Origin of the sequence: Streptomyces sp. NPDC001508, from assembly GCF_040298665.1 — a bacterium.
Taxonomy (GTDB): domain Bacteria; phylum Actinomycetota; class Actinomycetes; order Streptomycetales; family Streptomycetaceae; genus Streptomyces.
Genome location: NZ_JBEPAP010000076.1, coordinates 1 through 44,047, shown reverse-complemented (window position 1 = coordinate 44,047; position 44,047 = coordinate 1). Strand labels below are relative to the sequence as shown.

The following is a 44,047-nucleotide window of genomic DNA, read 5'->3' as shown; positions in this document are numbered from 1 at the left end:
GACACCCGGCGATCGCCGCTGCCCGCACCCCGCAGAAACACCCGGAACCCGCCCGACACCCTTGATCAGAATTCACGCGGTGGATCGAGGCTCAGGCCGGAACAGGTCAGGGTCGTCGAGGGAGTTGTACTCGTAGGCGTAGCCGTGCGCCCACCGGTTGACGGTGATCGCGGTGATGTCTCGGGCCGGGTCGAAGCCGTGGTCGGCGAGGGAGCGGGCCATCGAGTCGCGTATCTCACGCTCGAAGGTCTCGAAAGGCATCCTGATCAGCTGTCGGCGGCCGGCCTTGTGCTGCTCGCGGCAGACCAGGCCGGGGGAATGGGGAGTGGCCGACAGGCAGACCACGGTGGGCAGTTCGGGCCGGTGCGGCATCGTGAAGTCGCCGATCTCGGTGACCGTCGGCAGGCCGAAGCCGCTGAAGAAGCCGGAGGGCGTGCTGACGCGGGAGACCCGGGCCGCGGCGAAGGGCCGCCAGTCCTTCAGCGCGACCCGCGCGTACACCAAAGGCACCTTGACGCCGTAGCGCATCGCGGTCACCTGTTCTTCGGGCAGTTCGGGGACGAGGTAGGAGGTGACGGAGTTCCAGCAGGCCATGACAGCGCCCTTGGCCTTCACCCGGTAGCTGCGTCCGCCCTTCGAGTAGGCGACGACCACACCGTGCCGGCCGGCATTGCGTACCTCGAACGCCGTGCTGGACAGCCGGACGCGGACTCGGTTGCCTGGGTGGTCGAGTCCGCTGTAGTCGGCTTTCGCGGTGACGATCTCCTGCCAGTCGGGGTGGCGCACATCGAATGCGTGCGGGACGAGCTTGCTGACGAGCAGGCGGGCGATCGACGCGTTGCCCTCGGGGAAGTAGAAGTTGCCGTCTTCCTCTGTTTCCTTCAGGTGCATCAACGGCGTGAAGCCGGCGCCCGGCCACGCGGCGTCGGTGAGTCCGAGTCCGTCGAAACCCGGCTGCCCGGTGGCCCATGCGTCGGCCGCGGCAACCCGGTCGACGTTGACGCCCCACAGGCCGTTCGTGCCGCGCTTGACGATTTCCAGGGCGTCGTCGTCCAGGCCGATCTTCTCCCGCAGGTAGGTCTCGTACGGAGTGCGCGCGAGGATCTGCTTCTTCTGGGCGTCGGTCAGGCCGGGGTAGAAGTCCTCGGTCGTGGTGCGCAGGCGCACCAGGGCCGACCGGCTTGCCTCGCTCATCGGCAGCTTGGCGACGTACGACGCCCAGGATTCCCCCGGTTCCTGGGTCACCAGACGGTCCTTGCCCCATCGTTCGGCGGTGAACAGGGTGGCGCTGCCCAGGGAGTAGGGGGCGTAGGCGTCGCTCTTGACCGTGGCCGCAAGGGCCTTGAGGTCGACGCCGAGATCCTTGGTCAGCAGATCGCGGGCCTCGCGTGACCAGGTGCTGGGAGTGTCGATGTTGACGGTGCCGCCGTTGGACAGCAGCAGGGTGCGGCCGACGTGGAACTCGTTGCGCCTGGCATGCCCGCCGAAGTCGTCCAGGGCGTCCAGGATCAGGACGCGGGCGCTGGGGCCTGCGTGTTTGCGGTAGAGGTAGGCCGCCGCGAGACCACTGAGACCGCCACCGACCACCACCAGGTCGTAGGACTCGTGGGTGTCGGTAACGGGTCCCGCCTCGAAGTCGCCGTCCCGGACGGCGTGCGCGACGTCATAGGCGCCCGGCTGCTGGCCTCTCAGGCCGGTCTGGGTGGGCGGGTACGGTGCGTTCCGGTTGTGCCGGCCGTGGCCATGTGCGGCGGGTGCGGCCTGCGCGGCGCCCGGAAGGACCGTGGCGGCCGCCGCCCCGGCCGCAGTGACTGCCACGCCGTCCAGGAAGTCACGACGTGTGATCTTCCGTCCCATGCCAAGCTCTTGATCGCTGAATCTGCCCATGCCATACCCCCCACAGAAGTTTGCGGATTTCGGAGATGGAGCGCGTGATCGGTACGCTAACCAGTCATGGACGTGCCGTAAAGAACGGATACCGTTGCAAAGCGGTTACTTGGATGCGGAATTCGTAGTCACATAAAGCGGCGGAGGACGACATGTCGGCGGCGGGCACTGCGTGCTCCCGCCGTCTGGACCCGGGTCCGCGCAGGTCCGATATGTGGGGGCGCCCGGCGTCGGGCATGCCACCGAGTCCGGCGACCACTGCGTCGAGCTATCGGCCCTGGCTGTCGTTCATCGGCCGTAGTGGGTCTGTGCGGCGCGTATGGGCGTCGGGGGGAGGCCGGACTCGGTGGTGGTCATGGTCACCGCCCTGTGGGCTGCAGCAGTCTGGCCACGGAGAGGGGCGCTTGCTCGCTGTCGCGGGTTTCCTCGGCGAGCAGGGACATCCGTACGGTGGGCCGGCCGCCGTCGGCGGTGACGACGACCAGGTCGGCGCGCAGCCCGGGCGCGAGGGCGCCCCGGTCGGTGAGTCCCGCGGTGCGGGCGGCGCCTGACGTGATGAGTGCTACGGCGGTGTGCAGCGGTATCACCCTGCGCAGTGCCAGTTTCAGGGCGGCGGCCAGCAGTGTGGTGGGCATGTAGTCGCTGGACAGGTTGTCCACCAGTCCTTCGGTGATCAATGTTTCGGCACTGACGTTGCCGCTGTGCGAGCCGCCCCGCAGCACGTTGGGGGCGCCGGCGACCACCGGCATCCCGGCGTCGCGGGCGGCGCGGGCCGCCTCGCGGGTGGTGGGGAACTCGGCGACGGCGGCGCCCGCCGCCCGTACCTCGGCCAGTTGTTCAGCGTTTTCCACGTCGTGGGCGAGCAGCCGGATCCGCCCCGCGCGTGCTTCCTGGCCGAGGTGGGCGAGGGTGCGGGCGCGCTGCGGGAAGCCGTCCGTGCGCTCCTCGATGCGGTCGCGTATGAACCGCTCGGCGTCCTCGGCGGACAAGTGCTGCTGCCGCTGGATGGCCACCCGGTACGTCTCCAGGTTCCGGTACTGGCCCTGGCCGGGTGTGTGGTCCTCATAGGAGACCAGCGGCGGCACGTCGGTGTGCGGCTGCGCCGCGAGAACGCCCTTGAGGGCGGCCAGCGCGTCGGCGTCGCGGGCGTCGAGGCGGTGCAGCAGCCGGTGGTCGACCAGGCCGACGCCGTCCGCGGCCCGTTCCCGTATCGCGGCGGTCAGCGCCAGCGAACGCTCGATGGTGCGGTCCTTGATGACGTCGGTCTGGTAGCCGACCGCGTGGTGCACCGTGGTGACACCGGCGGCTCGAACCCGTCCCTCGACGCTCAAGACGGCGAAGTCCGGCTCGAACTCCACGGCCGGGCGGGGGCGTTGCTCCTTCTCCAGCGCGTCACTGTGGGTGTCGACAACGCCCGGCAGCAGCAGCGCGCCACCGAGGTCGAGGGCGTCGGCCGGCACCGCACCCGGGATAACGGGGGCGACCTCGACGATCCTGCCGTCCTCGACCACGACGAGGGCGTCGTCGAGGGTGCGATCGGCCAGGACGGCGCGGGCGTGGGCGAACACATAACGGGTCATCGAGTTCTGTCTTCCTTCAGGGGCCGCCCTCGTCCGCTGGGCAGGACGGTGACGTATGTGTTCCACGGGTGCTCGGCCACGGCGGCCTGGCGCAGTGCGGCAGCGGCGGCCTCTCGGGCATCGGCGTCGCATCCTGGATCCCGTAGGTGCCCGTACGACACCATCACCCCCCTGCGTGAAAGTGAACAAAGGGAGTACTCGTCATGTCTTTCCCGTCATTTTCCGTCGGCGTCGCGCGGCCGACGCGGCCCGACAGGGCTGGGCCGCCCAGGACGGTGAGACGACCGGGCCAAAGCTGTAGTAACAGGTTGTTCACCTGATGGTTCAAGTTTGTTGGATGACGCGACTGCACCACAATTTGTAACGTCAGGGCTGTGACTACGACGACTGTTGTGCCCCCGGACGAGAGACCACGGCGTCTCCGATTGCGCGAGGCCAGGGTGACCGCGGCGTTGCTGGGGCCGGCTTTCGCCTTCCTGATCGCGTTCGTCGTGCTGCCCGTCCTGGCCGTGGGCGTGCTGGCGCTGCTGAACTTCGATCCGCTCAGCCAGGAGACGAGCTTTGCCGGTCTGGACAACTGGCGTCGCGTCCTGGCCGGCCGGGAGTTGTGGCAGGCGACCGGGAACACGCTTCTCTACACCGCGCTGACCGTGCCCGTAGAGGTCGTGGGCGGCCTGCTGATCGCGCTCGCCATCCGGGCCGCCGGCCGCGGCGCGGGGCTGTGGCGGACCGCCTACTTCGCGCCGACGGCGGCCACGCTGGCCGCGATGTCCGTGGTGTGGCGGTGGCTCTTCTACCCACACGCGGGTGTTTTCGACGAGACGCTCGGCCGGCTCGTCGGGCAGGACAGCTGGCTGGGGTCGACGACGCTGGCGCTGCCCGCGGTCGCGATCGTCGGCAGCTGGGCGGGGATCGGGTCGTGTGTGGTGATGTTCCTTGCCGGCCTGTCGAACGTGCCCGCCCACCTGGAGGACGCCGCCCGGATAGACCGGGCCGGTGCCTGGCAGAGGTTCTGGTCGGTGATCTGGCCCGCGATCGGGCCGGCCACGACGTTCGCGCTGGTCATCACGACCCGTGACTCGCTGCGCGTGTACGACCAGGTCCGGGTGATGACCGAGGGCGGGCCGCAACAGAGCACCAGCACACTCTCGTTCCTCGCGTGGCAGCGCGGAGTGAGCTATCTCGACATCGGCGGCGGTTCCGTGATCAACGCCGTACTGCTGGTACTGGTCCTGATCACGGTGGCGGTGCAACTGCGCCTCGGCGGGCGCCGCTGGGACAAGGACGGTAGTCGATGAGCACGACAACGGTGACCGAAGCGCGCCCGCGGCTCGCCCGCCGCCGGGCCGACGACAGACGCGGCAGGTGGGTTCGCTGGAGCCTGCGTGCCGGGCTCGCCGCGGGTGCGGTGTTCATGCTGACCCCGTTCCTGCTCATGGCACTGGCCGCGATCACCCCGAACCGCCGGCTCAAGCCCGGGTCGGTGAGCCTGTCGGGTTTCACCCTGGCCAACTTCCGGCAGGCCTGGCATGACGTCGACTGGCCCGGCCTGTATCTGCACACGGTCGTGGTCGTCGCCGTGGTGTTCGCCGCGCAGGTGCTGACCTCACTGCCGGCCGGCTACGCACTGGCCCGGCTGAGGTTCCGCAACCGCAAGCTGTCGTTCTGGACGGTCATGCTGTGCCTTGCGATACCACCGCAGGTGACCGGGATCCCGGTCTTCTACGCCCTGTCCAAAGTGAACCTGCTGGACAGCTACACCGCACTGGTACTGCCGAGCGTCGGCAGCGCGTTCGGGATCTTCCTGTTCCGCCAGTTCGTGCTCTCCCTGCCGCAGAGTGTCTTCGACGCGGCCCGGCTGGACAGGGTCGGCCCCGTCGCGATGGTGTGGCGCATCGTGCTGCCCAACGTCAGGCCGGCACTTGCGGCCTTCGCCGTGTTCACCGTCGTCGGACACTGGAACGATCTGTACTGGCCCTCGATGCTGCTGCGCTCGGACCAGGTGGCCACGGTGCCCTACGGCATCGCACGCTACGCCGCACCGGACAGCCTCAGCACATACGGCACCCAGATGGCCGCGGCCACACTGGCCACGCTGCCGCTCCTGCTCTTCTTCCTCCTCGTCCAGCGCCAGTTGGTGCGCGGCATCGCGCTGACCAACGGCGGCGAATGAGCCCGCGCCCAACCCACTTGAAACGGAATACCGATGAACGTCACGCTCACCCGGCGGCATGCCCTGATGGGGGCGCTCGCCGTCGCCGCCGCGGGCACAGCCACCGCCTGCGGCAGCAGTAGCGGTGCCGGCAACACCGACGCCAAGACGATCAACCTGCTCACCTCTTCCGATCCCAAGATCGTGAACAATGTCAAGCGCGTTCTTGGGCCGGGGTTCACCCGCCGGACCGGTATCACAGTGAAGATCGAGCAGGCCGGGCCGGCGTGGACCGAGGTCGACACCCGTCTGCAGGCCGATCTCACTGCGGGCCACCGGCCGGACGTCGCGCTCGTGGGCATCAACTCGGTGCGTACCTATGCCGACAGCAAGCTCGCGCAGCCCCTGGACGCTCTCATGACGCAGGCGAAGTTCGATGCCTCGCAGTACTCGTCCGCCTTGCTGAACGTCGGCAAGTACGGTGGCCGGACGATGGGGCTGCCTTATTCCGTCAGCACCCTCGTGCTGTACCTCAACGTGGAGGTGCTGCGCAAAGCCGGCCTCGACCCGGACCGGGCACCGGCCACGTTCAGCGACCTGAAGACCTACGCGACCAAGATCGTCAGCAGCAAGGCCGCCCGTTACGGAGTCGCCTGGGCCTACAGCACCGATTCGAACTGGGCGCTGCAGGCCATGCTCGATTCCGCGGGCGGGTCGATGATGGACCCGGCCGAGAAACATGTGACGGTCAACGGGCAGCCCATGGTGCGACTGCTGCAGTACTGGCGGGATCTCGTCCAGGACGGCATCAGCACCGTCACTGCGTCGGCCGATCTGACCGCGGCCTTCCTCCGCGGTGACATCGGCATGATGCTGCAGAGCTCATCGCAGAGCACCGCCGTCGCCGCCGGTGCGTCGTTCCCGATCCGTACAGACGTCCTGCCCGTGCCCGACGGCGGCCGCCGCCGCACGCCGCCCGGCGGTGGATCCGCGGTGGTCTTCGCCAGAGACGAGAAGGTGCGGCGCTCGGCGTGGAAGGTGGTCCAGGAGCTGATCGGGCCCGCCGGGCAGACCCAACTGGTGAAGACGTCCGGCTACACGTCGGTCAACCAGCAGGCTCTCACCGATCCGCGATATCTGGGAAACCTGCTGCGCAAGGAACCGCTGCGCGCCGCAGGTGTCGCCGAGATCAAGACGCTGGTGCCCTGGTACCAGTTTCCCGGCGCGCACGCGGCCGAAGCGCAGAAGCAGCTTCAGGACGCGGTCGTCGCGGCGATGAGCGGTACGAAGCCGGTCCAGCGGGCGCTGGATGACGCGGCCCGGTCCATCTCCGGTCTCCTGATGCGGTGAGGCGGGTGCTCATGACCACGACCGCAGTGCGCGGCGAGCAAGCCGAACAAGCCTCCTCCAGCCGGTCGGTCGGCGTGGAGACGATCACCAAGGTCTACGCCGATGGCAAGCGCGCCCTCGACGGCGTGGATCTGGCCGTCGAGCCGGGCACATTCGTCGTCCTGCTCGGCCCGTCGGGATGCGGCAAGACCACCCTGCTGCGCTGCATCGCCGGTCTGGAGCGGATCTCCGCGGGCCGGGTGGTGATCGGCGACACGGAAGTGACCCACCGGGAACCAGGGGAACGGGGTGTCGCGATGGTCTTCCAGAACTACGCCCTCTACCCCACCAAGACCGTGCTGGAGAACATCGAATACCCCTTGCGCATGGCCAAGGCCCCCCGACAGGACCGCCGTCGGCGGGCGCGTGAAATGGCGGAGCTGCTACGGCTCGGGCCAGTGACAGGGTCACGTCCCGCGCAGCTTTCCGGTGGTCAGCGCCAGCGCGTCGGTATCGGCCGGGCACTGGTACGCGAACCGAACGTGCTCCTGATGGACGAACCGCTGTCCAACCTCGACGCCGAGTTGCGCGGTGAGCTCCGCGCCGAGATCCGTCGCCTGCAGCGCCGAAGCGGTACGACCACGTTCTACGTCACGCACGACCAGGCCGAAGCTCTCGCCCTCGCGGACCGGCTGGTGGTGATGCGCGACGGGCGGATCGAGCAGGACGGCCCGCCCGAGCAGGTCTACCAGCAGCCGGCCACCCGGTTCGTCGCCTCCTTTCTCGGCGGCATGAACCTGCTTGACCTGGCAGGGGCCCAGGTCGCCCTGCCCGCGCCACTGCTCGCCACGCTCGCCGAGGACCGAATCGGCTGCCTCGGAGTCCGGCCCGAAGACCTTCGGCTGGTCGCGGGCCCCGAGGACGCCACCGGCGCGGATCTCGTGCTGCACGGCACGGTGGAGGAACAGGAACTACTGGGCCGTGAACGGCTCGTGCACTTTCGTACGGGCGGTGACCAGCGCGCCCGGGTGCGGATCCATGCCGACCGGACGGTGCCCGCCGACATCACGGTCATCGCGAACTTGGCGGACATCCACCTCTTCGACACCGCAGGCCACAGGCTCCACGCCACCCTGCCGCTGTCGAGCGGATCACGATAGGAGAGTTATCGATGCCGAACGGGGCCGTGCCGAACTATCTCGCGCTGGCCGACTTGCTTGAGGACTCGATCGCCACCATGAACGGCGGTGACCGGCTCCCGAGCGAGAACGAACTCGCGACGCTGCACGGGGTGAGCCGGGTGACCACCCGCGCGGCTCTCCAGGAGCTGGAGCGCCGGCACCTGGTGCGGCGCAGCAAGGGATCGGGCACGTTCGTGGCCCTGCGACTGGTGTTCACCATCAGGCCCGACCTGCCACCGAGTTGGAGCCAGACGGTGCGCCGCGCGGGTGGCGAGCCGTCCGTGAAGTCGGTGGACGCCGTCCTCACACAGCCCGATCCGGAGACCCGGGAACGGCTCGAACTGGGCCCCAGGGACAAGGTCGTCCGGCTGCGCCGCATCGGCCTGGTCAACGGCCTGGTCGCGAACACCGCGCTGACCTGCCTGCCGGCCGATCTCGCACCGGGCTTCCGTGACCTGCTCGCCACCGGTGGCTCGCTCCACACCATCCTGACCAGCCTCGGCCACCACCCCCAGCGTGAGTGGACGCGCGTCGACATGCAGGTCCCGGGCGAGGAGATCGCGGCCGACCTCGAACTGGAGGGCCGGCCCCGGGTCTGGGGCCTGACCAGCTTGGTCGTCGACGGGCGCGATGGCCGTCCCCTGGAGTTCGGCCGCGGCTGGCACAGGCCGGACGTGTTCGACATGCGCATGGAGTACCAGAGCAAGCGCCGCACTCAGCGTGCAGGCGCATCAGAAACAAGGAGCTGACATGGAAACCACCCGCCCGGCGGCAGGCAGCGGTGCCCCGCCCGCACTCGACACACACGCGATACATGACGGGCTGCGGGAGGCCGCCGAACGCCTGAGCCTGACCGCGGCCGAGCTGGAGCCCTCCGGGGTGCAGCAGACGGTGCTTGAGGAGTTGACGCAGGCGGTGCCCGCCCTGGCCGACCTCATCCGACAGGCCGGCGAACACCTCGACGTCCACGGTGCGGTCCGCTTCACCGGACTGCCCGTGGCCAGCGACGTCGCGCTGATCGGCCTGCTCGCGGCGTTCGGGCGGCCGACGAGCAGGGGAAACGGCGCTCCCGCTGAGCGCCTGATCTACGAGGTCGCCCCCGACGATGCCGCCACCGGTCCGACGAACCTGTCCAAGGGGCGCGCCGCCCAGAAGCCGCACACCGACTCGCCCGTCCAGCACCGACCCCACGAGTTCCTGGCACTGGCGTGTGTGACCGGCGACCCCGCCGGCGGCGGCCTGTCCACTGTGGTCCGGGCCGACGACGTGGCAGCCGCTCTCGACGAACGCGACGGAGGCACCACGACAGCACTGCTGAGAGAGGAGGTTTTCCCCTTCCTGGACACACCGCTGGGCCTGGACGAACCGCCGGTGACAGCGCCCGTCCTGCGGTTGACCCCTGAGGGGCGATGGCGGGTGCGGTTCCGGCACGACGCGCTCGTCGCGGGCTTCCAGCGGCATCCCGATGTCACCAGCGCCGCGCATCGCGAGGCCGTGGACGCGTTCACCACCGTGGCCACCGACCCCGCATTGACCGCGACCTTCCAGTTGGCCCCCGGTGACATGGTGCTTGTCGACAACACCCGTGTGATGCACGGTCGTACCGAGATCACCGGTACCGCGGAGCGGCGACTGAAGCGGATCAAGCTGTTCGGCGAGGGACGTCCCGCGTGACAGACAGCGAAGAGGACAAGCGGCGGTTCGTCTTCGGACATCTGCGGCTGCGGGGCGTCGAAGCAGCCGTGTCCGGGGAGTCGCGCGTCCTGGTGGCCGCGCGCCCCGGGTCACGGGCCTGACTGCCTGACCAGCCTGGACAGGCACCCCGCCGTCCCGTCGAGTACGGCCGCGGCTGGAACGGCCCGGACGTGTTCGGCATGCACATGAAGTACCTCAACCGGCGCCGCACTCAGCGTGCAGGCGCATCAGAAGCAAGGAGCTGACATGGAAACCACCCCGATGAGCGGTGTGACGGCGACAGGTGAACCCACACACCTCGCCGGTGCGCTGGAGCTCGCCGAGCGGTTCGATCTTCCTCCCGTGCGGCCCGAGAACAGGGTTCCGACGTCCTGCCTGCCCGGGGTCGGCCAACTGCTGGCGACGCTCGCCGCAAGTACCAGCGTGCGACCGGATGCCGTGGTCCTGGAGCTGGGTACAGGAGCGGGCGTCGGCACAGCCTGGCTCACACACGGTCTGGCTCCCGGCGCGCGGCTCATCACGGTCGAGGCCGACGCCGAGCGGGCCGCCGCGGTCGGCGCGCTGTTCGCCGGAGAGCCCCGGGTGAGCGTGGTCCACAGCGACTGGCACGCGGTCGAACCCCCGCGCGGCGGTGCGTGCCTGCTCTTCGCCGACGCCGGGCTGCGCCACGAGATCCACCCGCCGGCTTGGGACGCGATCGTCGACCTGCTCGACATCGGTGGGCTGCTTGTCTTCGACGACCTCACCCCGCCCGGTGGTCCGACACTGTTGGACAACGAAGAGGACAAGCGACGGTTCGTCTTCGGACATCCCCGGCTCCGGGGCGTCGAAGTAGTAGACATCTCCGGGGAGTCGAGCGTCCTGGTGGCCGCGCGCCATGCATGAGTTCGGTGCCTCGGACCTGCCGAGCGCTCCGTTCGAGCCCTGGCCGGCCGCACATCTGCACGTCGAGTGGGGCAGCCAAGCCGCCCAGCTCGCGGCCGACCGCGGCGACGCCGTCGTGGTCGTCGACACGCTCACCTTCTCCACCACGGTGACCATGGCGGTCAGCCGGGGCGCGGCCGTACTGGCCCTGTCCCGCGCCGAAGTGGCGCGGCTGGGCGGCCCGGGCGGGGTCGCGCAGACCTACCAGGTGGCGCCGCCGGCGCTCACCCAGGGCGGAACAGACGCGAAGCTCACGCTGTCTCCCAGCAGTGTCGGCAACGTCGCCCGTGGCGACCGGGTCGCGCTGACCTCGATCAACGGCGCCGACATCGTCCGTAGCGCCCGGCACGCCACAGTGCTGCTTGCCGGATGCCTGCGAAACCGATCGGCGGTCGCCCGCTGGTGTGCCAGTGCCTTGACCGGCGGCGTGGTCCCGCGGGTGACGGTCATCGCGGCCGCCTCACGCTGGTCGTCGATGCTCACTGTCCCCGAGGGGATGCGCCCGTCGGTCGAGGACTGGCTCGGTGCCGGTGCGATCGCGGCCGCGGCGGAGGCACTTGGTGTAAGCCTGTCCACCGAGGCCAAGGCCGCCGCGTCGACCTACGCCGTCGCCGAGCGCGACGGCCTGGACCGGTGGCTGCGCGGTTCGACCACCGGGCGCGAGATGATCCAGAAGAACTTCGCGCCCGATGTCGACGAAGCAGCCGGCCTCGACCTCGACGACACCGTGCCACGACTCGACAGCCGGGGATTCTTCGTCACCTCCGACCATCCGTGACCGGCTTCACCCTCGCCCGTCGATGACCGCCGAGCACGCCGGGGACCAGGACGCCGACGAGCTGCCGAGCCGGGTGTACGAGTCTCTCGCCGAGGCCGCCCGCCGCCCGCCGCCCCAAGGTTTGGGCGGCGGGCGGCGGCTGCCGTGGCTGGAGACGATGAGCTCCACCGCACCATCACCCCACGGGGTCCTGGTCAGGACCCTGCATGGCCAGTTCGGGCTGTCGGCAGGGAGGTTGCTCCGGCCAGAACAGCGCACGCACTTTGTCCGAACCCCGGCCCATGGGCGAGGCCCACGCCGAGGTCCACGCCTGGATCGTCGGGCTCTACAGCACCGGGCGGCAGCACAACGTGGTGAATCGCCCCTGCACACCGAGGTGTCGGGACGTCACGGTGATCGCTGCGCCGAACGGTCCGCGCGGGCCGGCGCCGCGGCCTCGTCGTGGAAGGCGCGGCGGACGGCCGTGATGCCGTCACCGGCCCTCGACGGGTGGACGCGGTTCGTCAGCAGGACGGCGTAACGACCGGTATCGGGCTCGACCCAGACACTGGTGCCAGTGAAGCCGGTGTGCCCGTACGCGCGGGGGCCGAAGGACTGGCCGACCGGGGAGTCCTTCGGGTCCTGGCCCTGCCAGGCGAGGCCGCGCCGCAGCCCCAGGCCCTCGGTATGGACGGCCGTCATCTGCGCGAAGGTGCGGGGGCGGAGCAGTTCGCGTGCGCCGCCGGCCAAGGACCTGCCGAGCCGCTCCATGTCGGCCAGCGGGGCGAACAGTCCGGCGTGCCCGCCTACTCCGCCGAGCACCACCGCGTTCTCGTCATGCACCTCGCCGATCACGACCCTGCCGCGCCACGGGCAGTCCTCGGTGGCCACGGCCCGCCGTCGGGCCTCGGCGTCCGGGCGGAATCGCGTGCCCGTCATGCCGAGCGGGTCGCACACCAGTCGCCGCACCAGCACATCCAGCGTCTCCTCGGCGGCGGCCTCGGCGATCAGACCCAGGATGATGAATCCCTGTGAGGAGTACTGGACCTTCGTGCCCGGTGCCGCCGTGAGCGGCAGCAGCCGGATCGCCTCCAAGAGGGAAGCCCGCGTGGGGTGTTCGCGGTAGAGGGGGACCTGGCCCGGAATGCCGGAGGTGTGCGCGAGCAGCTGATGGACCGTCAACTCCGCTTTGTCGCCGCCCCGGTACTCCGGCAGATGGTCGCCCACGGTGTCGGTCAGCCGCAGGGCGCCCTCGTCGACCAGGGCCATCACCGCGAGCCCCACCACCGGCTTGGTGACCGAGGCGAGGTCCCACAGCTCGCTGCCGTCCAAGGGCTCGCCGCCCCAGCTCCTGGTGCCGGTCCAGCCGCGGTCCTGGGTCGCGGCGGCGTCGCCGACGGACCATGCCGCGGCGGAGTAGACCCCGCGGTCCCGGCCGGCGGCGAGGAGTTCGCCCAGCGGGCTCATGCCCGCCCTCCGTCACGTCCGCCGTCCCGCTCCCCCGCGGCCGGGCCGACCACGCCCAGCGCCGGGGTCCGCCCGCCGAGGCCCGCGGAGACGGTGCGGGCGGCAGCGCGCACCATCGGGCCGTACAACTGCACGCTCTCGTGGTCGAGGGTGAACGTCAGCCCGGAGACGCCGATCGCACCGACCACACGTCCCGCCCGGTCGAGTACGGGCGCGGCGACCGAGCGCACATCCGGTTCGTCGTAGCCGTCGTCGACCGCGTAGCCGCGCTCGGCGGCCTCCCGCAGGACCGCATGGACCGCCGCCGCCCCGGCGAGCGGATGCGCGGCCCATGCCGCCGGCGGCACGCCGTCGAGCACCTCGGCGCACTCGTCGTGCGGCAGCGCGGAGAGCATCGCGAGGCCGACGCCGCTGCGGTACAGGGGTGTGCGGCCGCCGGGCGGCATGCCCATCCGGAACTCCGGGGGCGACCCGGAGTGTTCCAGGTGGACCGCGTCGCCCCCGTGCCGCACGGCGTAGTGGGTGAACTGGCCGGTGCGCCGGTGCAGTTCCGCCAGCACGGGACGGGCAAGGCTCAGGGTCCGGTCGTCGTGCAGTGCCGCGGCGGCCAGTCCGAGCAGCCGCGGTCCCACCTGGTAGGAGCCGCCCTCGACGGGCTGGGCGAACCCGAACTCCGCCATGGTCCGCAGATGGCGGTGGACGGTCGGTTTCGACAGGCCCGTACGCCGTGCCAGATCGCCCAGCCGGTGGGGAGCACCGGGTTCGACGAGCGCTTCGAGCACTTCCATCGCCTTGTCGATCGGGCCCTTCGCTCGGCCCTGCTCGGTGATTTGAGTGTTGACGGTCTTCGCCATGTCGCCTAGCTTAGCCCATCATTCCATCTGCCGGAACGGATGTGATGCTCAATGGAACGACTTCGTCAAGCGCGGAGTGTGGACCGCATGCGCCCGGCCCGGCGCGACCTCCTGCGGCTTGGCGGCCTGTTGATCCCGGCCCTCGCTGCTCCGGCGGTGCTCACCGGGTGCGGCACCAGCCCCGCGAGCAGCGCGGGGAACATCCTTCGGGTGGCCCAGGCCGGTGATCCCAAGACCATGGATCCACACAAACAGGGCGACATGACCTCCATGAACGCCCTGATCAACATGTTCGACACACTCACCATGCGGGGCATGGACAACCTCCTGCAGCCGCGGCTCGCGCTGTCCTGGACGGCCCGCGGGTCGGCGACCTGGCGCTTCACGCTGCGCCCCGGCGTCACGTTCCACAACGGTGAGCCGTGTGACGCGGCGGCGGTCAAGTTCAGCATCGAGCGCGTTCTCGACCCCGCGACCAAGTCACCGATCGTCGAACTCCGCTACGTCAAGGGCGTCTCCGTCGTCGATCCGCTCACCGTGGACGTGCACACGAGCGTGCACGACCCGATCCTGCCGGACAAGCTCTCGCTCTTCGGCGGCGTGATCGTCCCCCCGCGCCACCTGGCCTTGGTCGGGGACGCGGGGTTCGCCGAACACCCCGTCGGCACCGGGCCCTTCACCTTCGTCCGCTGGCAGCGCGACCACGAGCTGCGGATGCGTGCCTTCCCCGGCCACTGGCAGGGGCGCCCGCGCGTGGACGAACTGGTGTTCAGCCCCCAGCCCAACCCCTCGTCCTCGCTCGCCGCGCTCCAGAGCGGCCAGGTCGACCTCGTGGCCGGCCTCACCCCTGACGCGGCACAGCAGTTGGAGGGCTACGGCGGCGTCAGACTGGACGGCTACACCGGCATCAGGACCTCCTACCTGTCGCTGAACACCCTGGAGAACGGGCCCCTGAAGGACCGCCGGGTGCGCCGGGCGCTCAACCACGCCGTGGATGTCCCGCTGCTGATCAAGGCGGTGCTCGGCGGCAAGGCGACCGAGGTGCCCGCCATGATCCCGCGCGGGGCGTTCGGCTTCGATCCCTCGGTCACGCCGTTCACCCGCTCCGTGGACACCGCCCGGCGCCTGCTCGCCGAAGCCGGATACCCGCACGGCTTCTCGACCTCGCTGACCGCCTCCAACGTCGACTCCAACATCGCGGAGGCGATCTCCGGCCTGCTGTCCCGGGCCGGCGTGCACGCCCGGGTCAAGCTCCTGGACCCCGGGACCTACGCCGACCGGCTCACCTCCGACGACCATGGCGCGCTGGGGCCGATGTACCTGGCCGCGAGCACCGTCTGGACGCTGGACGGGGAGAGCATGCTCCAGTCCAACGTCCGCAGCGACCGCCGCCAGAGCAGATGGCACAACAAGGACGCGGACCGCCTCATCGACATCGAGGAGCTTTCCGAGGACCCCGCGGAACGCAAACGCGCCTTCGCCGATCTGCAGCGGCTGATCCAGCGGGAGGCCCCGTTCGTCCCCCTCTACCAGATCGACAACATCTACGCCCGCAACAACCGCCCCCGCTGGAAGCCGGGGTCCGCCGGTGTGCTGGCCATGCAGAGTGCGGAGATCTCCCGATGAGCGACCTCACCCTCCGGCCGCCGCGCACGGCGGGGACGAGCCGGCCGCGGCCGGGCGCCCGCGCCGGACTGCTGCGCGCCGTCCTGGTACGGATCGGCACGGCGCTGCTCGTGCTGCTGTGCACGGCGACCGTCTCCTTCTTCCTCGTGCGGCTGTCCGGCGACCCCGTCAAGCAGCTGCTCCCGCCGGACGCCACGGCCCAGCAGGAGTCCGTCCTGCGCGCCGGCCTCGGTCTCGACCGGCCCCTGATCACGCAGTACCTCGACTTCCTCTGGGGCCTGCTCCGCTTCGACTTCGGCAACTCCATCTCCTACAACGAGCCCGTCGGCCATGTGCTGGCCGAGCGGCTGCCGGCCACCCTGGAACTCGCCGCCGCCCTGGTGGTGACGCTCGTCATCGCCCTGCCGGCCGGCATCGTGGCGGCCATGCGCCGCGGCCGCGCCTCGGAACGCGGCATCATGACCGGCGTCCTGCTCGGGCAGTCCACCCCGCCGTTCTGGGTGGGCATCCTGCTGATCCTGGTGTTCGCCGTGGGACTGCACGCCCTGCCCGCCTCCGGGTACGGCACCTTCGCCAACCTCGTGCTGCCCGCCGTCACCCTGTCCGTCTACTCCGTCGCGGTCGTCGCCCGGCTGCTGCGCTCCTCGCTGATCGACGTGCTCTCGTCCGACCACATCCGCACCGCTCGCGCCAAGGGCTTCGGCCCGGTGAAGACGGTGCTCACGCACGGCCTGCGCAACGCGTCGCTGCCGGTGGTCACCGTGATCGGGCTTGAGGTCGGCAGCCTGCTGGGCGGCGCCATCCTCACCGAACGGGTCTTCTCCTGGCCCGGCGTCGGCCAGCTGACCATCGAGGCCATCTCCAACCGCGACTTCCCCCTGGTCCAGGCGGCCGTGCTGTTCTTCGCGGCCACGTTCGTCGTCATCAACCTGCTGGTCGACCTCTCCTACAGCCTCCTCGACCCGAGGGTGAGGACCTCCCGATGACCCTGACCTCCCAAGCCGCGCCCACCGCGGGCCCCGCCCCCAGGGCGAAGCGCGGCCGGCGCCCCGCCGCGCTGGGCACCCTGCTGCGCAACAGACTCGCCGTGGTGGCACTCACCGTCCTGGCCCTCCTCCTGGTCGCCGCGGTGTTCGCCCCGCTGCTCGCGCCCGACGACCCGAACGCGCAGGACCTGCTGATACGGCTGAAGCCGCCCGCCTGGCAGCACGGCGGCAGTGCCGCCCACCTGCTGGGCACCGACCAGCTCGGCCGCGACATGCTCTCCCGGGTCGTCTACGGCACCCGCGTCTCACTCCTGGTCGGCGCCGGCGCGGCACTGCTCGCCGGCTTGATCGGCACCGTGGTCGGCCTGGCCGCCGGCTACTTCGGCGGCTGGCCGGACCGGGTGCTGATGCGGCTGGCCGACGTCCAGCTCGCCTTCCCTTCGATCCTGCTGGCGCTGGCCATCGTCGGGTTCTTCGGCTCCGGCCTGTGGTACGTGATTCTCGTGCTGGGCATCACCGGCTGGGTGTCGTACGCCCGGGTGGTCCGCTCGGAGGTGCTGTCGCTGCGCTCGCGCGACTTCGTCACCGAGGCACGGGCGATCGGCGTCACCGACGTGGCCATCATGCGCCGCCACCTGCTGCCCAACGTGATGGCGCCGCTGGCCACCATCGGGACGCTGCACGTCGCCGCCGCGATCGTCGCCGAGGCGTCGCTGAGCTACCTGGGACTGGGCGTGCCCAAGGAGACCGTCACCTGGGGGTCGATGCTCGCCGACGGCCAGCTGTACCTCGGCACATCGTGGTGGGTCGCGGTCTTCCCCGGCGTCGCCCTGATGCTCACCTCGCTCGCCGTCAACATCACCGGCGACGCCCTGCGGGATGTCGCGGACCCGAAGGCGTACCGCCGATGACCACTGACAAGCCGGTGACCACCGGCAGCAAGCCGACCACCGAGCCGGTCCTGGAGATCGCCGACCTGAGCGTCGACTTCCGGCTGGACACCACCACCGTGCACGCCGTCCGCGGTGTGAGCCTGCGCCTCGCGCAGGGCGAGACACTCGCCGTCGTCGGCGAGTCCGGGAGCGGCAAGACGGCCACCTCGCTGTCCGTGCTGCGGCTCAACCCGCAGCCCCCCTGCGTCTACGTGGGCGGCCGGATCCTCTTCGACGGGCGTGACCTGCTCACCGTCTCCGAGAAGGACCTCGGCAGCATCAGAGGCCAGGACATCGCCATGGTCTTCCAGGACCCGATGACCAGCCTCGACCCCCTGCGCCGGGTCGGTACCCAGGTCGCCGAGGTGCTCCGTCACCACCAGGGTCTGTCCCGCGCGGCGGCCGCCGCGGCGGCCGCCGCGGCGCTGGACGAGGTCGGGATCCCCGACCCCGAACGCCGGTTCCGGCAGTACCCGCACGAGCTGTCCGGCGGCCTGCGCCAGCGTGTGATGATCGCAGGCGCCCTGGTGGGCCGGCCCCGCGTGCTCATCGCCGACGAGCCGACCACCGCACTGGACGTCACCGTGCAGCGGCAGATCCTCGACCTGCTCGTCTCGTTGCAGGAGCGGCACGGCATGGCCGTCCTGCTGATCACCCACGACCTCGGCGTGGTCGCGGAGACCGCCGACCGGGTGGCCGTCATGCACCAGGGCCGCGTCGTGGAGACCGGCGACGTACTCGACGTCTTCCACCGCCCGTCCGACGACTACACGCGCCAGTTGCTGGCCGCCACCCCTCGACTGGAGCCGGCATGACGACCGAAGCCGCAACGGCACCCGAGACCCGCCGGCCCCTCCTGGAACTGGCAGGACTGCGCAAGGAGTTCGGCGGGCGGCACGCAAGCGTCGCGGTGGAGGACGTGTCGCTGACGGTGGGCGAGGGCGAGACGCTCGCGCTGGTCGGCGAGTCGGGCTGCGGCAAGACCACGCTGACCCGGCTGCTGCTGCGGCTGGAGGAACCCACCGCCGGCAGCGTGCGCTTCGACGGGCAGGACCTCGCCGCCCTCGCCCCGGCCGAACTGCGCCGCCTCCGCCGCCAGATCCAGGTCGTCCTACAGGACCCGTACTCCAGCATGAACCCGCGCCTGAACATCGCCGGCATCGTGGCGGAGCCGATGGTCACCCACGATCCCGAGGCCCGCGGCCGCAGCGGCCGACGATACGTCCGGGAACGGGTCGGCGCGCTGCTGGAGTCCGTCGGCCTGGACGCCGGCATCCAGGACCGCTACCCGCACGAGTTCTCCGGCGGGCAGCGCCAGCGCATCTCCATCGCGCGCGCCCTGGCCGTCGAACCGCGGCTGATCGTGCTGGACGAGCCGACGAGCGCCCTGGACGTGTCGGTGCAGGCCCGCATTCTCGATCTGCTCGCCGAACTCCAGCAGCGGCGCGGGCTGACCTACTTCTTCGTCTCCCACAACCTCGCCGTCGTGCAGCAGGTGGCCGACCGCATCGCCGTGATGCGGCAGGGCCGGCTGGTCGAGGTCGGCGAGGCGGCGCAGGTGCTGCGCCGGCCCCGGCACCCGTACACCCGGCAACTGCTGGACGCGGTGCCGATACCCGATCCGCGCCGGGGCCGCCGGGCCCGCGCCACCGCGACCGCCACGGCCACCTCCACCGGCAGCGACAGCGGTGTCGGCGAGGCGGGCGACGGCGGCCCGGCGTCCGCGGGCGACGGGCGATGACGGGAGACGAGGGGGGCCGCCGCGCGGCGCCGTGTCTGCTGCTCGTCCCGCCGGCCGGGTGCGGCGGCCGGACGGCGGCCGACCCGGCGCGGGCCGAGGTGCGGCGGGTGGCGTCGCCCCTACACCTGCGAGAGCACCATCCCGGCGCCGCCGAGCAGCGCCACGTCGTCGACGGCGGCCGTGCTCACCACGACCCGCGGCTTCTCCGCGCCCGCCCAGACCACGTCCGAACGCAGCCGCTTTTCGATCAGCCCGCGGAACCGCTCGCCGCCCTCACGCGCCTCGCCGTGCAGCACGAACAGGCCGGGCGCGAAGAGCTGCTGAATGTTCATCAGGCCCAGCACGACGTTCTCCGCGTACTCGGCCAGCACCTGCCGCGCGGCGTCGTCCTCGCGTGCCACCAGGGTGGCGAGCGACATCGCCTGGCCCAGGCCCGCGGCCAGTGCCCTGGCCTGCAGCCAGCGGGTGGTGGCGACGGTCTTCCAGCAGCCGCGGCCGCCGCAGGTGCAGCGCTCCCCGCTGGCCGAGACGGTCATATGGGCGCCGCTGCGGCCACCGGGCGGGGCGAGCACCCGGCCGGCGTAGAGGATGCCCACGCCCAGCACTTCCCCGGTCGAGACCGACGCGAACGTGCGCCGGCCCCGGCCGGGACCGAACCACCGGTCGCCGAGCACCTGGAGCCTGGCATGGTGCTCCACCCTGACCGGCACCCCGGTCAGCGCCCGCAGCCGCTCCACCACCGGATAACCGCGCAGCGCCGGCACATCGTTGACCTCGGTGATCAGCCCCGCGTCGGGGTCGACCAGCCCGGCCGCCGCCACGCCGATGCCCTGCGGCGGGCCGCCGGCGAACACCTGGGCGGCGCGGGCGAGCGCCGCGTCCAGGTCGGCGGGCAGCGCGGTGGCCGCGTCGTACCCGGTCTCGGTCCGCTCCAGCACCGCACCGGACATGTCCAGGACCGCGGCCGTGATCCGGCCGGGCACCAGCTCGACCGCCCCCAGCCTGCGCGGAGCACGCGGTGCGACCGGTTGCGGTTCGAGCTCGGGCACCAGCCGCAAGGGGAAACGTTCATCGGTCATGGCCCGACTCTGCCACGACCGGCATTCAGGAAGGTAGCACTGTGATCCACCGGAAATTGGCCGAGTCGACCTGGCAGGAGGTGCGGGCGGCCGGGGCACGGGCCATCGCGCTGCTCCCCATCGGGTCCCAGGAGCAGCACGCCGCCCATCTGCCGATGGGCACCGACACCCTGCTCGCGGAAGCGGTGCTCGACCGGGCCACCGCCCTGCTCGCGCAGGACGACGGCACCCCTGAGCTGGTGCGCCTGCCCGCACTGCCCTTCGGTCACAGCCCGCACCACCTGTTCGCGGCAGCGGTGTCGCTCGGTGCGGCCACCCTGGGGGCGGTCCTCGACGACGTACTGGACTCGCTGGCCACCTCCGGCTACCGCCGGGTCATGGTGGTCAACGGGCACGGCGGGAACGACGAGATCATGCGGCTGGCCGTCAAGCGGTTCGCGCTGCGCCGCGACGTGACCGCCGCGGCGTGTTCGTACTGGACGGTGACCTCCGGGGAGGACGACGCGGAGCGCCCCGAGGTCACACCGGGGCATGCCGGGTGGTTCGAGACGTCGCTGATGCTGGCGGCCCATCCGCACCTCGTCCGTACCCCCGTGCCGCCGCGCGCGCCGGTGGAGCCGCCGCCGCTGTTCGACAACCCGCCCTGTCCGGGACTGACCGTGGAGCGCCACGGCGAGTGGGCCAGGGTCGGCGGGGCGACCGACGACGCCTCGTCGGCCGATGCGGCGCGCGGCCACCGGCTGCTGGAGGCGCGGGCCGCCGGGCTGGCCCACGCGATCCGGGCGTTCGATGCGGCCACCCGCTGAGCCCCGGCCTGTGCCACCGCGCAGCCCGACACCGCTGAGCCCGGCACCACCGGACCTGTCACCACCGAGCCCGACACCACCGGACCTGTCACCACCGAGCCCGACACCACCGGACCTGTCACCACCGAGCCCGACACCACCGAGCACCACCGAGTTGGAGAGAAGAAGCATGAAGATCGTCGATGTCGATGTGTGGGTCGTCAACCTCCCGCTGGTCAACCCGTTCACCAGCTCTTTCGAGACGAAGACGGGAGAGACCCGCACGGTGGTCCGCATCCGCACCGACAGCGGCGTCGAGGGCTGGGGCGAGACGATGTGGGGCCGGCCGGTCGCCGCGATCGTCGAGTCGCTGGGCAAGGACCTGATCGGCACCAGCCCGTTCGCGCTGGAGAGCTTCCACCGCAGGCACCACATGGTGCCCTTCTTCCACGGCTACCTCGGCTACGCGGCGATCGCCGCCATCGACGTGGCGTGCTGGGACGCGATGGGCAAGGCGACCGGCCGGCCGGTGACCGACCTGCTGGGCGGCCGGGTGCGCGACGAGGTCCCGATCACGGCCCTCATCACCCGCGCGGACGCCCCCGGGGCGAGCGGCGCCGCACTGGCCGGGGCACTTGCCGAGCATGCGGTGCGGGTGGTGGAGGAGGGCGGCTTCGACGCCGTCAAGCTCAAGGGCACCAGGGACGTCCGCGGGGACGTGGCCATCTTGCGGGCGCTGCGGGCGGCGCTTCCCGAGGTGAACCTGCGGGTCGACCCCAACGCGGCCTGGTCGGTGCCGGACTCGGTGCGTGCGGGCATCGCCCTGGAGGAGCTGGACCTGGAGTACCTGGAGGACCCCTGCTCGGGCATCGAGGGCATGAGCCAGGTGAAGGCGAAGGTCCGGATCCCGCTGTGCACCAACATGTGCGTGGTGCGGTTCGAGGAGTTCGCTCCCGCGATACGGCTGAACGCCGTCGACGTCATCCACGGTGATGTCTACAAGTGGGGCGGCATCGCGGCCACCAAGGCGCTCGCCGCGCACTGCGAGACCTTCGGGCTCGGCATGAACCTGCACAGCGGCGGTGAGTTGGGCATCGCGACCGCGGCGCACCTCGCGGTCGTCTCCAGCACACCGGTGCTCTCGCGCGCCATCGACAGCATGTACTACCTGCACGCCGACGACATCATCGAGCCGCTGCACCTGGAGAACGGGCGGCTGCGGACACCGGAAGGACCCGGTCTCGGCGTCACCGTGGACGAGGACAAGCTGCGGCACTTCGCCGCGGTCAACGAGCGCGAGGGAGATCTGACGCGATGAGCGGGCACGGAAAGCAGGCGGTGCGCACCGAGGACGCGCCGCGCCCCGCGGGGGCGTACAGCCAGGGCGTGGTGGCAGCGGGGCTGCTCTTCACGGCCGGGTTCGGCCCGCAGGACCCGAGAACGGGTGCGGTGCCCGACACGGTGGAGGAGCAGACGGCGCAGGTCCTGCGCAATGTGCGGGCGGTACTCGCGGCGCGCGGGCTCACTACCGACGACGTGGTCAAGGTGACGGTGCATCTCCAGCACCTGCACCGTGACTTCGCGGCCTACGACGCGGTCTACCGGAAGTTCTTCACCGAACCGTACCCGGTGCGCACCACGGTCGGGTCGGACCTGATGGACATCCTCGTGGAGATCGACGTAGTTGCCGCACTCCCCCGCTGAGGCTGTGGCCGCCTGCATGAGCGGCTGATGCCCGGCTGCGGCCACCGTCCTCTCGCCGCTCGACTCGTCCCGCGGCGACGGACGGTGGCCGTAAGCCGAGGCCGGGTCACCCGGGCCGTGAGTCCGGGCCGGGTCGCCCCGCACCCTTCATCCGGGAAAGGCCACCGTGCCGGGCCCCACAGCAGACCGGATGCAGGTGATCTGCTGCCAACCGACCGACCAGGTGCATCACTCGACCTCGCTCTCGTCGCGGCGGGCGGCATAGACGGTCTTGGCGTGGTCGTACGCGGCGCGCGCCTCGTCCCGCTCGGCCGCCCTGATGAAGCCGTTCTTGACCTCCCACAGCTTGTCGACGCAGTCGTGAAGCCCCTGGGCGCTGCGCCGGGAGGCACGAACGGGCCTGTCGCCGACCTCGACGAAGACCGGTTGTGTGTGCATGCTCGGCAGCACACGCAGCGCGATCCATGACGAACGTTCCAGTTCGATGTCGAAGGCGACATCCTGCTCCGTGCCGTCGGCGACGAGGTCAGTCGACGCGACCGGGTGGCCGTTCACGACCACCTCGAGCGAGACGGATCGGGAGTCGCCGATCCGTGCCCACTCGAGATGCCAGGTGGACGGTTCCCAGAAGCCCCATTCATTGGGTCGCGTATTCGGAACTGTGAGTTCCTCGGGAGCGAGGTCATAGTCGAACCCTGCGATCGTCGGCTCTGGTCGCCGCTCCGGCAGCAATGCCGCGACGGTCGCCGTCACATGTACCCGACCCGGCTCCGTCCGGCGCTGTTCGCGGGCCTGGTCGCCGTCGAGCGCCAGGTCGAAGGCGTGGCTGCGGCCGTCCCCGAAGTAGGAGGCCCTGGTCCGGAGCCCGTCGAGCCATGCCTCAAGCGCCCGGTCGCCCTTCGGAGGCAGAGGCAGCGATACGTAGGTGCGTCCCATGCCGGGTCGTTCGTCCGATATGCACGGGAAGTCGGTCTCGTCGACCATCATCGTGCGATAGCCGATGTTGAGCAGGTGATACCAGGTGTTCATCTCCGCGGCGATCCCGAACTCCGCGCCCGCGACGAAGTCGACGGCCTCGTGCGGCACGTCCACGATGAGTTCGTTCGAGCCCATCGCCGAGAACGGCGGGATGTCGAAGTTGGGCAGTTCTCGGGAGGCGGTCCCCATGCCGGAACCGCAGTGTGCGAAGCCGGTGAGCGCGCCCTGCGCCCGCGCCCAGCGATGGATCGGCAGGTTCCACGACGGCCAGTCCTCCAGGATCTTCGCCCCCGGGTAATCCTGGTCGGTGAGACCGAGAAGGATCAGATGGCCGGAGTGACTCGAAGGGAACCCGGAGATCTCGACGTCGTAGCGCAGCACGCTCTGATCGTCGTGAGCGGTGGGCTGCGGCTCCCATGTCACGCCCTGCGCCTCCTGGTGCGAGGGGAACTCCAAGGTCGCGGGCGGGCTGACACTGCGGCCCGTGAAGAACTGCGTCTGGTAGTAGTAACACGGTCCCCAGGTCAGCACGCTCGACACCCAGATCCCCTCGCCTCGGACGTGCCGGATCATCGTCTCCGGCGTTACGCCCTCCGTCGGCAGGCTGTAGTGCGAACAACCGCCGGCGTGGATGTGTACATCGCCCGAGTAGTAACCGCGCCCGGCGGGATCGATCCAGCGATCGAGCCGCACCCCGAGAGACACCCGCACGTCGAAACGTAAAACTGCGGGCACACCGCCACTTCGACATAGACGACGCCTTCGTCAGCGGCGTCCTCGGCCAGTTCGAGGAAGAGGCGAGCCAGATTCCCGGGATCCGAGAGTACGGCGAACAGCCCCTCGTAGTACCTCCCGAACTCCCCGAAGTCCTGGAAGTTCTGCACCGGTGAGATCGCGATGCCGAGCACGCTCGCGAGCGTCTCCCTGCCGGCACGGGAACTCGGACGAGTCGGGGCGAAGCGTCTGATGGACGAGATCAAAGGGGCCGCGGACGGCGACAGCGTGGTCACGCTTGCCACCGCCCTCAAGTTGCGCCCTTCACTCGGTACCGCCCCCTCGCCGGGCCCCACGAAAGCAGGCGTCGGCCACATCGCGTAGAGCTGAAGAACCGGCACATCCTCGGCAAGGCCGCACAACGCGGCGAGCGGTACAGCGCCGTTCCCGGCATACCCCGGCCCCAGCGGACGCCCCTGCGGCATACAGCCCAGCCATTGCCGGAGCAGGCCGAGGTCGCAGGAGATCTGGTCCAGCAGGTCCAGGATCTGGGTGACCGGGCCGGCAGTGTCGTTCACGCTGGCGCGGCTGACCGGAAGCGACGACCACTGTCGTTCGTCCCGACCGCCGGGACGGTCGCGGAGTCCTCAGTCCATCCCCGCCGGGACGGTCCCCGGGGTCGGTGGTGGCCGGCTGCGTGCCGAACCCGATCACGCCGGTCGCCGCGACCACCGCAACCAGCCGCACGGCCCGTCTGCACGGTGCTCCGGTCTTCGTACTCGTCCCGGTGATGTCGCGCCGCAGGGCGTCGCCGGTGCCTCGGTCGCGCGGTGCGTCCTTTGGTCCAGCCGAAGCCGCGTTCGTCGTCGTAGGGGCCGCCGGGGGTGAGCCGGGTCCAGCCGGGTACCGGGGGACTCCCGTCCGGTCCTGCGTCGAGCGCCGGCACGACGTCGTCAGCGTGCGGAGCGCTCACCACCGGCGCCGACCGGCCGCGCTCGGTCTATGCCCGGGAAGGCGTACTGCGGACCGTGCAACCGGCGGCCGGGCTACGGTTGGGACCTGGTCGTCCGGGTCTTCGACGACGGCGTCGGCTTCCGCTGCCGCCTGCCGGCCCAGACCGGGCTCGACACCTGCACCGTGACCGCCGAGCGAACCAGGTTCTCCCTGCCGCCCACGGCCACGGGTTGGTCGCCGGCGGCGGGCACGGCCTGGAGGGCCGACGAGCGGCATCATCGACCGGCTCGAAGGCGGATCGCGCGGCATCTACTCGGGCGCACTCGGTCACCTCCGGCTGTCCGGAGCGGTCGACCTCAGCGCCGTCATCCGCACGCTCGTCATCACCCCGGGCCAGGTCCGCTACGGCGTCGACGGCACGATCGTCGCCCTGTCGGACCCGGAGGACGAGTTCGAGGAGACCGCGGTCAAAGCACGGCCCGTGCTCGCCCTCTCCCGAGAGGGCTTCCCGGGGCACACACCGCAACCAGGTCTGCTGAACAAGAGTCGGTGCGCGGCCATGGCCTGCCGGTCGCTTCAACCGCGCTGCCAGTGAAACAACACGCCGCTTGTGGGCACGGAGAAGACTGGCGTCGGCTCTTGGAACTATTCACATGGCTTCTTCGCCTCGCCTCGCAAAGACTGGGCGCATCCCTGGAGGGACGACTCGGATCCCGTGAGAAGGTGTCGAAAATTGAGTGAGGCAGTCGAGGTTCGCTTCGGCCTGGAGCTGGGCAGTGCGTGGAACTTGCTCACGGAGCAGGGGCGATCTCTTCACGATTGCTACCGGCGTAGTCTCCGTCAGACGCAGGTGGCAGAGCGCGTCGGCTTCGACGCGATCTTCACGGGCCACTACTACGCCCGCTACCCGGTCCCGATCCTCCAGCCCTGGCCGCTGCTCGGCAACCTGGCGTCCTTCGCGGGTGATATGCAGTTGGGCACCGGAATCCTGCTGCTTCCCCTGCTTCACCCGATGGATGTGGCTGAGGAAGCGGCCACGGTGGACGTGCTCAGCGAGGGACGTTTCATCCTCGGTGTGGGGGCGGCCTACGGTGAGGAGCTGGACCACTTCGGGATCGAGAAGAAGACTCGCGGACGACGTGTCGAGGAGATGATCGAGGTCATCCGCGCGATGTGGCGCGGTGATCGCTTCGATTTCTCGGGCGACTTCTTCGAACTCAAGGGCGTCGAGCCGACCTTGCTGCCCCACTCGCAGGCCGGTCCTGAGATCTGGCTGGCCGCGAACGCAGATGCGGCAGTGCGGCGGGCCGCCCGGATCGCGGACACCTGCTTCTTCAGTCCACACGCGAACCTCACCACGCTGGGTCGTCAGCAGGACCTCTTCCTTGAGCACTATGGTGCGGCTGAGCGCGGGCCCAGGCCCACCTGGTTGCCGCTGATGCGCGAGGCTTTCGTCGCCGAGACCACCGCTGAGGCCAAGCGCCTCGTGCGCCCCTATGTGGAGCGGCAGTATCACGAGTTGTACATCAGTCACGGTCAGGACAAGGTGATGCCGGCCGATGACGACCGTTTCGACCTGCCGATCGATGAGCTGGCGCACGAGCGCTTCATCATCGGCGACCCTGAGACGGCAGTCCAGGAGATCATGAAGTACGTCGAGCGTGGTTTCAACTACCTGGTCCTTCAGGTGCCTTGGTGCGAGGTCGACGACGCGGCGAACGAGCGCGCGATCGAGCTTCTCGGAACCGAGGTGTTCCCGCGCGTGCGGGAGCTGTGCGGAGCCCGCGGAGCAGGTATCGGCAAGTGAGCCGCTTCCAACTTGGTTGAGAGACGCGCCCGTCGTCCGTGCTCGATCGTGCGCGGGCTGCTGAGCGAGGTGCCGCAAGAAGGTGGCAGCGGGCCGAGTTCGCGGGCTTTCCCAACTCCGGGCGACTGCAGGGCTTGTGCCTGGCTGGGGAGAACACCGGGTGCGCTATGTGCTCGCTGCCCATGAAGCCACTACCGGGCGGACGCACCCGCCAAGGCCCGCGAGCTGTACACGATGGAGGGGACGGTGCCCTCAGGCGTCCGTCCCCTCCAGGCGGTTTCCCTCCCGTGGAGGCGGCGTTCGAGCGCCGCTCGTGCGCCGAGGGCGCCCAAGGGCCCCGAACTCGTCCGCGAAATGGCCTACTTCCTCTGCCCACACGGACCCGGGTCTGACCATGGCCGCACCGTCTCCCGCTGCCGGGCAGCGGGGGACGGTGCGGCGTCAGCGCCGCCCGACGGACGCCACCGTCTACGCTCCGGATCGGAGCCGGCCAAACACGGATGGGACGCCGCCGCCCGTGGTTCTCCGCCGCTGACCTCCTGCCGAGTCGGCAGCCTGCCCCGGCCTCGTATCCTCGGCTCTCGTACCGGACAGGGCGGACCGTGCCACGGAGCCTGTCCGGCACTCCTCAGGGAAGGCCCCGGTGTCAGCGCCGAGCCGCGAGGACGCTGTCGGCCACCATCATCATCAGGACGTCGTTCGTGCCCTCGGCGATCGGCATGAGGGCCGCGTCGCGGTAGTACCGTTCGACGGGGAACTCGGTGGTGAACCCGTAGCCGCCGAGGATGCGCATGGCGTCGTACGACGCGTTGAGACAGGTCTCGGCCGCATGTGCCTTGGCCATGGCCGACTCCACGGTCGCCCGGCCCTCCTCCTGGGTCTTCACGGCGGCATTGATCATCAGCAGCCGGGATGCCTCGATCTCGACCGCCATCTTCGCGAGCCTCAGTTTGACCGCCTGGTAGTCGCCGAGCGGGTGCCCGAAGGTTTCTCGCTCGGTGGCGTACTTGGTGGCGGCCTCCAGGCTCGCGCGGGCGATGCCGACCGCGGCGCCGGCCATGTAGATCCGGCCGCGGTCCAGGGCGGACATCATCTGGTAGAAGCCCTGCCCCTCGACGTCGCCGAGCAACTGTCCGACGGGGAGCCTCGCGTCGTCGAAGACGAGCTCGCACAGATCGAGTCCGCGGTGGCCCAGCTTCTTGATGTCCCGGCTGATGGTGTAGCCGGACATGTGGCGCTCGACCAGCACCAGGCTCATGCCGCGGTGGGCCGGCTGGGCGTTCACATCGGTGCGCACCAGCATCACCAGGGGGGCCGCGTGCCGGGCCTGGGTGATCATCGTCTTGGTGCCGTTGAGGACGTAATGGTCGCCGTCGCGCACCGCGGTGAGCCTGATGTTCTTCAGGTCTGTGCCGACGGAGGGCTCGGTCATGGCGATACCGCTGGTCCGCTTGCCCGCGGCCAGTTCCGGCAGGTACTTCTGTTTCTGCTCCTCGGTGCCGTACTTACCGATGAGCCAGGCACCGCTCGCCGAGCTGCCGACGACGCTGGCGAGGCCCATCCAGCCCCGGGCCAGTTCCTCGAAGACAAGGCCGTAGCTGACGTAGTCGACGTCCGAACCACCGAACTTCTCCGGGACCGACATGCCCATGAGGCCGAGCTTTGCCATCTCGGGCAGAAGGTCGGCGGGGTATTCGTCCCGTGCCTCGCGCTCCATCGCGGTGGGGATCACACGCTCGTCCACGAATTGGCGCACCACCGCACGCAGCGCCTCGTGCTCCTCGGTGACGCCGAGGACCGTACGACGGTTGGACATGATTGCTCCGATCAGACATCCGGCGAGGGTCGGGGAAGGGCAAGCCCTCTCCTGCGGAGTCGGGCCGCCATCGGCGTCAGGTGGCGATCCAGCCGCCGTCCACATGGACCACGTCGCCGCTGATGTAGGCCGCGCCCTCGCCGGAGAGGAAGAACACGGTCGCGGCGATCTCCTCCGGCAGGCCGGGCCGGCCGGCGGGGATCAGCAGGTTCATCAGGTCGGCGTTGACCCCGACGCCTCGGTTGGCGTCGACCAGGTCACCGAGGATCTCCTCGGACGTCGCCCGGATCCCGGTGCGGATGGCGCCGGGAGCGACGACATTGGCGGTGATGCCGTACTGCCCGAGGTCGTAGGCCAGACGGCGGGTGAGACCCTCGATGCCGGCCTTGGCGGCGCAGTAGGCGATGCCGTCCGGCATGGCGCGGCTCGCCGCGATCGAGCCGATGGTGATGATCCGGCCGCTGCGCTGAGTGATCATCTGCTCGGAGACTGCCTTGACGGCGTTGAAGCAGCCGGTCAGATTGATCCCGATGATCTTGTTCCAGAGTTCGGCGCCGGTCTCCTGGATGTCGGCGACCCCATCGAACACACCGGCGTTGCTGACCAGTACGTCCACCCGGCCGGTCCGCGCCACCACCCAGTCGACGAAGTCATGGAGAGCCGCGGCGTCCGTGACGTCCACCGGACGGCCCTGAACCAGTTCGGAGCCGAGCGACCGCACGGTTTGGTCCAGGCGCTCCTCGGACAGGTCAGCCAGGAAAACACGGTCACCGGCTTCCGCGAAAGTCGCCGCCACCGCCGCCCCGATCCCGCTTCCGGCACCGGTGACAACGACGCTCCTGGGTTCCGTCATATCCTCTTCCCGTTCTCGCGTTCTACGTCGGCTTTTCTCGGTCATGGCGCTGATATCACCCGACGCCTCACACATTAGGTCGGCGCTCCCCCGGCACGTCACTGGTGGAGTTACCACATGTGGAACGACACGTTGGAACAGCACCGATTCATGGCCAGACTCCCCGGTGGGTCCGACACGCCGCTGCCCTCGACGGCGCAGGGCAAGGAGATCGCCGCGCGGACGGCAGTGCGCCTGGACAGCGGATCACCGGCGCGGTCGACATCCGCGCGGGCGGCACCACGACCCAGTCGGTGTCCGCCGCGTCCTACGTAGTCACCGGCAAGGTCACGGGTGGGCACACCGGTCATCCAGGTCAAGCCGACGCCACCGCGCCCGATAAGGCCCCGTCCGGCCCGAGGTCGACATGCGACTTACCGCAGCGGTCGCCGAGCGGAAGGGCCGACGGCCATCGCAACACATGCGGCGGGCCCCGCCACCGCGCGGCCCGCCTCATCGTGTTCCGCCGGGTCAGTACAGGGGCGAGGTCGCCCGGCCGCCGACGACGAAGTCGTCCTCGGTGGCGTCGATCAGACGACGCTCGCGTACGAAAGGCAGCGGCTGGGCGGGGCTCGGGGAGTCGATCTCCCGGGCGAGGCGGTGCCCGGAGAAGACGGCGTCCGCGATGAAATTCGGCCGCACGCAGTCGCCGATCCGGTACACCGCTTCGATCCCGTTCTCGGCCCACTGCGCCGAGCGCCCCTTCAGCTCCCGGTACAGCCCGGACTGCGCCTCGCGCTGGCCGACCAGGATCACGCTGTCCACGGCCTGGTCGGACGTCTTTCCATGGCTGAGCACCTGCAAGCCGTTCGAGGTCGCTCCGGTCACCGTGCTGCCGGTCCGGATGTCCACGTCCAACGTCTCCAGGTCGAGCATCAGGCGCCGGTACTCCATCGTGAACTTGGTGTAGTGCCCCAGTGCTTCGGCGGGTGTCACCACGGTCACCGCATGGCCGTCCTTCGCAAGGTACTCCGCAAGGCCGGGGCCGACGAAGTAGCCGTCGGTGTCGATGATGACAACCCGCTCCCCTACCGGCTTTCCCGCCTCCAGGACGTCCTCCGGCGTCAGCAGGCGCTCGCCAAGGGCGGAGAGGAAGTCCATCGGGCGACGGTCGTACGGGGACAGACCTGCGCGGCTGTACCGGGAGCCGGTGGCCACGACCACCAATCCCGCGCCGTAGTCGAGCACTTCGTCGGCGTCGAGCCGGGTGTTGAAGATCGTCGTGACGTTGTTCAGCTTCGACAGCTGGAACTCGCGGTACTCGATGAGGCGCCGCCACTCTTCACGCCCCGGGATCTTGGTCACCCAGTTGAGGCATCCGCCGAGCTGCCCGGTGGCCTCGATGAGGTGGACATTGCGCATCCCTCGTTTCCCGAGGACCATCGCGCACTCCATGCCGGCCGGGCCCGCACCGACGACCAGCACGTCGTTGTCGTGGTTGCTCGCCTGTGTGAAGCGCTCGGGGTGCCAGCCGCGCCGGAACTCCTCGCCGATCGTGGCGTTCTGCGTGCATATCTGGTGCGCGTGGGCGACGTCCCTGGACACACAGAAGTTGCAGCCGATGCACTCGCGGATGTCCTCGATCCGCCCTGTGCGGATCTTCTCCGGCAGGAAAGGGTCCGAGATGCCGGCGCGTGCGGCGCCGATGAAGTCGCACTGTCCCGAGCGGATGACATCGACCATGGTGTCGGGGCTGTTGAACCTGCCGACGTTGACCACCGGCTTCTTGCTGTGTTTCTTCAGATGGGCGACGAACGGGGCCTCGTGGTTCTCCTTGGCCGTACGCGACGACTGGGCGTCAAGTCCCCAGTCGAAGCCTCCGATCACCAGGTCCCAGTAGTCGACGAGGTCGTCCATGTACGCGATGAACTTCGGGGCCTCGCCATGCGCCCGCATGCCGCGCTCACCGATTCCGAGCGGCTCGTCCAGTGTGTCCACCCCGAATCGGAGTCCGACCGCCGCCGAGTCCCCCAGGGCCGCCCGGGCCTTGGTGAGCGTCTCGCGCGCGAATCGGGCCCGGTTCTCGAAGCTGCCGCCGTATGCGTCGGTCCGCGTGTTGTAGTACGGGATGAGGAAGTGCGCCAGGATCGACGCCGCGTGCCCGCAGTGGAAGGTGATCAGGTCGAAACCCGCATCGCGGGCCCGCAGCGCGGCCTTGACATGCAGGTCCTGGATCTCCTCGATGTCCTCCAGCTCCAGTGCCGCGCAGGTCGCCGCGTAGCCGACCGGCAACCCGGACTCACCGGCGACCGGGATGACGCCTCGTGCGTTGAGGCCGCGTCCCTCCGTGGAGAACCCGATGGAGGAGTGGTACTCAAGTTCGATTCCGGCCAGACTGCCGTGCTCATGGATCCGGTCCACGACGTAACGCGAATTGCGTATGTCACCCTCGTCCCACAGGCGCGCGAGGGGCGCCGGCGATTTGTCCACCTCCGGCGCGATCGAGGTCGCCTCGGTGAAGACCACACCCCACCCGCCCTCGGCTTTCATCCCTCGGTAGCCGGCCATGTGGCTGGGCCGCTCGGTGCCGAAACCCGCGGCGTGGGGTGTCTGCCAGAAGCGGTTGCGAGCAGTCTTCGGTCCCAGCTGCACAGGCTCGAAAAGAATGTCGTACCTGCTCGACGATGCCATCCGGGTGGCCTCCCGTCTTTCCTTGTGTCCGCCCGATGATTAAGGGTGCCGTCACCGTAAGCGGCGCCGATTCGGGCTTCCACTGGAAATCTCATCAAGAACCCGCCCGACGTCGGTGAAGAACACAGGAACGTGGTTTCTGCGGTCCGCACGGAAAGTGATACGTGGCTTCATCGTTCACGGAGGCGGGTCTCCGCCGCGATCGGAAAGCCCGAAGATCTACAGGATCACTCCCGGTCGTGCAGCCGAGGCCGGTCCATGGCGAGATGCTCGCGCAGCGGGTCCGATTCGCCGACGATCATCTGGGCGAGGATCTCCCCGCAGACAGGACCGGTCGCCACCCCGTAGGAGTGGCCGGTGTTGACGTAGATGCCCTCGATACGGTCCACGATGGGCAGTTGGTCGCGGGTGTGACCGACCAGGCCCGCCCACAGACCGGTGACACCGAGTTCGCCCAGGCGTGCGCCTCGATCGAGGGTGGTGTCGATCATGGCCTGGGTCGCCGACATGCTGATGTGCGGATTGAGGGAACCGGGCCCGTCGAAGCTGTTGCCGATCAGCAGTGCGCCCTCGGTGTTCTGCGCGAGGGTGTCGTCGTAGCCGAAGCCGTCGTCCGCCCCCGTCGGCCGCGGAGGCGCGAACACCCGGGGGTCATAGGACGGCAGGTCGGTCAGCGCTCCGCAGGAGGCCACGCCCCGTGGACCGTGCAGCACGGCTCCCGGGGAGTACGCGATCGGCTGGGTGACCATCTGGCCCACCCGTGAGGTCACGATGGGGAGGTCGATGCCTTCCGATCGCAGATTCACCGACCAGGCACCGGTCGCCCACACCACTCCGCCGGCGTGGATGTCGCCACGGACCGTGCGGACACCGATGACGGTGTCACCTTGCCGCAGTGTTCCCAGAACCGCTGTGTTCTGAAAGACACGAACACCGCGACGCAGGCAGGCGGCGCCGAGGCCGCGAGCGAATGCCTGGGTGTCGATCTGCGCGTCGTCGGGGCAGTAGACGGCGCCGATGGCGGACTCGGGCAGCACGTTGGAGTGCTTGAGTGCCTCGCGGGGCGTGACGAAGGAGACGTCGAGACCGACCGCACGACGATCCTCCACGTAGTCGTCCAGTACGGCCTTCTGGGCTTCGTTCTCGTAATAGAACAAGCCGCCGTTGCGGCGGAACTCGAAGGTCGGGCCGAGTTCCTCCTCGTAGGCGGCGTAGTGTTCGAGGCCGCGCCGGGCGAGCTCCAGCTCGCAGCCGCTACGGCGAAGCTGCAGCCAGAGGGCGCCGGGGTTGCGCCCAGAGGCGCCGAAGGCGAACATCCGCTGCTCCGCGATGACCACGTCGTAGCCGCGCCTGCTCAGCTCGAACGCGGCGCACAGACCGACGATCCCGCCCCCGACCACAACGATGTCGGCCGTGTCGAGCGCCCGGAGCCCGTCCATGCTGCCTCCCTGTGTGCCCATGATCGAATCAGTCGCGCGAGGTCCCCGATCATCTCACCAGGGCGCGCCGCAGGCCGCCGGAGGCGGCGCCCCATCCTTGCTGGTCCCCTCGCACCACCATAGGCAGACGCGATCAGAAGTCGTATTGGAATGCTCCCGATCACGAGGTGCCCACATTGATAACTATTACAAGCAGGACAAGACTGGATGCTGCCTAGGCTGGCCGGATCGCGAGGGTGTGTAGACAGGCAGGTGAACAGATGCTCCCGGACTGTGTGGGGACCTTCACATGACAGACATGGCGACTGAGTGCACGCTCGGGGACCTCCTCAGGAGTGACCGGCTGGGCCTGACCCTGCTCGTCGGCACGCCGCACGCCGACTCTCGGGTGATCCGGGGTGCGCAACTCCTGCTGGGCAATGACTTGAGCAGCCACCAGGACGACATGGTGCTGGTGAGCGTGCACCGTCCGGAAGACGGCGCCTCGCTCCTCACCGGTCTCTCCGAGGTGCTCGATCTTCCCGGCTCGCGCATCATCGTCACTTGGCTGCCGCAAAACGGCACGTCGGAAGGGCTGGAGGCGGCCGCGGGTCAGCACATCCTGCTGGGACTGCCCGCCGACGGCGATCCGGCGGAGCTGATCTGCGAGATCGCCAGGGCGACCACTCTCGTCGAGAAGACTCTCACCGGACGGCTCACGTCCCTGCAGCGCTCGCTGACCCAAGCACTGGCCGAACCGGTTCCCCTCAAGGCCCTCACCTCTCGTGTGGCCAAGATGTGCAACGCGGTGGTCACCGTCATCGGTGCCGCCGGCACAGCCGAGTACCCCACCGGTCCCCTTCCCCTGTCCCTGTTGATTCCCGAGATCAGCCGCACCCAGAGTGACTCCCAGACCTTCGCGGTCGGCGGCTGGTACGGGATCGCCGTAAGAGTCGCCACCAGCGCGTCCACGGGAGAGAAGGACGGCTGGCTGCTCGCCACCAGCCGACGGGCGTCCTTTCCCGACCGCTACTCAGAGGCGGCCGTGTACATCGCGGCCTCGCTCGCGGAGACGAGCTTTCACATCGACATCGCCGCTCAGCAGCAGGAGAAGGCCGTACGCAGCGCCGTCCTGGAGGAGGCGTTGGCGATGCGCCTGGAGCGCCAGAACACCGAACTGGCCGGCCGTATGGCCTCCCTGGGGATCTCCTTCGAGCAGGAGACCCGCATGATCTTCGCGGAACTCCAGCACGCCCGCTCCCCTGCCCGGGAGATGTCGGCACTTGAGAACCTGTACTTCCATCTGCAGCGTCATCTGAACAGCGACGGCATTCCGCACCTGCTCGTGCTCCGGGAGAACGCCGTCGTGGGGCTTCTGCAGGCCTCGGCCTCCACCGTCAGACGCACATTCGTCAAAGTGGGCCAGCCGTCCGAGGACTTTCTGCTCGGCATCGGCCGCAACGCGGTCGACGTCGGCCATGTGGTCGACTCCTACCACGACGCCCAGCTCGCCGTGCGATTCCTGCGCCGCGAGGACACCACCCGGCGAAGCATGTCGAACGAGGAGTTCGACTTCGCGACCCGTCTCTTCTCCGATGTGGGTCTCGACAAGATGGGCGAGTGGGCGAACGAACTGCTGCGGCCGCTGGAGGACAAGCAGACCATGCTGCTCACGCTCTCCACCTACTTCGAGCACCGGCAGAACATCATGGAGGCGGCCGATGCGCTGTCGGTCCACCACAACTCGCTCAGATACCGCCTGTCGAAAATAGAGTCGACCCTGGACCTCAGCTTGCGGGACCCGGCCGCGGTGTCCTCGCTCTTCCTGGCCCTGACCGCGTTGTCCATGGTGGAAGCGCAGTCCCGCGCCCAGCGCGGCATCACTCCGGGTGCGAGGACCGGTCAGACGGCGATGGCGCGGGGAGCGGAGGCCGAGGGGGCCGTCTTCGACGAGGCCGGGCGGGGTCTTGCCGAGCGTTTCGGTGCGGCCGTGGGTCCGGAACGCTGACCGCCGACCGTCGCTCCGCCCCTGCCGGCTTCGCTCCCGAAGGCTTGGGAGCGAAGCCCGCTTGTTTCTGATCTTCCGATCCGTCTCTGCTCTGGAAATCTCCCGCATACGAAGCGGCTCTTTCGGAACGAGACCAATGGTGCCACCCGACATCGGAGGCGAGACTGGGATCTGTTACCGCTCAGGACGGGCAATAAACTGGAAAGTTGAGGCATATGTCCCTGTTGGAAACAGAAGTCGCCGCGCCCGGTCTGCACTTCGACGATTTCTCGGTGGGCCAGAGCTGGGTCACTCCCGCTCGCACCATCACCGAGGCTGACGTCGTCGCGTTTGCGGGAATATCCGGCGACTTCAACCCGCTGCACACCGATGAGGAATTCGCGAAGAACACACAATTCGGCGGCCGAATCTTTCACGGACCGGGCGTCTTCGCCGTGGCCACCGGGCTTGAGTCCCGACTGGGCATCAAGGACGGCACGGCCATCGCCTTCCTCGGCATGAACTGGACCCTCAAGGCAGCTGTACGGATCGGCGACACGATCAAGGTTCACCAGCAGGTCGCCGAAATCCGACCCTCCTCCTCGAAGCCGGACCGGGGAATCGTCACCTTCGACGTCCAGGTGACCAACCAGAACGACGAGGTCTGCCAAGAAGGCCAGTGGATCGTCATGTTCAGGAGGAAGCAGTGACGAACGCCGGCCCCGACGGCATCTGCGTCGGCGCCGACTCGCGGGCAGTGCCCTCGGCATTCGTCCATACGCATCGCGTGCGGTACCACGAGGCGGACGCGCAGTCGTTTCTCTTCAACAGCCGCTATCTGGAGATCGCCGACGTGGCGATGACGGAGTACTTCCGTCATCTGGGCTGGCCCTACGACAAGCTCAACGCATCGGGTGTCGATCCGTCCGTGGTCAGCGCCCAACTGCTCTTCAAGGCTCCTGCGTTCTTCGATGATGTCCTACAGGTCCAGGTGGCGTGCGTGCGGATCGGACGCACCAGCTTCGAGCTTGAGCTGAGCGTGATGCGCGACGCCGCGGAACTGGCGAGGATCAACATCGTCTATGTGAACGTCGACGCCGATACGGCAGCCGCCCGCCCGCTGCCTCCGGCCGTCGCCGCAGCCCTGACATCGGTCTGAAGCGACGCGCGACGGGGCGCGAGCTATCAAGTCGCGCCCCTGCGGGAAATGCGGCTCACATTCCTTGGACGTCTCACAGCGAGCCGCCACGCGAACCGGAATCCGACCAATGGATCGGCCGTCGGCATATCACTAGCGTCGCCTTCATCATCCATATGACGGCCAACTCCTCAAGGAAGTTGCAACGCGATGAGCACTATCAGTCCGGGCCGGCCCTTTCTGGAGGCCGAGGATATCAAAGTCGTCTTCGCGGGCAAGCCCGCGGTCAATGGCATCACCATGCAGGTTGATTCCGGAGAAGTAGTTGCCATCGTGGGTCCGAGTGGGTCGGGAAAGAGCACGTTTCTGCGGTGCATCAATCATCTTCAAGCGCCGACCTCGGGTGCCATTCGCGTGGACGGGGTCTCGGTGGTCGATCGCCCCGGCCGACACCCGAGAGCCCGTGAGCTGGCCGCGCTCCGCCGAAAGGTGGGCATGGTCTTCCAGTCGTTCAACCTCTTCCCTCACTTGACCGCGTTGGAGAACATCACGCTCGCCCAGGTCCACGCCCTGGGGCGCGGCAAGGAGGAGTCGCGGGAGCGTGCACTCGCGCTGCTCGATCGCGTCGGGCTCCGCAACCGCGCGGACCACCGGCCCACGCAGTGCTCGGGCGGACAGCAGCAGCGCATCGCCATCGCGAGGGCCCTGGCCCTGGAGCCAAAGGTCATGTTGTTCGACGAGCCGACGTCGGCCCTCGACCCGGAGCTGGGCGCCGATGTCCTGGGGGTCATGCGGGACATGGCCGCCACCGGCATGACCATGATCGTGGTGACGCACGAAATGCAGTTCGCAGAGGACGTGGCCGACCGGGTCGTCTTCATCAGTGACGGTCTCATTGTCGAGGAAGGTGAACCGTCGAAGGTGCTGCGGTCGCCGCAGCATGAGCGGACGCAGCGTTTCCTCAAAGCCGTTCTGGACCGCTGATGAACATCACACAGCACTTCCCGATGCTGGTCGACGGGATTCAGTACACGCTCCAGATCACGTTCGCGGCATTCCTCATCGGACTTCTGTTGGCCATCCCGATCAGCGCCCTGCGGCGCTCGCGTCTTCTGCCGCTGCGCGCCCTGGGCGTCGGCTACGTCGAACTGCTCCGGGCGATTCCCCCTCTTCCCTGGTTGTTCCTCGTCTTCTTCGGCCTGCCCGAGTTCGGCATCACCATGGATCCGGTCGAGGCGGGCATCCTCGTATTCGGTCTCATCTCGGCCGCGTACCTGTCGGAGATCTACCGGTCCGGGTTCCGTGCCGTCCCCACCGGGCAGACGGAGGCAGGTGAGGCGCTCGGGCTCAGCAGAACCGTCATCTACCTGCGTGTACTGATCCCGCAGGCGGTCAGGACCATGATCCCGCTGGCGATCGCCTACCTCATCGGTCTCCTCAAGGACAGTGCTGTCGCGTCGGTGATCGGGGTCCAGGACATCTCCGCGCTCGCAGTGGTGGAGAACCAGCGCACGGGCCAGGGCCTCGAGGTATTCATCAGCGCCGCCGTCCTCTATCTCGCGCTCAGCGTCCCGGTGGCCGTCGCAGGACGGTGGCTGTCGCACCGTCTGGAGCCCGTGAAGGCGAGGACCTGACAATGAACACCCTGTCGGAATGGTGGGACACCCTCCCGAGCCTGTTGCCGGGACTCAAGGTCAGCTTCGAACTGCTCTTGGCGACCATCCTGATCGGCACGCCACTCGCCATCGCCCTGGCCCTCGCCCGACGCAGCCGGCGTGCAGCCGTGCGATGGCTCGGCATCGTCCTCATGGAGATCGGCCGGGGGATTCCCTCCCTCGTGCTCGTGTACCTCGTGTACTTCGGTCTGCCCGATGCCGGAATCCGTCTGGAGGCCATCTCCGCGGCTTCGATCGCCCTCGGGCTGAACTTCGCCTCCTACACATCCGAGGCGTTCCGTTCCGGCCTCGACGCGGTTCCCGTCGGCCAGTCGGAAGCGGCACAGGCTCTGGGCCTGAGCAAACGTGTGGAAATGCAGCGGGTCATCCTGCCGCAGGCCATGCGGATCGTCACGCCCCCACTGATCAGCTGGGTCATCGTCTACTTCCAGACGACCTCCGTGGCCTTCGCGATCTCCGCCCCCGAACTGATGAGCACCGCGCACTCCATCGCCTCCGCGAACTTCAAGTACATGAGCACCTTCGTCCTGACAGGGCTCATCTACGCGTTCTTCTCCATCCCCGGTTCTCGACTGGTAGCGGCACTGGAGAAGAAACATCACTCACCTCCGAAGACGACGTCCCTCCTCGTGTCGGCCATACGTCGGCGCAGACCCGAAAAGGTGGAGAATTCATGAGAACCGCTCGTCCCCTCTTCATGGCCACAGCCGCTGTCTCGGTTCTGGGCCTGCTCACCGGCTGTAGTGGCGGCTCGTCGTCCTCGACCGCCACCAGCGTCAGCAAGGACTGCAAGCCCAAGTTCACCTTCCCGACCATCAGCAAGGGCACTCTCACCATCGCCGCGCCGGAAGCCCCGCCGTACTTCAGCAACGCGGGCGGCAAGCAGTCGGGCATTGATCTGGAGACCCTCAATCAGTTCGCGAAAGACGCCTGCCTCAAAGCGTCCTGGAATGTGATTCCGGCCGCCGGCGACATCGAGGCCGTCCGAACCAAGCGGGTCGACATCACGGCCGGCGGGTGGTACGCCACACCCGATCGCGGCAAGGTCGTCAACCAGTCCGATCCGGTATACGTCGAGCTGCCGACCATCCTCTCGAAGAGCGCGACATCAGACGCGAACGCGCTCAAGGGCAAGACCGTCGGCACGGTCACCGGTTACGCCTGGGTGCCCGATCTCAAGAAGCTGTACGGCGACAAGCTGAAGGAGTACCAGAGCACCGACGCGGCGCTCTCGGACCTCGCCACGGGCCGGACCGCCGCCGCCGTGCTGGGCGGTATCGACGCGCCCTACCTCGTATCGCAGAGCGCGCGCTTCAAGGACATCGTCGCCAAGACGATGCGCCCGACCGCGGCCGTCGCCGTCTCCGAGAAGCCGTCCCTGCCCAATTACCCGCACACCAAGGGCAACGACGAGCTGACCGCCGCCCTCAACAAGGAGCTGGCCGGGCTTCGTTCCTCCGGCCGGATCGCGGAGATCCTCAAGAAGTACAACATCGACCCGAAGCTGGCCGACGTAGAGAAGTACCGGTGATGCAGGCGAAGACATCGGCGACGCTGTCTCGACAAACCGGCGCGGAGAAACATGAAAGGCCGGCCACCATCGACGGTGACCACGAGCTGACCTATGGTGAGCCGATCGGCCTGATGAACCACAGGGCCGCCGCGCCGGCTGTCGTGGCCGACGATCCCGACTCGTTCGGCCGCGCAGCGGCCGCCGCCCACTGCTCGGGCCGGCCGGCCTCCTGCACGGTGCCGGGCGCCTGCGTCCTCGTCCCCGAACCGCCCCAGAACACCACCGCGGACAAGGTGGGCCGCCGCCAGGTCGCGTCCGCTCTGCAGAAAGCAGGAGTCGCCTCGTCATGAGCACCTTGAAGATCGCCACCACCCAGTTCGAGCTGCGGGCCGAGCGGTCGTCGGACCATTTTCTCGCGCACATCGAGGGACTTGTGGCAAAGGCCGCCGAGCAGGGCGCCGAACTCATCCTGTTCCCGGAACTCGCCAGCACCGGTCTGCTCGGTGCCATCACCGACCACACCGTCACGACGAAGACGATCCAATCGGACTACTGGAACGTCCTGCCCGCCTTCACCGACGACATCGTCGCCGGTCTGCGGCGCATAGCGGCCGAGCACGACATCATCGTCGTCGGCGGCAGCCACAACCGCGTCGCCGAGGACAAGTCCTTGCGCAATACCGCCTACGTCGTGCACCCCGACGGTCGGATCGAGTCCCAGGACAAGCTCCATCTCACCCCCCAGGAACACGATCTCGGCGCGCGAGGCGGCGACGACCTCCTCATCACCAAGATCGGCCCGTTCACCGCCGGCCTGCTGATCTGTGCCGACATCCAGTACCCCGAGCTGTCGCGCCACCTGATGCGCAAGGGCGTGGACCTCATCCTGTGTCCGTCCCTCACCTGGAACCGGCGCGGAGTCCACCGCGTGCGCACCGGCTGCCAGGCCCGCGCCATCGAGAACCAGCTCTACGTCGTCCATTCCCCCCTCATCGGCCACAGCGGCCTTCCCGAGGACGCCCCCATGTACGCCGTCGGCAAGGCTCTGGTAACCGGTCCGGTCGACAAGACCGTCGGTAAGAACGACGGGATCATGGGCATCACGCAGACCACCGAGGAAGACGTACTGGTGGTGGACCTGGATCACGATCTCCTTCTCGCCTCGCGCGAGAAGCCGGAGGCCCCGGGCCTGAAGCTGCACCGACCCGACCTGTACGCGAAGCTCCTGTCGTCGACCGATTGACGCGCCCCCTGCTCCCCTTTTGTCCGCCCGCCTCGACCCACCTGGATGTCACCATGCGTATCTGCTTTCTGAACCCGTTCGGCACCCCCGCTTACGACCAGTTGATCCAGGACGTGCTCACACCCTCGCTCCAGAGCGGCACCGAGGTCGAGGTCCGCCACCTCGACATCGTCCCCGAGAACATGGACTACTTCGCGGCCAAGCACCTGGTCGAGGTCGGCATCATGAAAGCCGCCGTCCAGGCCGAGAAGGACGGCTTCGACGCGTTCGTCATCGGTTGCTGTTACGACCCGGGCCTGACGCAGTGCCGCGAGCTGGTCAACATTCCCGTAGTGGGACCGCTTGAGGCATCGATCATGAACACCCGCCCGTTCGGCCACCGCTACGCCGTCGTGACCGACCATCACAAGGCGGCCACCGAGATCGCGGACCGCGTCCGGATCTACGGCCAGGAGCAGAACTGCAAGGCCGTCTCGCACGTTGGCTGGTTCATCTACGACATGATCAAAGACCCGGCCGTGGTGGCCAAGGACGCCTACGACACCAGTCTGCGCATCATGAAGGAGACCGGCGCCGAGACGGTGGTCATCGCCTGCACCATCGTCTCCGCCTGCTACGAGATCACCGCGGCGAAGGACGAGAGCCTGCGCGGCATCTCCGTCATCGACCCGAACATCATCGCTGTCAAGCAGGCCGAGATGCTGGCAAGCCTCAACGCCGTCGGTCAGTACCGTATCGCCCGCACCGGCTACTACCAGCAACTGGCGACCCACAGCCCGGAGCAGGCGGAAGAGCTGTACGCTCTTTTGACCGAGAAGTGAGGGGCCGCGGCCAGATGGGTGCTTCGTACGTCGTCGATGTCATCGCGGGTGACGGCATCGGCAAGGAGGTCGCGCCGGCGGCCATGCGGTGCATCGACGCCGTGGCCCGCGACGAGGGTTTCACGATTCGCTGGCGTGAGCGCGACTGGAGTTCCGAGCGTTACCTCGCGGACGGGCGGATGATGCCCGAGGACGGTCTGGAGCAGCTCGCGGACGGCGACGCCATCTTCCTGGGTGCCGTCGGTACGCCCGAGGTACCCGACCATGTCACGTTGTGGGGTCTGCTGATCCCGATCCGGAGGGCGTTCCTGCAGTACATCAACCTGCGTCCGGTGCGGCTGCTGCCCGGCATCGTGTCACCACTGCGCGATGCGCAGTCCCTGGACGTCGTCCTCGTACGCGAGAACGTGGAAGGCGAGTACTCGGAGATCGGTGGCCGGGCCTACCGGGGACTGCCACAGGAAATGGCCACCCAGCAGGCGCTGTTCACCCGCGCAGGTGTGGAACGCACTGCCCGCTACGCGGCCGAATTGGCGCAGACGCGGTCCGGGTCGCTCGTGTCCGCCACCAAATCCAACGGGATCATCCACTCGATGCCGTTCTGGGACGAAGTCGTCTCCGAGACCGTCGCCCGGTACCCGGGGCTCCGGCTGGAGTCGGTCCTGATCGACGCCCTGGCGGCACGCGCCGTTCTCAAGCCTGGAACGCTCGACGTGGTCGTCGCTTCGAACCTGTTCGGTGACATTCTCTCCGACCTGGTGGCCGCCCTCGCCGGCTCCATCGGTGTGGCCCCGAGTGCCAACCTCAACCCGAGCAGAGAACACCCCTCGATGTTCGAGCCCGTCCACGGCTCCGCCCCGGACATCGCGGGCAGGGGCATCGCCAACCCCGTGGGCCAGATGTGGGCCGGCGCGATGATGCTCGACCACCTGGGAGAGGCCAAGGCCGGCCGGCGCCTCACGGCCGCCTTCGAATCGGCCCTGGCCGATGGCGTCCGGACCCGGGACCTGGGGGGAACGGCGACGACCGCAGACTTCACCGACGCTGTGCTGAATCGGTTGCGCCGCGCCTGATCCCCGAACTGCATGCCCGAAACAAGGGTTGGGCATGGGGACGTCGGTGGCCGTCGGCGCTTCGATCACCTCAGGCCACCGGTGTCTTGACGGAGTCGAGGAGTAGTTGGGCGACGTCCACGACCTGGATGGATTCCTTGGCCTTGCCTTCGTTCTTCTTGCCGTTGACGGAGTCGGTGAGCATGACGAGGCAGAAGGGGCAGGCGGTGGAGACGATGTCCGGGTTCAGGGAGAGGGCTTCGTCGACGCGTTCGTCGTTGATGCGTTTGCCGATCCGTTCCTCCATCCACATGCGGGCGCCGCCGGCGCCGCAGCAGAAGCCGCGTTCCTTGTGCGGTGCATCTCCTCGTTGCGCAGGCCCGGGACCCTGCCGATGATCTGGCGCGGGGGTGTGTAGATCTTGTTGTGGCGGCCGAGGTAGCAGGGGTCGTGGTAGGTGATGAGGCCCTCGACGGGGGTGACGGGGATCAGTCTGCCCTCGTCGACGAGGTGCTGGAGGAGCTGGGTGTGGTGGATGACCTCGTAGTCGCCGCCGAGTTGCGGGTATTCGTTGGCGAGGGTGTTGAGGCAGTGCGGGCAGGTGGCGACGATCTTCTTCGCGGCGCGGGGTTTCCTCGACTGGGGGGTGGTGTTGCCGTCGTCGTCGAGTTCCTCGCCGAACGCGGTGTTCAGGGCCATGACGTTGTCGGTGCCCAGTTCCTGGAAGA

General features: G+C 68.9%; 40 protein-coding genes and 3 pseudogenes. 31 read left to right on the top strand and 12 right to left on the bottom strand.

Going from position 1 to position 44,047, the window contains the following annotated elements:
* Positions 1 to 72: 72 nt before the first annotated feature.
* Positions 73 to 1,857: a flavin monoamine oxidase family protein gene (locus tag ABT245_RS40045; protein WP_351744244.1), complete on the bottom strand. Its 1,785-nt coding sequence runs from the start codon at positions 1,855 to 1,857 to the stop codon at positions 73 to 75.
* Positions 1,858 to 2,246: 389 nt separating this feature from the next.
* Positions 2,247 to 3,467 (bottom strand): alpha-D-ribose 1-methylphosphonate 5-triphosphate diphosphatase, encoded by a 1,221-nt coding sequence (locus ABT245_RS40040; RefSeq protein ID WP_351744241.1) that lies wholly within the window; start codon positions 3,465 to 3,467, stop codon positions 2,247 to 2,249.
* Positions 3,468 to 3,841: 374 nt separating this feature from the next.
* On the opposite strand from ABT245_RS40040, the gene ABT245_RS40035 reads away from it, so the two are divergent.
* The 9 genes from ABT245_RS40035 to ABT245_RS39995 all read left to right on the top strand — a co-directional run bounded on the left by ABT245_RS40035 (position 3,842) and on the right by ABT245_RS39995 (position 11,526).
* The gene (locus ABT245_RS40035; RefSeq protein WP_351744238.1) at positions 3,842 to 4,765 is read left to right on the top strand and encodes a carbohydrate ABC transporter permease; all 924 of its coding nucleotides are present in this window, start codon (positions 3,842 to 3,844) and stop codon (positions 4,763 to 4,765) included.
* Positions 4,762 to 5,640, top strand: coding sequence for a carbohydrate ABC transporter permease (locus ABT245_RS40030; protein WP_351744235.1), 879 nt, complete (start codon positions 4,762 to 4,764; stop codon positions 5,638 to 5,640). The genes ABT245_RS40035 and ABT245_RS40030 overlap by 4 nt, the downstream gene beginning before the upstream one ends.
* Positions 5,641 to 5,673: 33 nt before the next feature.
* The gene (locus ABT245_RS40025; RefSeq protein WP_351744232.1) at positions 5,674 to 6,969 is read left to right on the top strand and encodes an ABC transporter substrate-binding protein; all 1,296 of its coding nucleotides are present in this window, start codon (positions 5,674 to 5,676) and stop codon (positions 6,967 to 6,969) included.
* An 11-nt stretch (positions 6,970 to 6,980) separates the two neighbouring features.
* Positions 6,981 to 8,108, top strand: coding sequence for an ABC transporter ATP-binding protein (locus ABT245_RS40020; RefSeq protein ID WP_351744229.1), 1,128 nt, complete (start codon positions 6,981 to 6,983; stop codon positions 8,106 to 8,108).
* 11 nt (positions 8,109 to 8,119) lie between these two features.
* A complete protein-coding gene (locus ABT245_RS40015; protein ID WP_351744226.1) occupies positions 8,120 to 8,878 on the top strand; it encodes a GntR family transcriptional regulator in 759 nt (252 codons plus the stop codon).
* Position 8,879: 1 nt separating this feature from the next.
* A complete protein-coding gene (locus ABT245_RS40010) occupies positions 8,880 to 9,803 on the top strand; it encodes a TauD/TfdA family dioxygenase (RefSeq protein ID WP_351744223.1) in 924 nt (307 codons plus the stop codon).
* Positions 9,800 to 9,925, top strand: coding sequence for a hypothetical protein (locus ABT245_RS40005; RefSeq protein ID WP_351744220.1), 126 nt, complete (start codon positions 9,800 to 9,802; stop codon positions 9,923 to 9,925). The genes ABT245_RS40010 and ABT245_RS40005 overlap by 4 nt, the downstream gene beginning before the upstream one ends.
* A 145-nt stretch (positions 9,926 to 10,070) precedes the next feature.
* The gene (locus ABT245_RS40000; RefSeq protein ID WP_351744217.1) at positions 10,071 to 10,709 is read left to right on the top strand and encodes an O-methyltransferase; all 639 of its coding nucleotides are present in this window, start codon (positions 10,071 to 10,073) and stop codon (positions 10,707 to 10,709) included.
* Positions 10,702 to 11,526, top strand: a complete 825-nt coding sequence (locus tag ABT245_RS39995; protein ID WP_351744214.1) for a 2-phosphosulfolactate phosphatase — start codon at positions 10,702 to 10,704, stop codon at positions 11,524 to 11,526. The genes ABT245_RS40000 and ABT245_RS39995 overlap by 8 nt, the downstream gene beginning before the upstream one ends.
* A gap of 387 nt (positions 11,527 to 11,913) precedes the next feature.
* Here ABT245_RS39995 and ABT245_RS39990 read toward each other — a convergent pair whose 3' ends face one another.
* Positions 11,914 to 12,972 carry a serine hydrolase domain-containing protein gene (locus ABT245_RS39990; protein ID WP_351744211.1) on the bottom strand — a complete coding sequence of 353 codons (1,059 nt, stop codon included), beginning with the start codon at positions 12,970 to 12,972 and terminating at the stop codon, positions 11,914 to 11,916.
* Positions 12,969 to 13,826, bottom strand: coding sequence for an IclR family transcriptional regulator (locus tag ABT245_RS39985; protein ID WP_351744208.1), 858 nt, complete (start codon positions 13,824 to 13,826; stop codon positions 12,969 to 12,971). The genes ABT245_RS39990 and ABT245_RS39985 overlap by 4 nt, the downstream gene beginning before the upstream one ends.
* A gap of 87 nt (positions 13,827 to 13,913) precedes the next feature.
* Between ABT245_RS39985 and ABT245_RS39980 the strand changes: the two genes are divergently transcribed.
* From ABT245_RS39980 to ABT245_RS39960, 5 genes are read left to right on the top strand one after another with little or no spacing between them, the layout of a single operon-like run.
* The gene (locus tag ABT245_RS39980) at positions 13,914 to 15,452 is read left to right on the top strand and encodes an ABC transporter substrate-binding protein (RefSeq protein WP_502982285.1); all 1,539 of its coding nucleotides are present in this window, start codon (positions 13,914 to 13,916) and stop codon (positions 15,450 to 15,452) included.
* Positions 15,449 to 16,438: an ABC transporter permease gene (locus tag ABT245_RS39975; protein WP_351744202.1), complete on the top strand. Its 990-nt coding sequence runs from the start codon at positions 15,449 to 15,451 to the stop codon at positions 16,436 to 16,438. The genes ABT245_RS39980 and ABT245_RS39975 overlap by 4 nt, the downstream gene beginning before the upstream one ends.
* Positions 16,435 to 17,349 carry an ABC transporter permease gene (locus ABT245_RS39970; RefSeq protein WP_351744199.1) on the top strand — a complete coding sequence of 305 codons (915 nt, stop codon included), beginning with the start codon at positions 16,435 to 16,437 and terminating at the stop codon, positions 17,347 to 17,349. The genes ABT245_RS39975 and ABT245_RS39970 overlap by 4 nt, the downstream gene beginning before the upstream one ends.
* Positions 17,346 to 18,185 (top strand): ATP-binding cassette domain-containing protein, encoded by an 840-nt coding sequence (locus ABT245_RS39965; protein WP_351744196.1) that lies wholly within the window; start codon positions 17,346 to 17,348, stop codon positions 18,183 to 18,185. The genes ABT245_RS39970 and ABT245_RS39965 overlap by 4 nt, the downstream gene beginning before the upstream one ends.
* Positions 18,182 to 19,111 (top strand): ATP-binding cassette domain-containing protein, encoded by a 930-nt coding sequence (locus ABT245_RS39960; protein ID WP_351744193.1) that lies wholly within the window; start codon positions 18,182 to 18,184, stop codon positions 19,109 to 19,111. The genes ABT245_RS39965 and ABT245_RS39960 overlap by 4 nt, the downstream gene beginning before the upstream one ends.
* 119 nt (positions 19,112 to 19,230) lie before the next feature.
* On the opposite strand, the gene ABT245_RS39955 is transcribed toward ABT245_RS39960, so the two are convergent.
* The gene (locus ABT245_RS39955; protein WP_502982284.1) at positions 19,231 to 20,190 is read right to left on the bottom strand and encodes an ROK family protein; all 960 of its coding nucleotides are present in this window, start codon (positions 20,188 to 20,190) and stop codon (positions 19,231 to 19,233) included.
* A 41-nt stretch (positions 20,191 to 20,231) separates the two neighbouring features.
* On the opposite strand from ABT245_RS39955, the gene ABT245_RS39950 reads away from it, so the two are divergent.
* The 3 genes from ABT245_RS39950 (at position 20,232) to ABT245_RS39940 (ending at position 22,679) form a co-directional block, all read left to right on the top strand.
* Complete coding sequence (locus tag ABT245_RS39950; RefSeq protein WP_351744190.1) at positions 20,232 to 20,996, top strand: creatininase family protein; 765 nt, start codon at positions 20,232 to 20,234, stop codon at positions 20,994 to 20,996.
* Positions 20,997 to 21,165: 169 nt separating this feature from the next.
* Positions 21,166 to 22,293 carry a mandelate racemase/muconate lactonizing enzyme family protein gene (locus ABT245_RS39945; protein ID WP_351744187.1) on the top strand — a complete coding sequence of 376 codons (1,128 nt, stop codon included), beginning with the start codon at positions 21,166 to 21,168 and terminating at the stop codon, positions 22,291 to 22,293.
* Positions 22,290 to 22,679, top strand: coding sequence for a RidA family protein (locus ABT245_RS39940; protein ID WP_351744184.1), 390 nt, complete (start codon positions 22,290 to 22,292; stop codon positions 22,677 to 22,679). The genes ABT245_RS39945 and ABT245_RS39940 overlap by 4 nt, the downstream gene beginning before the upstream one ends.
* A gap of 228 nt (positions 22,680 to 22,907) precedes the next feature.
* Here ABT245_RS39940 and ABT245_RS39935 read toward each other — a convergent pair whose 3' ends face one another.
* The gene (locus tag ABT245_RS39935) at positions 22,908 to 24,350 is read right to left on the bottom strand and encodes a CehA/McbA family metallohydrolase (RefSeq protein ID WP_351744247.1); all 1,443 of its coding nucleotides are present in this window, start codon (positions 24,348 to 24,350) and stop codon (positions 22,908 to 22,910) included.
* Positions 24,242 to 24,949 (bottom strand): hypothetical protein, encoded by a 708-nt coding sequence (locus ABT245_RS39930; RefSeq protein WP_351744181.1) that lies wholly within the window; start codon positions 24,947 to 24,949, stop codon positions 24,242 to 24,244. Before ABT245_RS39930 ends, ABT245_RS39935 begins: the two co-directional genes overlap by 109 nt.
* Positions 24,950 to 25,373: 424 nt before the next feature.
* Between ABT245_RS39930 and ABT245_RS39925 the strand changes: the two are divergent.
* The 3 genes and pseudogenes from ABT245_RS39925 to ABT245_RS39915 form a co-directional block, all read left to right on the top strand.
* Positions 25,374 to 25,547 (top strand): annotated as a pseudogene (locus ABT245_RS39925) (glycoside hydrolase family 97 N-terminal domain-containing protein); the annotation flags it as partial.
* A gap of 19 nt (positions 25,548 to 25,566) precedes the next feature.
* Positions 25,567 to 25,920: pseudogene (locus ABT245_RS39920) on the top strand (chorismate-binding protein); the annotation flags it as partial.
* Between the two features lie 138 nt (positions 25,921 to 26,058).
* The gene (locus ABT245_RS39915; protein ID WP_351744178.1) at positions 26,059 to 27,132 is read left to right on the top strand and encodes an LLM class flavin-dependent oxidoreductase; all 1,074 of its coding nucleotides are present in this window, start codon (positions 26,059 to 26,061) and stop codon (positions 27,130 to 27,132) included.
* Positions 27,133 to 27,778: 646 nt separating this feature from the next.
* On the opposite strand, the gene ABT245_RS39910 is transcribed toward ABT245_RS39915, so the two are convergent.
* The 4 genes from ABT245_RS39910 to ABT245_RS39895 form a co-directional block, all read right to left on the bottom strand.
* On the bottom strand, positions 27,779 to 28,948 hold the full coding sequence (locus ABT245_RS39910; protein WP_351744175.1) for an acyl-CoA dehydrogenase family protein: 1,170 nt from the start codon (positions 28,946 to 28,948) through the stop codon (positions 27,779 to 27,781).
* Positions 28,949 to 29,024: 76 nt separating this feature from the next.
* Positions 29,025 to 29,801, bottom strand: a complete 777-nt coding sequence (locus ABT245_RS39905) for an SDR family NAD(P)-dependent oxidoreductase (protein ID WP_351744172.1) — start codon at positions 29,799 to 29,801, stop codon at positions 29,025 to 29,027.
* 510 nt (positions 29,802 to 30,311) lie between these two features.
* Positions 30,312 to 32,432, bottom strand: coding sequence for an oxidoreductase (locus ABT245_RS39900; protein WP_351744169.1), 2,121 nt, complete (start codon positions 32,430 to 32,432; stop codon positions 30,312 to 30,314).
* 266 nt (positions 32,433 to 32,698) lie between these two features.
* Positions 32,699 to 33,910, bottom strand: a complete 1,212-nt coding sequence (locus ABT245_RS39895; RefSeq protein ID WP_351744166.1) for an NAD(P)/FAD-dependent oxidoreductase — start codon at positions 33,908 to 33,910, stop codon at positions 32,699 to 32,701.
* 298 nt (positions 33,911 to 34,208) lie between these two features.
* Here ABT245_RS39895 and ABT245_RS39890 point away from each other — a divergent pair, with 298 nt between their 5' ends.
* The 11 genes from ABT245_RS39890 (at position 34,209) to ABT245_RS39840 (ending at position 43,340) form a co-directional block, all read left to right on the top strand.
* Complete coding sequence (locus ABT245_RS39890; protein WP_351744163.1) at positions 34,209 to 35,897, top strand: PucR family transcriptional regulator; 1,689 nt, start codon at positions 34,209 to 34,211, stop codon at positions 35,895 to 35,897.
* Between the two features lie 215 nt (positions 35,898 to 36,112).
* Positions 36,113 to 36,586, top strand: coding sequence for a MaoC/PaaZ C-terminal domain-containing protein (locus ABT245_RS39885; RefSeq protein ID WP_351744160.1), 474 nt, complete (start codon positions 36,113 to 36,115; stop codon positions 36,584 to 36,586).
* A complete protein-coding gene (locus ABT245_RS39880; protein ID WP_351744157.1) occupies positions 36,583 to 37,035 on the top strand; it encodes an acyl-CoA thioesterase in 453 nt (150 codons plus the stop codon). The genes ABT245_RS39885 and ABT245_RS39880 overlap by 4 nt, the downstream gene beginning before the upstream one ends.
* A 189-nt stretch (positions 37,036 to 37,224) precedes the next feature.
* Positions 37,225 to 37,998 carry an amino acid ABC transporter ATP-binding protein gene (locus tag ABT245_RS39875; RefSeq protein WP_351744154.1) on the top strand — a complete coding sequence of 258 codons (774 nt, stop codon included), beginning with the start codon at positions 37,225 to 37,227 and terminating at the stop codon, positions 37,996 to 37,998.
* Positions 37,998 to 38,648, top strand: coding sequence for an amino acid ABC transporter permease (locus ABT245_RS39870; protein ID WP_351744151.1), 651 nt, complete (start codon positions 37,998 to 38,000; stop codon positions 38,646 to 38,648). Before ABT245_RS39875 ends, ABT245_RS39870 begins: the two co-directional genes overlap by 1 nt.
* Before the next feature lie 2 nt (positions 38,649 to 38,650).
* Complete coding sequence (locus tag ABT245_RS39865) at positions 38,651 to 39,367, top strand: amino acid ABC transporter permease (RefSeq protein WP_351744148.1); 717 nt, start codon at positions 38,651 to 38,653, stop codon at positions 39,365 to 39,367.
* Positions 39,364 to 40,221 carry a substrate-binding periplasmic protein gene (locus ABT245_RS39860; RefSeq protein ID WP_351744145.1) on the top strand — a complete coding sequence of 286 codons (858 nt, stop codon included), beginning with the start codon at positions 39,364 to 39,366 and terminating at the stop codon, positions 40,219 to 40,221. Before ABT245_RS39865 ends, ABT245_RS39860 begins: the two co-directional genes overlap by 4 nt.
* Entirely contained in the window at positions 40,221 to 40,553 is a 333-nt protein-coding gene (locus ABT245_RS39855; protein WP_351744142.1) for a hypothetical protein, read from the top strand. The genes ABT245_RS39860 and ABT245_RS39855 overlap by 1 nt, the downstream gene beginning before the upstream one ends.
* Positions 40,550 to 41,446 (top strand): nitrilase-related carbon-nitrogen hydrolase, encoded by an 897-nt coding sequence (locus tag ABT245_RS39850; RefSeq protein ID WP_351744139.1) that lies wholly within the window; start codon positions 40,550 to 40,552, stop codon positions 41,444 to 41,446. The genes ABT245_RS39855 and ABT245_RS39850 overlap by 4 nt, the downstream gene beginning before the upstream one ends.
* 53 nt (positions 41,447 to 41,499) lie before the next feature.
* The gene (locus ABT245_RS39845; RefSeq protein ID WP_351744136.1) at positions 41,500 to 42,267 is read left to right on the top strand and encodes an aspartate/glutamate racemase family protein; all 768 of its coding nucleotides are present in this window, start codon (positions 41,500 to 41,502) and stop codon (positions 42,265 to 42,267) included.
* A gap of 14 nt (positions 42,268 to 42,281) precedes the next feature.
* Entirely contained in the window at positions 42,282 to 43,340 is a 1,059-nt protein-coding gene (locus tag ABT245_RS39840) for a tartrate dehydrogenase (protein WP_351744133.1), read from the top strand.
* Between the two features lie 79 nt (positions 43,341 to 43,419).
* On the opposite strand, the pseudogene ABT245_RS39835 reads toward ABT245_RS39840, so the two are convergent.
* Positions 43,420 to 44,047: pseudogene (locus ABT245_RS39835) on the bottom strand ((Fe-S)-binding protein); the annotation flags it as partial.

What these genes read in the sequence shown, in the direction of transcription:
- ABT245_RS40045 (WP_351744244.1), bottom strand. Translation starts at nt 1,857, where the DNA reads ATGGGACGGAAGATCACACGTCGTGACTTCCTGGACGGCGTGGCAGTC.
- ABT245_RS40040 (WP_351744241.1), bottom strand. Translation starts at nt 3,467, where the DNA reads ATGACCCGTTATGTGTTCGCCCACGCCCGCGCCGTCCTGGCCGATCGC.
- ABT245_RS40030 (WP_351744235.1), top strand. Translation starts at nt 4,762, where the DNA reads ATGAGCACGACAACGGTGACCGAAGCGCGCCCGCGGCTCGCCCGCCGC.
- ABT245_RS40025 (WP_351744232.1), top strand. Translation starts at nt 5,674, where the DNA reads ATGAACGTCACGCTCACCCGGCGGCATGCCCTGATGGGGGCGCTCGCC.
- ABT245_RS40020 (WP_351744229.1), top strand. Translation starts at nt 6,981, where the DNA reads ATGACCACGACCGCAGTGCGCGGCGAGCAAGCCGAACAAGCCTCCTCC.
- ABT245_RS40015 (WP_351744226.1), top strand. Translation starts at nt 8,120, where the DNA reads ATGCCGAACGGGGCCGTGCCGAACTATCTCGCGCTGGCCGACTTGCTT.
- ABT245_RS40010 (WP_351744223.1), top strand. Translation starts at nt 8,880, where the DNA reads ATGGAAACCACCCGCCCGGCGGCAGGCAGCGGTGCCCCGCCCGCACTC.
- ABT245_RS40000 (WP_351744217.1), top strand. Translation starts at nt 10,071, where the DNA reads ATGGAAACCACCCCGATGAGCGGTGTGACGGCGACAGGTGAACCCACA.
- ABT245_RS39995 (WP_351744214.1), top strand. Translation starts at nt 10,702, where the DNA reads ATGCATGAGTTCGGTGCCTCGGACCTGCCGAGCGCTCCGTTCGAGCCC.
- ABT245_RS39990 (WP_351744211.1), bottom strand. Translation starts at nt 12,972, where the DNA reads ATGAGCCCGCTGGGCGAACTCCTCGCCGCCGGCCGGGACCGCGGGGTC.
- ABT245_RS39985 (WP_351744208.1), bottom strand. Translation starts at nt 13,826, where the DNA reads ATGGCGAAGACCGTCAACACTCAAATCACCGAGCAGGGCCGAGCGAAG.
- ABT245_RS39980 (WP_502982285.1), top strand. Translation starts at nt 13,914, where the DNA reads ATGCGCCCGGCCCGGCGCGACCTCCTGCGGCTTGGCGGCCTGTTGATC.
- ABT245_RS39975 (WP_351744202.1), top strand. Translation starts at nt 15,449, where the DNA reads ATGAGCGACCTCACCCTCCGGCCGCCGCGCACGGCGGGGACGAGCCGG.
- ABT245_RS39970 (WP_351744199.1), top strand. Translation starts at nt 16,435, where the DNA reads ATGACCCTGACCTCCCAAGCCGCGCCCACCGCGGGCCCCGCCCCCAGG.
- ABT245_RS39965 (WP_351744196.1), top strand. Translation starts at nt 17,346, where the DNA reads ATGACCACTGACAAGCCGGTGACCACCGGCAGCAAGCCGACCACCGAG.
- ABT245_RS39960 (WP_351744193.1), top strand. Translation starts at nt 18,182, where the DNA reads ATGACGACCGAAGCCGCAACGGCACCCGAGACCCGCCGGCCCCTCCTG.
- ABT245_RS39955 (WP_502982284.1), bottom strand. Translation starts at nt 20,190, where the DNA reads ATGACCGATGAACGTTTCCCCTTGCGGCTGGTGCCCGAGCTCGAACCG.
- ABT245_RS39945 (WP_351744187.1), top strand. Translation starts at nt 21,166, where the DNA reads ATGAAGATCGTCGATGTCGATGTGTGGGTCGTCAACCTCCCGCTGGTC.
- ABT245_RS39940 (WP_351744184.1), top strand. Translation starts at nt 22,290, where the DNA reads ATGAGCGGGCACGGAAAGCAGGCGGTGCGCACCGAGGACGCGCCGCGC.
- ABT245_RS39910 (WP_351744175.1), bottom strand. Translation starts at nt 28,948, where the DNA reads ATGTCCAACCGTCGTACGGTCCTCGGCGTCACCGAGGAGCACGAGGCG.
- ABT245_RS39905 (WP_351744172.1), bottom strand. Translation starts at nt 29,801, where the DNA reads ATGACGGAACCCAGGAGCGTCGTTGTCACCGGTGCCGGAAGCGGGATC.
- ABT245_RS39895 (WP_351744166.1), bottom strand. Translation starts at nt 33,910, where the DNA reads ATGGACGGGCTCCGGGCGCTCGACACGGCCGACATCGTTGTGGTCGGG.
- ABT245_RS39890 (WP_351744163.1), top strand. Translation starts at nt 34,209, where the DNA reads ATGGCGACTGAGTGCACGCTCGGGGACCTCCTCAGGAGTGACCGGCTG.
- ABT245_RS39885 (WP_351744160.1), top strand. Translation starts at nt 36,113, where the DNA reads ATGTCCCTGTTGGAAACAGAAGTCGCCGCGCCCGGTCTGCACTTCGAC.
- ABT245_RS39875 (WP_351744154.1), top strand. Translation starts at nt 37,225, where the DNA reads ATGAGCACTATCAGTCCGGGCCGGCCCTTTCTGGAGGCCGAGGATATC.
- ABT245_RS39870 (WP_351744151.1), top strand. Translation starts at nt 37,998, where the DNA reads ATGAACATCACACAGCACTTCCCGATGCTGGTCGACGGGATTCAGTAC.
- ABT245_RS39865 (WP_351744148.1), top strand. Translation starts at nt 38,651, where the DNA reads ATGAACACCCTGTCGGAATGGTGGGACACCCTCCCGAGCCTGTTGCCG.
- ABT245_RS39860 (WP_351744145.1), top strand. Translation starts at nt 39,364, where the DNA reads ATGAGAACCGCTCGTCCCCTCTTCATGGCCACAGCCGCTGTCTCGGTT.
- ABT245_RS39855 (WP_351744142.1), top strand. Translation starts at nt 40,221, where the DNA reads ATGCAGGCGAAGACATCGGCGACGCTGTCTCGACAAACCGGCGCGGAG.
- ABT245_RS39850 (WP_351744139.1), top strand. Translation starts at nt 40,550, where the DNA reads ATGAGCACCTTGAAGATCGCCACCACCCAGTTCGAGCTGCGGGCCGAG.
- ABT245_RS39845 (WP_351744136.1), top strand. Translation starts at nt 41,500, where the DNA reads ATGCGTATCTGCTTTCTGAACCCGTTCGGCACCCCCGCTTACGACCAG.
- ABT245_RS39840 (WP_351744133.1), top strand. Translation starts at nt 42,282, where the DNA reads ATGGGTGCTTCGTACGTCGTCGATGTCATCGCGGGTGACGGCATCGGC.